Raw genomic sequence first — 49,174 nt, 5'->3', positions numbered from 1 at the left:
AGCAGGGCAACCCGCTCGACACCGACACCATGATCGGCGCCCAGGCTTCGAAGGAGCAGCTGACCAAGATCCTTTCCTACCTCGACCTTGGCAAGCAGGAAGGCGCCGAGCTGCTGTGCGGCGGCGCCCAGGCCAAGCTGGGCGGCAAGTCGCCCAACATCTTCTTCGCCGACGTGGTGGCCAAGGACGACGGCTTCCTCGACAAGGCGGTCGAGGGCTTCGTGATGTTCGCGCTGAACCAGGGCGAGGTCTGCACCTGCCCGTCGCGCGCGCTGGTTCAGGAGTCGATCTACGACCAGTTCATGGAGCGCGTGCTCAAGCGCGTGGCGGCCATCAAGCAGGGCAACCCGCTCGACAAGAGCACGATGATCGGCGCCCAGGCTTCCAAGGAGCAGCTCGACAAGATCCTGGGCTACCTCGACATCGGCAAGCAGGAAGGCGCGCAATGCCTGATCGGCGGCGAGCGCAACCAGCTCGGCGGCGACCTCGAAGGCGGCTACTACGTCAAGCCGACCGTCTTCAAGGGCCACAACAAGATGCGCATCTTCCAGGAAGAGATCTTCGGCCCGGTGGTCTCGGTGACGACCTTCAAGGACGAGGAAGAGGCGCTGGCGATCGCCAACGACACGCTGTACGGCCTGGGCTCTGGCGTGTGGACCCGTGACATGAACACCGCCTTCCGCATGGGCCGCGGCATCCAGGCCGGCCGCGTGTGGACCAACTGCTACCACGCCTACCCCGCGCACGCGGCCTTCGGCGGCTACAAGCAGAGCGGTATCGGCCGCGAGACCCACAAGATGATGCTCGACCACTACCAGCAGACCAAGAACCTGCTGGTCAGCTACAGCGAGCAGCCGCTGGGCTTCTTCTGACCCGGCGATCTTGACGCCGCCCTCGTCAGCCTCGTGACAGGTCGCACCGCGGCTGTGTCAGGCTGGCACAACCGCGGCCCGGCTTTCACCGGGCTGACGAGGGATTCCTGCACTGACGAAACTCAAGTTACGGCCCTAGCATGGATGGATGTGATGCCGGCTGTCCGCTACCCTCGGCGGCTACCGCGCAGCGCGAAAGGATCCGTGCGATGGCGATCTCGACCCTGGCCCGCGACGGCGCCGCCCTGCCGGCCGTTGGCGACCCGCTGCATGCGGAAACCATCCTGCATTCGCACGAGCGCTGCGCGGCGCTCGGGCTGTCGCGCATCGAGCGGCCGGACCACGCCGCGCTGATCCGCTCGGACCTGGCCATCGCCCGCGAGCGCAACCTGCGCCTGCACCTGCACGCCGCGCCGGTGATGGAGCTGCTGCTCGAGCAGACCATGGCCACGCAGAGCATGGTGGTGCTCACCGATGCCCAGGGCACCGTGCTGCACTCGGTGGGGCACGACGCCTTCCTGCAGCGCGCCTCCAAGGTGGCGCTGGCGCCGGGCGCCAACTGGTCCGAATCGAGCAAGGGCACCAACGCGATCGGCACCGCGCTGGTCGACGAGCTGCCCACCGTCGTCCATGCCGGCGAGCACTACATGCACGCCAACGGCTTCCTCACCTGCTCGGCCGCCCCCATCTTCGACCCGCGCGGCAACATGCTGGGCGTGCTCGACGTCTCGGGCGACCACCAGAGCTACCACATGCACACGATGGGGCTGGTGAAGATGTCGGCCCGCATGATCGAGAACCACTGGCTGTCCGACGACTTCCGCCACGCGCTGCGGCTGCACTTCCACAGCCGGCCTGAGTTCATCGGCACGCTGATGGAAGGCATCGTCGCCGTCGGGCGCGACGGCAAGCTGCTGGGCGCGAATCGCGGCGCGCTGGATCAGCTCGCGATGAGCGGCGCCGCGCTACGCATGAACACGATCGCCTCCCTGTTCAGCGTGACCGTCGGCGCGGTGATCGACCATTTCCGCTCGCCGATGGCGCCACCGATGGCGATGGTGCTGCCCAACGGCCAGCGCCTGCACATGCGCGCCGTCTTCAACTGGCCGACCTGGCATGCACTGGGCAGCGTGACGATCGACGCGGCCGGCGACGAGGTCGAAGCGGCCCTCAACCCCGGGCCCGCCGGCGACGGCGGCTTCTTCGCCGCAGCGGCGGGCGCGCGCACCGCCACCGGCGCGAGCCCGGCGATGTCGGGCCTGCGCTACCTGCAGACCGGCGATGCGCAGATGGAAGCGGTCATCACCAAGGTGCGCCGCGTGCTCAACCGTGACATCTCGGTGCTGGTGCTGGGCGAAACCGGCACCGGCAAGGAGTTGCTCGCCCGCGCGATCCACCACGATTCCGAGCGCTCGCGCTACCCCTTCGTCGCGGTCAACTGCGCGTCGATCCCCGAGAACCTGATCGAGGCCGAACTGTTCGGCTACGAAGACGGCGCCTTCACCGGTGCACGCCGCAAGGGCTCGCCGGGCAAGATCCTGCAGGCCAACGGCGGCACGCTGTTCCTCGACGAGATCGGCGACATGCCGCTGTCGCTGCAGGCGCGGCTGCTGCGCGTGCTGCAGGAGCGCCAGGTCACCCCGCTGGGGTCGGCCAAGTCGGTGCCGGTCGACGTGGCCGTGGTCAGCGCCACCCACCGCGCTCTGCGCGACATGATCGGCTCGCACACCTTCCGCGAAGACCTCTACTACCGGTTGAACGGCCTGGTCGTGCGGCTGCCGCCGTTGCGCGAGCGCAGCGACCTGATGACGATCGTGCGCAAGATCCTGCGCGCCGAGACCAACGGCCGCCCGCTCGAGCTCGAGCCCGAGGTCGTCACGCTGCTGCAGGGCTACCACTGGCCCGGCAACATCCGCCAGCTGACCAACGTGCTGCGCACCGCCGCCGTGATGGCCGGCGGCGAGATGATGATCACGCGGTCTCACCTGTCGGACGACTTCCTCGAAGACGCGCAGCGCGACCTGCCCGCCGCGTCGCCCGCCATGCCAGCCATGCCCGCCGCGGCCGCGGCGCCGCCCACGCCGGCGACCGACCCGGCGGCCAGCGCTGCCACGCTGGAAGAGATGGAACTGCGCACGATCCAGCGTGCGGTCGACGAGGCCGGCGGCAACATCTCGGTGGCCTCGCGGCGCCTGGGCATCAGCCGCAACACCATCTACCGCAAACTGCGCTGGAAAGTCTGAGCCCCCACGCTCCCTTCCGGTCGCTGCCCCCCGGGGGGGCTTTTGCAGCGGACCGGCAGAGCCGGATCCGCGCAAACCCCTTGGTTGATTCCGCGATTGGCATACCGGCCCGCGTATCGGCACGCGTCTTGCAATGAATCAGCACCTGGAACACCGTGGAGCACAAAGGCGTGCTCCGTTCCGCCACTGCTGCTTCACTGCCGATGAAAATCCTCGTGCTCGGCTCGGCCGCCGCCGGCGGCTCGCCCCGTTGGAACTGCACCTGCCCGCAATGCAGCGGGCTGCGCAGCGGCGCGTTGCGCGGCAGGCCACGCACGCCCGGCTCGATCGCCGTCTCGGCCGACGGCCAGGGCTGGCTGCTCGTCAACGCCTCGCCCGAACTTGCGCAGCAGCTGCGCGACACCCCGGCGCTGCAGGCCGCCGGCGGCGAGGGCGCGATGCCGCCGATCCGCGCCGTGCTGCTCACCGACGCGCGGCTGGAACACGTCGCCGGCCTGCTGAACCTGCGAGACGGGCCGCCGCTCGAGTTGTACTGCACGCCGCGCGTGTTCGAGGAGCTGACCGGCGAACTCGCGCTGCTGCCGGTGCTGGACCACTACTGCGGCGTGCACTGGCACCTGCTGCCGATCTCGGGCGAGCTGAGCGACGAGCCCGGCGCGGTGCCGTGCAGCACCGAATTCCGCGTGCCCGGCTGCCCGGGGCTGCGCCTGTCCGCCGTCGCCCTGCCCGGCTCACCGCCGCCGCATTCGACGCGCCACGACGACCCGGCCGCCGGCGACGCCATCGCGCTGCTGATCGAGGACGAGCGCAGCGGCGAGCGCCTGTTCCACGCCCCCAGCCTGGCGCACATCGGCCCCACCGAGCGTGACTGGATGGCGCACGCCCAGTGCATCCTCGTCGGCGGCCTGCACGAACCGCTGCACGATCTCGCGGCGCTGTCGGCCCCGCGCAAGGTGCTGACCGAAGCCCGCCACGACCAGCCCCTGCTCGACGAAGCCAGCCCCGAGCGGCACCAGCTCGCTGCCCATGGCATCGAGGTGGCGCACGACGGAATGGAGATCGAGCTGGACTGAACCGCGCTCTGAACCGCGATCAGCGGGTCGCCACGCCCCAGGGCAGTTTGCCGACCGGGATCTCGGCCAGCTTGACGTGCTTCAGCGCGTCCACGACCGCCACGCTGCCCGAACGCCCGCAGGCGACATAGAGTTTGGAGCCGTCCGGCGACAGCGCCATGTTCCACGGGCGCTGGCCGACCGGCACCGTGGCGATCACGGTCAGGCTGGCGGCGTCGATCACCGAGACCGTGGCCGCGCCCCCGTTGGAGACGAAGATCCACTTGCCGTTCGGGTGCGCGGTGACACCGTTGCTGCGCGAGCCGGACTTGACCTTGGCAAGCACCTCGAGCTTGCGCGTGTCGATCACGTACAGCTCGTCGGAGTTCTCGGCCGCCACGTAGGCGCGTGCGCTGTCGGGCGAGAAGGCGATGCCGCGCGGCCGCGCGCCGACGGGGATGCGGGCGACGTCGGCGCGCTTGGCGAAGTCGATCACGTTGACCGCCTCGCCCTCTTCGGCGCTGACGAAGACCTGCTTGCCGTCGGGCGAGAACACCGCGTGCTCGGGGTTCTTGCCGCTGACCTTGACGACGAAGGCCACGGCCTTGGTCTGCGTGTCGACGAAGACGACGTCGTTGCTTTCCTCGATCGCCACGACGACCCAGCGCCCGTCGGGCGAGATGCCCACACCCTCGGGCGATTCACCCAGCGCCACTTCCCCCGCCACCTTGCGCGCGGCCAGGTCGACCAGCACAACCCGGTTGTTCGGCTGGTCGCTGACATAGGCCAGGCGGCCGTCGGGCGTGATCGCCGTGCCGCGCGGCTTCTTGCCGACCGCGATGTCGGCCACCACCTGGTCGCTGGCGATGTCGATCACGCTGAGCGTGCCCGAGCCTTCGTTGGGCACGTAGGCGAACGGTGCGGCCCGCGCGCTGGTGGCGCCGGCACCCAGCAGCGCAGCGGCCACCGCCAGCGGCCACATGCGACGGAAGACGCCATCGCGCTTGACCAGCAGGTGGTGCAGTGCCGCGAGCACATGGCCGGCGACCAGCGCGGCAAACAACCAGGCCAGGGCCACGTGCAGGCCATTGAAGAAGCCGTAGACCGACGGCAGGTCAGGCCCCCAGGGACGCAGCGCGAGGCCGAAGAACTTGACGCCATGCTTGCTGAAGTTCGACGCGATGTAACCCGCGACGGGCAAGGCCAGCATGCAGGCGTACAACGCGCGGTGGCCCCAGGTGGCGGCACGCTGCAGGCCATGGCTCATCGCCGCGGGCCAGGCCGGCGGCCGGTGCGCAAGCCGCCAACCCAGGCGCACGAGCACCAGCGCCAGCAGCATCAGGCCGATCGACTTGTGCAGGTTGATGACTGCGCCGCGCGATGGCGTGCCGCGCGGCGCGATCGAATCCAGCGCAAAGCCGAACACGATCTGGGCCACGAGCGCCAGGCCGATGGCCCAGTGCAGCGCCATCGCGACCCGGTCGTAGCGAGCATTCATCGACACGTTCCTTTACTTCAGAAGCTGTAGCTGCCGTTGAAGCCGGCCAGCCAGGTGCGCCCGGGCGCTGGCTCGAAGAAGCGGCCGTTGCCCTCGTTGACGATCACCGAGCCCGCGTACCGGCGGTCGAACACATTATCGGCACGCAGGAAACCGCTGACGGCCCAGGGGCCGCGTCGAAGCTTGTAACCGACGCTGGCAGCGACGGTGGCAAAGCCCGCGGCGTAGTCGCTGTTGGTGTCGTTGACCATCACGCGGCTGAGCGCCCGCAGCTCGGCACCGGCCTGCCAGCCCTCCTCCGGTGCCCAGCGCAAGGCCGCATAGCCGGAGTTGCGCGCCACCCCCGGCAGCCGGTTGCCCGCCGGGATGACCAGCGTCGGCTCGCTGCAGGGCGGCGCGGCACAGGTGGTGAAGCTCTCATCGTATTTCGCATCGAGCCAGGTCAGCGCGGCCTGGGCCTTCCAGTCGCCGGCCAGGCGGGCCTGCCAGCCGACCTCGACGCCGTCGCGCCGCGTCTTGCCGGCGTTCTGGAAGCTGGCCCGGCCGCCGAGGTTGGTCTGGGTGACGATCTCGTCGTTGGTGCGCACCGCGAACACGGCGACGTTCAGCGCCTGCTGCGCGTCGATGCGCCACTTGGCGCCGAGCTCGAGGTTGTCGCTGCGGGCCGGCTTGAGCGTGGTGTTCAGCCCGGCCGAGCCGTCGGGCCGGTAGGCCAGCTCGTTGAGCGTCGGCGTCTCGAAGCCGCGGCCGGCCGAGGCATACAGGTGCAGGTCGTCGCTGGCCAGGTACATCACCGAGGCGACCGGCGTCGTCGCGCTGAAATCGGTGTCGCCGCTGTCGTCGCCGTTCGGGCCGCTGATGTAGTGGTCGCGGCTCTTCACCGTCACCTTGCTGTGGCGCACGCCGGCATCGAGCCGCCATTGCGGCGCAGGCCGCAGCGTGGCCTGCAGGTACTGGTCGAATGCGTTGCTGCGGTTGCTCTCGTCGCGCCGCAGTGCGCCCTTGACGCCCAAGGTCTCGCCGATGAAGTTCTCGTAGCCGCGGCGATGCTCGTCGAGCCCGTCGAAGGCGATGCCGGCAACCAGCGCGTAGGGCATCGCGCCGTTGCGCTCGTCGAGCGTCCAGCGCAGGTCGGCGCCCTGGTAGTCGCGGGCCAGGTCGATCACGCCGCCCGGGTGGTTGGGGCTGCCCTGCGGTGCCGTCGGGATCGCCTGGAACTGCTCGGTGTGGCGGCTGCCGCCGTAGGCCATCAGCTGCAGGCGCTGGTTGCGCGCCAGCACGTGCTCGTAGTTCGCGCCGAGCTGGGTCTGGTCGAAGGCCTTGCGGGTGTTGAAGGCCAGCGCCACCGGGTCCACGCTGCGCGGGTCGGCCTCGAACTGCTCGCGCTTCAGGCCCAGCGGATCCTGCGCCTCGGGCACGCCGATGCTGTTGGCCACCACGGTCAGCTTGTCGCCGGCCAGTGCATCCGCGGTGGGCCGCCAGGTCAGCTTCAGGTTGCCCAGCTCGCGCCGCACCGCGCTGTGCTCGCGCCAGCCGTCGGTCTCGAAGTGGGCCAGGTCTGCCGCGTAGCCGAAATCGCCGCTGCTGCCGCTGGCCTGCAAGTTGGCCCGCAAAGTGCCGTCGCCGCCGCCGGCCAGGCCCAGGCTGGCAGTGGGCGCGCCGCTGCCGCCTTCGGTGGTGACCTCGATCACGCCGCCCGATGAGTTGCCGTACAGCGCCGAGAACGGCCCGCGCAGGATCTCGATGCGCTCGGCCGAGCTCAGGTCGACGTGCGAGACCTGGCCCTGGCCGTCGGGCAGCGTGGCCGGGATGCCGTCGACGTACATCCGCACGCCGCGGATGCCGAAACTCGCGCGCGCGCCGAAGCCGCGCACCGAGATCTGCACGTCCTGCGCGTAGTTTTGCCGGTCGCGCGCCAGCAGGCCCGGCACGCCGCCCAGGGCCTCGGCGATGTTGGCTTGCAGGCGGTGCTCGCGGATCTGGTCGGGCCCGATGCGGTCCACCGATGCCGGCACGTCGAACGGCTGCTCCTCCAGCCGCGTGCCGGTCACGACCACGCTCTGCGCGGCGGGCTCGGGCTGGCTCTGCGCCTGCGCCAGGGCCGGCAGGACGAGGGCCATCAATGCCGGCCAGCGGCGCCGGGCGAACGGCGGGTTCATCATCGGTGTGTCTCCAGATTTATGGTGGTGGGGCGGGCCACCCTTCGAGGGGTGGCCCGCGGCAGCCGCTAAAGATGCCAGCTGACGCGTTGTTCGGCAAATATCGCGGCGAGCCGACCGTTGGTTTGGAGCGACTGCACGGCCTGCTGCAACGCGGCCGCGAGTTCGTCGGCGCCCTGGCGCACGGCACAGCCGATGGCCCAACCGGCCGGCGGCACGCGCGGCGATGGCAGCGGCTGCAGCGCGAAGCGGGCGTCGCCGGCCAGCACGCATTCCAGCTCGGACGCGAGCCCGGCCGCCGCATGCACCTGGCCATCGCGCAGCGCCTGGGCCGCGCCCACGCCATCGGCAAAGGCGGTGACGAGGCCTTCCTTGACCGCACCCGCCAGCAGCCAGCCGGCCAACGACTGGCCGGCCACCGCGACCGGGTGGCCCTGCAACTCCGCGAGGTTCTCCACCTTGCCCAACTGCTCCACACGCGTGGCCAGCACGACCCGCTCCCGGTAGTATGGTGCGATCACCGTCACCTGCGGGTTGGCCTGCATCAAGGCGCGCTCGACCGGCACGTGCAGCAGCACGTCCGCCGGCCCCCAGCCGAGGTAGTGGCCCTTCCAGACCATGTTGCGCAGGTCGTCGCCCATGTTCTCGCCGGCCTGGAACGGCATGGGGCTGAACTTCAGCGCCATGGCCGCCGCGATCGCGCGGCCGAGCTCGACATCGATGCCGTGGCCGTCGACGTGGAACGGCGGCATCTCCTGGTAGAGACCGACCAGCAGGCTGCCGCGCTCGCGGATGCGGGCGAGGTTGCCCGCGCTGCCTTGCGCGAACGCGGCCGCCGGCGCCAGTGCGGCACCGGCGGCTGCAAGCAGACAGGCGCGGCGTGTCGCAAGGTGCAGCCCAGACCTGGGGGTCGTCATCTCACATCGGCTTTTCACGCCGCGTCTCCAGATAGGCCTTGATCGACCAGATCGCTTCCTGGTTCAGCGTGCCCTCGAAGGGCGGCATGTAGACCGCGCCGTTGCGCGAGCGGCCGTTGCGCACGGTCGTCAGGAAGTACTGGTCGTTCTCGACCATGCACGCGGTCTTCTTCGCGGCGTCCTTCATCGACGCGCAATCGTTGTCGAGGCGGCGCAGGTCCGGCGCGATGCCGCCGGAGATCGCCTCCAGCCCGTGGCAGCGCGCGCAGTTCTGGTTGAAGGCCGAGGTGCCGATGCGCACCGCGATGTCCTGGCTGCCGTCCTTGGCCCGATAGGGGTTCTGGTCGCGCCAGCCCTCGCCCAGCGAGGGCAGCTCGTGGGTGTCCACCGCCTGCGGCGTGACGTCGCCGTGCGCCAGCGCGATGGCGCAGGCGGTCAGGCCGGTGGCGAGGCCGGCGGCCCAGGTGGCGGCGTGCAATGCATGTCTCCTCATCTCGGAACTCCTGTATCGGAACGGTGGCAAGGGTTGGCTGAAGCCAGGGACTGCCACAGCGGACTGCAAAGCACATGCCACTGGCGCGGGACAACCGCCTGCGCGATGCCGGCCGAGAGCGCGTCAGGGTAAACAAGCAGCCGCCTGCTCCAAATGAAGACAGCGGAGCAGCTGTGACACCGGGCCTGGCACGGCCCGTCGCAGCCGCGCACAGCGATGGCACAGCAAACCCTTGCTATCGGGCCCGCGCGGGGCCCGCCGCGCGCGGGCACGGCGGTTGCAATCCGACACCCCATCTCGGCGGAAGAGGCAGGCGATGTCGCATGGCGCGAAGGCGGCTCGACGGTGGTGGCGGCAAGGGCTGGCGATGGTGGCGCTGGTAGTGCTGGCCGCGGCGTTGCCCGCGCGCGCCGGCGTGATGACGCGCGAGGCGCTTCAGGTGCTGTTCCCCGCGCCGCTGATGCTGGGCGAGCGTGACGCGGCGCTGCCCGTCTGGCCGGTGTTCAAGCAGGAGGCCACATCGACGGTGCTCGTGGCCTACGTCTTTGAATCGATCGACCTGGCGCCGGTGCCCGGCTTCTCGGGCACGCCGCTGAACCTGTTGGTGGCGCTGGATGCGCAGGGCAGCTTCCTCGACGTGCGCGTGCTCTCGCAGCACGAGCCGGTGTTCCTGGACGGGCTGGGCCCGGCGCCGCTGTTCCGCTTCGTCGAGCAGTACCGCGGCCTGTCGCTGAAGCAGAGCATCAAGGTCGGCGGCAAGCCGGGCGATGCCGCGCGCGCAGACAGCGCCGCCGTCACGATCGACGGCGTGGCAAAGGCGACCGCATCGGTGCGCATCGTCAACCAGAGCCTGCTGGCGGCCTCGCTGAAAGTCGCGCGGGCCAAGCTCGGCTATGCCGCCGGCCGCGACCCCGAGCTGGTCGGCCGCGTGCGCAGCGACCTGGCCGCCGAGCGGCTGGGCTGGGCCGAGCTGCAGCGAGCGGGCCTCGTGCAGCATGTGACGCTGACGCGCGGCCAGGTCGAGCAGGCCTTCGCCGGCACGGTCGGCCAGGGCCTGGGGCCGGCCGGCCCGGCCGACGCGCCCTACATGGAGTTCTGGCTGGCGCACCTGGGCGTGCCCCCGGCGGCGGCCAGCCTGCTCGGCGAGGCGGGCCGCGCACACCTGCAAGGCCGGCTCGACGCCGGCGACCATGCGCTGCTGGTCGTTGCCCGCGGCGCCGGCAGCTTCATCGGCGACGCCTTCGTGCGCGGCGCCGTGCCGGACCGGCTGACGCTGCGCCAGGGGGAGTTGCCCCTCGAGTTGCGCGACATGGATCTCGATGACCCGCTGGCCCTTCCACCCGAGCTGCGCGGCGCGGAATCCAAGGTCTTCCGCGTCATCGGCCCGGCCGGGCTCGATCCATCGCAGCCGATCGAATTCCGCTTTCGCGTGACGCGCAGCAAGGGCATCGTCTACCCCGAGCGGGTCAGCCGCGACTTTCCGCTGCCCTTCGCCCTGCCCGGGCCCTACGTGACGGCGCCGGAGGCCGACGCCAAGTCCTGGCGCGGCATCTGGGCCGCGCGCGCGGCCGAGCTCGGCGTGCTCGGTGCAGCGCTCGTGCTGCTGGCCGCCGTGCTCGCGCGGCCGCGCTGGCTGATCGCCAAAGTGGTGGGCGACGCCCGCCGGCTGGCCTGGGTACGCAATGGTTTCCTCGCCTTCACGCTCGTCTTCATCGGTTGGTTCGCGCAGGGCCAGCTCTCGATCGTCAACCTCACGGCACTGCTGCAGGCGCTGCGCGCCGGCCACTCGCTCGGCTTCTTCCTCTACGACCCGGTCACGCTGGTGCTGTGGGGCTTCGTCGCGCTCACGCTGGTCGTCTGGGGCCGCGGCACCTTCTGCGGCTGGCTCTGCCCCTTCGGCGCGCTGCAGGAGCTGGTGAGCCAGCTTGCTGCCCGCCTGAAGCTGCCGCGCCTGCGCCTGCACCGCCGCACCGATGCGCGGCTCAAGCGCCTGAAGTACGGCCTGCTGGCGCTGCTGCTGGCCAGCACACTGGTGCCCGGCGGCGCGACCGACGCGCTGGTCGAGCTCGAGCCGTTCAAGACGGCGATCACGCTCGGCTTCGTGCGCACCTGGCCGTATGTGCTGTGGGCCGGCGCGTTGGTGGCCTCCAGCGCCTTTCTGTACAAGAGCTACTGCCGCTACCTGTGCCCGCTCGGCGCGGGCCTGGCCGTGCTGGGAAGGCTGCGCCGCTGGGATTGGATCGCCCGCCGCGCCGAGTGCGGCACACCGTGCCAGACCTGCCGCCACCGCTGCGAATACCAGGCCATCCGCCCCGACGGCCGCATCGACTACGCCGAGTGCTTCCAGTGCCTCGACTGCGTGGCCATCCACGCCGACCCGCGCCGTTGCGCACCGCTGATCGCGCAGGCCCGGGGCGGCCGCCGCATCGTGCCCATCCACCCCCTCGCCCCGAGCGGAGCCGCGCCATGAGACGACGCCAGGTGCTCTACGCCGCGATGGGCCACGGCCTGATGCCCGCCGCCGCGCAGGCCACGCCCGCACCGCTCGTCTGGCGCCGGCGCGACTGGCTGGGTTTCGGCACCACGCTGTCGCTGCGCGCCGGCGCCGAGGACGAAGACCTGCTCGAGCGTGCGCTCGACGCCGCCGTGCGGGCCGTGCGGGCGATCGAGTCGCAGATGAGCCTGTACGACCCCGACAGCGCGCTGTCGCGACTGAATCGGCACGGCGCGCTGGCCGAGCCGCCGGCCGACCTGCTGGCCGTGCTGCGCCTGGCCCAATGGGTGGCGCGCCACAGCGGCGGCGCCTTCGACGTCACCGTGCAGCCCCTGTGGCAGGCCTTCGATGCGGCGCGCCAGGCGGGCCGGCTTCCGCGCGCCGCCGAGGTGAGCCGGGCACACGAGCGGGTCGGCTGGCGCGCGCTGCGCGTCGAGCCGCATCGGGTGGCCTTCGCCCGCCCCGGGATGGCCGCCACGCTGAACGGCATCGCCCAGGGCCATGCCTGTGACCGCGTCCGCGACCTGCTGCGCGCCCATGGGGTGCACCACGCCTTGATCGACACCGGCGAACTCGCGCCCCTGGGCCGCAACCCGGGCGATTCGCCGTGGCGGCTGGGGCTGGTCGACCCGCGGGACGACCATGCATTGCTGGCCCGCGTGCTGGCCGATGGGCGCTGCGTCGCCACCTCGGCCGACGAGCCGAGCAGCTTCTCGGCCGACCACCGCCACCACCACATCTTCGACCCCGCGAGCGGCTACTCTCCCTCGGGCCTGGCCAGTGTGACGGTCGCCGCGCGCAGCGGCGCGCTGGCCGATGCGCTGACCAAGGTGATGTTCGTCGCCGGGCCCGCGCGCATCGCCGAACTCGCCCGGCGCTGGCAGGTCGACGCGCTGTGGGTCGACAAGCTCGGCCAGCGCGGCGCCACCGCCGGCTGGCGCCTGGCCACCGGCTGAAGGCGGCCACGCCCCCCCAATCAGAAGACACCCGCCAGCGCCCAAAGGGGCTACGCTGACACGCACAGGGAGTGCACCGCGACCAAGCCGACATCCGGCGCGCCGTATGGTCGATTCAGACAGCACGCCCGCTCCCGCGATCCACCTGTGCACCGCAGTTCCCTCGCCGGCCGAACAGCGGCTGGCGCTGGTGGTCGTCAGCGTGTCGGCCCTGCTCTTCGCCGTCGCGGCGCCCTGGGCCCGCGTGCCGCTGTCGCCGCAGCCGGTGTTCGTGGCGGTGTACCAGTCGGCGCTGGTGATCAACGACCTGATCACCGCCGCGCTGCTGTTCGGCCAGTTCCACCTGCTGCGCTCGCGCGCGGTGCTGCTGCTCGGTGGGGGCTACCTGTTCACCGCGCTGGTGGCGGTGGTGCATGCGCTGAGCTTTCCGGGGCTCTTTGCGCCCGGCGGCCTGCTCGGCGCTGGCCCGCAGAGCACCGCGTGGCTGTACATGCTGTGGCACGGTGCCTTCGCGCTGGTGGTGATCGGCTACGCCCTGCTCGCCGGGCGCGAGCCGGCGCGCCTGCCGGCCTGGTCGGCGGCGCCCTATTCGGCGGCCGCGCCGATCGGCGCCTGCGTTGCCGTGGTGGTCGTGCTGGTGGTCGGGGGCACGCTGCTGGCCACCGTCGGCGAGCCGCTGCTGCCGGCGATCATGGCCGGCCCGCGCTACACGCCGGCCATGCTCGGCGTCGTCACGCTGGTGTGGGCCTTGAGCATGGGCGCGGGGGCGGCGCTGTGGCGCCATCGGCGCCGCTCGGTGCTGGACCTGTGGCTGCTGGTCGTCATGTGCGCCTGGGTGTTCGACATCGGCCTGGCCGCCGTGCTGAATGCCGGCCGCTTCGACCTCGGCTTCTACGCCGGGCGCCTGTACGGCCTGCTGGCCTCGTCCTTCGTGCTGCTGACCCTGCTGACGCAGACGCTGCGCCTGTACGGGCAACTGGCCGGCGCGAACGACACGCTGCGCGACATCGCCGAGCGTGACGGCCTGACGGGCCTGTTCAACCGGCGCCGCTTCGACGAGACGCTGCAGGTCGAGCTGCAGCGCGCCGCGCGCGAGCGCCAGCCGATGTCGCTGTTGATGGTCGACGTCGACCACTTCAAGCGCTTCAACGACACCCACGGCCACCTGGCCGGCGACGCCTGCCTGCGCGCGGTGGCCCGCCAGATCGCCGGCACGGTGACCCGTGCGGCCGACCTGGCGGCCCGCTTCGGGGGCGAGGAGTTCGCCGTGCTCCTGCCCGGCACCACCCCCGCCGGCGCGATGTGCGTGGCCGAGCAGATGCGCCGCGCGGTGGCCGGCATCGACCACGGCGCCGCTGGCCGGGTGACGGTCAGCGTCGGTGTCGCCACCGTCGTCCCGGTGCCTGGCGCCGGCGCCGACGAGCTGGTCGCTGCGGCCGACAACGCGCTGTACGAGGCCAAGGCCGCCGGCCGCAACCGGGTCGTGCCCGCCTCGTTCGGGATGCGGCCCGGGCTGGCGGCCTGACAGGTTGGGCAAGGAGTTACAGACAGACGACAATTCACCGGCGCACGCGCCGTGCGCCGCCCGTGATCTCATGAAACGCCGTCTGCCTGCGTCTGCCCTGACCCTGATCGTCGCTGCCGTCCTGGCATCCGGGCCGGTGGCGGCCGACGACCCACCGGCCAGGGCGCTGGTCGAGCGCAGCCGCGCAGCCATGCGCAACGACCCGCAGCAAAGCCGGGCCCTGGCGGAACAGGCCCTGGTCGAGCTCGCGCGGCGGCCCGACCCCGATCTCGAGTTGATGGCGCGGATCCAGCTTTGCGACTACTTCAGCGAGCGCGACCGTGCCAGCGCCGAACGCCATCTCGAGGCCGGGCAGGCGCTGCTGCCGCGCATCACCCGCCCGGCGCTGGCGGCCCAGTTGATGGCCTGCGAGGGCGACCTGCAGGAACTGGCCGGCCAGACTGCGCGGGCCATGCTGAACTACGAACGCGCGGTGGCGATCGCCGAAACGGCCAGGGACGACGAGGTGCTGGCCCTGTCGCTGTACCAGCGCGGCTACCTGCGCGGGGTACGCGGCGAGTGGGCCGCCGGCCTGACCGACCTGCGGCGCGCCGGCGACCTCTTCGATCGGCTGCACAAGAGCGAAGAGGGGCTGAACACCCTGCTCGCCGTGGCCATGCTCTACGACCGCATGGGCGACCCGCGGCAGGCGCGACACCATTTCGAGCAGGCCCTGGCCGCGCAGCGCAGCGCGGGCCTGCTGCGCGAGCAGGCGGTCACGCAGCACAACCTCGGCCGCGCGCTGGAGAACCTGGGGGACCGCGCCGCGGCGCGCGCGTCGTTCGCCGCTTCGCTGTCGATCAGCGAAAAGCTCGGCTATGTGCGCGGACGTGCCTATGCCCTGCGCGGGCTGGCCAGCGTGAGCAACGCCGACGGCGACGGCGCCGCCGCGCTGAACCACGCCCGCGCCGCCGCCGACCTGCTGGACAAGGCGCCCGACGAGCGCCTGCGCGCGCAGATCGCCCTGCAGCGCGGCATCGCGCTGCGCCTGCTGAACCGGCCGGCAGAGAGCCTGACGGCCCTGTCCGAGGCCCTGGCGGTGTTCGGTGCGGCGCAGTCGCCCGCCGAGACCGCCACCGCCCGCGGCGAACTGGCGGCCACCTCGGCGGCGCTGGGCGACTACCGGGCCGCCTTCGAGCACGCCAGCGCGTTCAAGAAGGCCTCCGACGAGATCCTCAAGCGCCAGATCGAGCAGCGCTTCGCGAGCCTCAAGGTCGAGTTCGAGATGGCGGCGACCGACCGCGAGAACGAAGCGCTCAAGCGCGAGAAGGCCGCCACCGAACATGCACTGGCCGAGGAACAGCGCGCCAACCGGCTGCGCACCGTGTCGCTCATGCTGGCCGGCGTCCTGGTCGTCGTGCTGTCCGTGCTGCTGCGGCGGCACCGGCGTGCCAGCACGCGCATGCATGGCCTGGCCATGACCGACGAGCTGACCCAGTTGGGCAACCGCCGCCACGTGCTGGGGACGCTGCGATCGATGCTCGCCGACGGCACGCCCGGCGCCCTGCTGATCGCCGACCTCGATCTGTTCAAGGCGATCAACGACGTCCACGGCCACCTGGTCGGCGACGAGATCCTGCGCGCCGTCGCCGCGGCCCTGCGCACGGCCATGCCGGCGAATGCCGAACTCGGGCGCCTGGGCGGCGAGGAGTTCATCGTGATCCTGCCGGCCACCGAGCAGGCGCAGGCACGACACATCGCCGAACAGGCGCGTGAGGCGATCGCCGGCCTCGATGCATCGAAGTGGCTGCCCGACCGAAGCATCACGATCAGCATCGGCGCCACGCCGTTCAAGCGCGGCGACAACCTCAGCGCCGTGCTTCGCCGGGCCGACGACGCGCTCTACGAAGCCAAGCGCGGTGGCCGCAACTGCGTGCGCTGGGGGCCCGCCGACACCCAGCCCGCCGCCGAGCCCGCCCTGGCCTGAGGGGCGAGGGCGCGGCGCGCGCCACGGCCGATCACGGCGGTGGCGGCAGTCTCAATAGGCTGGCGGGTCGCTTGCCGGGAACGATTGCTCCGACCCCTTGTCGACCTCGCGTTCGCTCGGGGTGGGGCCCGGCGCGGGCTGCGCCGGCGAGGTGACGGCCGCGGAGACGGCCACCGGCCGTTCGCGCCCGCCCAGCAGCTGCCGCAGCACATACTGCAGGATGCCGCCGTGGCGGTAGTACAGCACCTCCTGGGGCGTGTCGATCCTGACCAGCGCCGGGAACTCGAGCGCGCTGCCATCCTCGCGCCTCGCCCTCACGGTGACGACGCGGCCACCGGCGAACCCGGAGCCGATCAACTCGGGCAGCCCGACGATGTCGAAGCTTTCCTCGCCGCCCAGGCCCAGCGAGGCGACCGAATCGCCTGCGGCAAACTGCAGCGGCACGATGCCCATGCCGACCAGGTTGGAGCGGTGGATGCGCTCGTAGCTCTCGGCGATGACCGCCTTGATGCCTTGCAGGTACGGGCCCTTGGCGGCCCAGTCGCGGCTCGAGCCCGAGCCGTACTCCTTGCCCGCCAGCACCACCAGCGGCGTGCCCGCGGCCTGGTAGCGCGCGGCGGCGTCGTAGATCGAAACGACCTCGCCGGTGGGCAGGTGCCGCGTGACGCCGCCCTCGAGCGCCGGCGTCAGCCGGTTGCGGATGCGGCCGTTGGCGAAGGTGCCGCGCACCATCACCTCGTGGTTGCCGCGGCGCGAGCCATAGGAGTTGAAATCGACCGGCTCGACACCCTGCTCGATCAGGTAGCGCCCCGCAGGTGAGTCCTTGCGGATGCTGCCGGCCGGCGAGATGTGGTCCGTCGTGACGCTGTCGCCCAGCACGGCAATCACGCGCGCGCCGGCGACCGGCGCGATCTCGCTCGGTGGCGCCTTGGCCATGCCATCGAAGTAGCTCGGCCGGCGCACGTAGCTCGACGCCTCGTCCCACGCGAAGCGATCTCCGCCGGGCGCGCTCAGCGCACGCCAGCGTTCGTCACCGTCGTAGGCCCGGCCGTAGGTGTGCCGGTACATCTGCGGCTGGATCGACCGGGCCAGCGCCGCGTCGATCTCGGCCTGGGTCGGCCACAGGTCCTTCAGGAAGACCGCGCGCCCCTCGCGATCGAAGGCCAGGGGCTCGCGGTCGAGATCGATGTCGATGCGCCCGGCGATCGCGAAGGCCACGACCAGCGGCGGCGACATCAGGAAATTGGCCCGCACCTCGGAATGGATGCGGCCCTCGAAATTCCGGTTGCCCGACAGCACCGAGGCGACGACCAGGCCACGGCGCTGGATCGCATCCGACACCTCCTCGGGCAGCGGGCCTGAGTTGCCGATGCAGGTCGTGCAGCCGTAGCCCACCGTCTGGAAGCCGAGCCGGTCGAGGTAGGGGCTGAGCCCGGCCCGCTCGTAGTACTCGGTCACGACCCGTGAGCCCGGGGCAAGCGAGGTCTTGACCCAGGGCTTTCGCTCGAGGCCCCGCTCGACGGCCTTGCGCGCCAACAGGCCCGCGGCCAGCATCACCGACGGATTGCTGGTGTTCGTGCAGCTCGTGATCGCGGCGATCACGACCGAACCATCGGTCAGCGCATCGGCCAGGCCGACCGGCCCGGCCGAGGCGGCGGCGGCCGGCGAGGCGCTGCTGCCCTCGCCCCACACGCCCTCGTCCTTCACGCCGGCCGGGGTGGTGACGGCGGCGCCCTTCGCGGCCGCGGCGGCGGCGATGGTCGGCTTGAGGGATGGCAGCGCATCGCGAAAAGCTGCCTTCGCCTGGCCGAGCAGGATGCGATCCTGCGGGCGGCGCGGCCCGGCGATGCTGGGCTGCACCGTGTCCAGCGCCAGCTCGAGCCGGTCGGTGAACACCGGGTCCGGGCTGTCGGCGCTGTGAAACAGCCCCTGCGCCTTCATGTAAGCCTCGACCAGGGCCACGTGCTCCGCCGAGCGGCCGGTGAAGCGCAGATAGTCCAGCGTGACCTGGTCCACCGGGAAGATGCCGCAGGTGGCGCCGTACTCGGGCGCCATGTTGCCGATCGTCGCCCGGTCGGCCAGGGCCAGGCTGCGCACGCCCGGGCCGTAGAACTCGACGAACTTGCCGACCACGCCCTTGTTCCGAAGCATCTCGGTGATCGTGAGCACCAGGTCGGTCGCGGTGGCGCCTTCGCGCAACGCGCCGGTGAGCCTGAAGCCCACCACCTGCGGGATCAGCATGGACACCGGCTGCCCCAGCATCGCGGCCTCGGCCTCGATGCCGCCCACGCCCCAGCCCAACACGCCCAGGCCGTTGACCATCGGCGTGTGGGAATCGGTGCCGACGAGCGTGTCGGGGTAGGCCTGGCGCAGCCCGCTCGCGCCCAGCGGCGCCTCGTCCGAGGCGCCGAAGACGACCCGCGCCAGGAACTCGAGGTTGACCTGGTGGCAGATGCCCATGTTGGGCGGCACCACCTTGAAGTTCGCGAAAGCCTGCTGGCCCCACTTGAGGAAGGCGTAGCGCTCCTGGTTGCGGCCGTAGTCCAGCGCCTCGTTCTGGTGGAAGGCGGCGGCGGAGCCGAAACTGTCGACCTGGATCGAGTGGTCGATGACCAGCTCGACCGGCTGCAAGGGGTTGATGCGCGCCGGATCGCCGCCCAGCTCGGCCATGGCGTCCCGCATGGCGGCCAGGTCCACCACCGCCGGCACGCCGGTGAAATCCTGCAGCAGCACGCGGGCGGGCGTATAGGCGATCTCGCGCTGCGCCGGCGCGGCCGGATCCCAGCCGGCCAGCGCCCGGATGTCGTCGGCCGTGACCGTCACGCCGTCTTCGTGGCGAAGCAGGTTCTCGAGAAGGATGCGCAGCGAATAGGGCAGGCGCTGCACGTCCAGCCCCTCGTGCTCGAGCGCGTCGAGACGGAAGTACTCGTACTCGTTGTCGTCGACGCGAAGCGTCGACCGGGCATCAAAGCTGTCGTTCATGCAGGCCCGACAGCAATCGCCGTTCCCGGCGCGCGAAGCGCCGCCGCCTTCAAGTGGCGTGCGCGGATCCGGCTTGGCCGGTCCGCTGCGCGAGCCCCCCCGGGGGGGCAGCCCCCGGAAGGGGGCGTGGGGGCTAAGGTCTCCGCCAGGCCACGCACCAGCCGGCGGCAGCCACCTGCTTGCGGCCGAACATCGAACAGCCGGCCCAGGCGTCGCTCGCGGCGCCTTGCCAGAAGCCGCAGTTGGCGCAGTGCTGGCCGGCATCGTGGGTGGGGTACTTCTTCGCGTCGACCTTGCTGGTGTCGTGCCGGTAGCCGAGCGCGACGGCGGCTTCGGCCTCCTCGTCGACCTGGGCGGCTTGTGCCCTGGCGGCCGGCAGGGCCGCCAGAGCGGCCCCGCCACAGGCCAGGCGGATCACCACGTGACGGCGGGTGGGTTGCTGCATCACGGCCTCCGTCGGCTCACTTGGGGAGCTTGAACACCCAGACCATGCCGCCCTGCTCGAGGTAGTTGACCTTCTTGGCCACATCCCCCCCCCACAGCGGCACCGCGCCGCCCCAGCCGGAGACGACGGCCACGTACTGCGCACCGTTCTGCTCCCAGGTCACCGGCGGCGCGACCACGCCGGAGCCGGTCTGGTACTCCCAGACGACCTTGCCGGTCTTCGCGTCGGCGGCCTTCAGGTAGCCCTCGGGCGTGCCCCAGAAGACGAGGTTGCCCGCGGTGGTCAGCACCCCGCCCCACAGCGGCGCGCCGTTCTTGACCTCCCAGACGATCTTGCCGGTCTTCGGGTCCATCGCCCGCAGCGCGCCGATGTAGTCGTCGTTGATGGTCCTGATCGTGAAGCCGGCGCCGAGGTAGGCCGCGCCCTTCTTGTAGGCGATCGGCTCGTTCCAGATCTCCATGCCCCACTCGTTGGCCGGCACGTAGAACAGCTTGGTGTCAGGCGAGTAGGCCATCGGCATCTGGTTCTTGCCGCCGAGGAACGACGGTGCCGAGAACACCGAGTTGCCCTTCTTGCCGTCGCCGGCGGTCGGGTCGCCCGGGCGGTTCTCGGCCACGAAGTTCGGCTTGCCGGTCTTCAGGTCGATGCTCGAGGCCCAGGTGATCTTCTTGACGAACGGGAAGGCGTTCTGCAACTGGCCCGAGTTGGCGTCGATAACGTAGAAGAAACCGTTGCGGTCGGCCTTGCCGCCCAGGCGCTTGCCGCCGTCGTCGTAGGTGACGAATTCGTTGACGCCGTCGAAGTCCCAGCCGTCGTTCGGCGTGCCCTGGTAGTGCCACTTGATCTGGCCGGTCTTCACGTCGATCGCGACGGTCGAGCACGAGAACAGGTTGTCGCCCTTGCGCAGGTGGCTGTTCCACGGCGCGGGGTTGCCCGTGCCGAAATAGGCCAGGCCCGTCTTCGGGTCGAAGGTGCCACCCAGCCAGGTGGCCGCGCCGCCGGTCTTCCACAGGTCGCCCGGCCAGGTCTGGTTGGTCGTGCCGGAGATGCCGTTCTCGGTCTTCTTGCCGTCGGCATCGAACTTGTAGCCCATGTGTCCTTCGACCGTCGGGCGGACCCAGACCAGGCGGCCGGTCTTGGCGTCGCGTGCCTCCACCCGGCCGACGACGCCGAACTCGCCGCCCGACACGCCGGTCAGGATCAGGCCGTTGGCGATGATGGGCGCGGCGGTGCTCGAGTAGCCGGCCTGGTAGTCGTCGATCTTCTCCTTCCACACCAGCTCGCCGGTGTCCTGGTTCAGCGCGACGAGCTGCGCGTCCAGCGTGCTGAAGATGACCAGGTCGTCGTACAGCGCGGCGCCGCGGTTGACCACGTCGCAGCAGGGCATGATGCCCTCGGGCAGGCGGTGCTCGTACTTCCACAGCTTCTTGCCGGTGGCCGCGTCGAGCGCGAACACGCGCGAGTACGACGCGGTGACGAACATCTTGCCGTTGTAGATCAACGGCTGGCTCTCCTGGCCGCGCTGCTTCTCGCCGCCGAACGAGAAGGCCCAGGCCGGCGTCAGGCGCGCCACGTTGCCGGTGTTGACTTGCTTGAGCGGCGAGTAGCGCTGGCCATCGGTCGACAGGCCCCAGGAGAGCACGTTCTTGCCGCTCTTGGCCTCGGTCTGGATCATCTGGTCGGTGACCGCGGCAGTGGCCGCAGCACAGGCGCCGGCGAGCGCGGCGAGCAAGAAAACGCGTGAACGCATGGTGGTTGTCTCCTGTTGCGAAGGGGGCGCGCCCGCACGGCGGCGAGAAGGCCGGGCAAGGCAGCGCGCCCTGCCTTAGCGCAAAGCCCGTGCCACGCGCAGGGGCGGCTGGAGAGGCCCTGGCGTCAGGGTCAACCCTGGCGGCGAGGCCGCCGCGGCGGCGGGTTGTCGCAGGCTGGTGCAATCGCGCCGGCCAGGCCGGCGCTCCACGCTGTGACAGTCGCGAGCGCCTAGAAGAACCACTGGGCCTGCGCGAACGTGGCGCTGCGCAGCTGGCCGTACTCGCTGCCGGCGCGGCCGTCAAAGCGCTGCAGGCCCAGCGTCAGGTCCACGTCCGGCCTGACCGACCAGACGAGCCGGATGTCCGCGCCACGACTGCGGTCGCCCAGGTTGGCAACGAGGTAGTTGGCCCACTTCAGCAGGGGCGTGATGTCGTAGCCGATGAACAGGCCAGCGCGACGGGCGCCCTCGCCGCCGTCGTACAGCTCGGCCGACAGGGTCAGCGTGTTCGCGAACGCGTAGTCGGCCCCGAGCATGGCCCGCCACTGCGCGCGGCCCCCTTCCGGCCGCAACCGGGCGATTTCGGCACGCATCCCGGCCTGGCCGAGCTGGCCGGCCAGGTCCAGCCCGGCGACGTCGGCGCCGGCGAGGCGGCCTGCCGTCATCGAGTAGTCGATGGCGGCCGCGTTGGCGTGCCACTGCAGCGCGCGGCTGCCGAGGCCCGGCTCGCGGCGCGGTGCATAGACGATCGACAGCCGCGACAAGGGGCCGAAGCGGGCCTCCAACAAGGCCGCGTCCACGCCGAGGCGCTCTTCGCGCTCGATCGCCACCGGGCTCACCGGATTGAGGATGTCCAGCGGGCTCCAGAAGCGGCCCGTGCCCCAGGCGATGCGCTGGCGGCCCAGGCGCAGGTCCGCTTCGCCGATGCTGAAGGTCAGCGAAGCCCGGTGCAGCCGCTGCCGGCCGTAGGCGCCGTGGCGCTCGAAGGTGTTGGCGTCGGCGTGCCAGTATTGCGGCGGCGGTTGGTCTTTCTCGTGCTGGAACTGGGCCGTGCGCAGGTAGCTGCCGACGAGCAGCTCCTCGTCGAGTTGCAGGTCCAGCGCCAGCCACGGTGCCAGCGGCCCCTGCGCCTGCAGCCGCAGGCGGTTCAGGCCCAGCGTGAAGCCCTCTCGCTCGAGCGGTGTCTCGGAGCGCAACAACAAGCTCTTGACGCTGCCCGACAGGGTCACACCCCCCTCGCCTTCGCTGCCCTGCGCGCACACCGGCCGGCCCGCCGCCAGCAGCAGGCCCAGCATGAGCGCAGCCAGTGGCTTCACGGGTGGCGGATGGCAATCGAGGGGTCGAGCCGCGCGGCACGCATCGCCGGGTACAGCGACACCGCCACGCCGGCCACGAACAGGGCCACGCCCGGGCCCGCGATGCTGGCGACGACGAGCCTCGGGTAGGCCATGCCGGTCAGCCCGGGGATGGCGCTGTAGTCCTTGAAGAAGGCCGACAGGTCCATGCCCCGGTTGCCGAGGTAGAGCACCAGCACCGCGCCGCCGGCATAGCCCAGCACCGACGCCAGTGCCATCAGCGCCGCCGTCTCGTAGACCACCATCCGCACGATGGCGCGCGGCGAGGTGCCGAGGGCCATCATCACGCCGAACTCGCGCGTGCGTTCCGCGACCGCCATGAACACCGTGTTCATCACCGCCAGCGCGACGACCACGAAGAAGACGCCGACGACGACGCTGCGGATCGCGCGGATCAGCCCCACCATCTGCGAGACCTGGGGCATCAGCACCTGCCAGGGCGTGGCGGCGAGCCCGGCCTCGCCGAGGGCCGGTCCGAGCCGGGCCAGCACCGGTGCGACGCCGTCGCGCTCGGCCAGCCGCAGGTTGATGCTCGACACCCGTGGCCCCAGCCCGAGCAGGGCCTGGGCCGCGGGCAGCGTCACGAAGGCCATCGTGCGGTCGAAGGCGCTGCTCTCGGTGGCAAAGATGCCGCGCACGCGATAGGCTGCGGTGCCCAGCTCGCCGCCCAGCGCGGGCGCCATCACGACCAGCTTCTCGCCCAGACGCAGGCCGAGCTTGTCGGCGAGCCCGCGGCCGATGACGATGTCGCGCCCGGCGGTCGGGTCGAGCGGCGCCCCCTGCACGATGGTGCGGTCGATGAAGGTTACGCCGCGTTCGCGCTCCGGGTCGACGCCGATGAGCATGATGCCTTCCGATTTCGCCGCGCTGCTGGCCAGCGCCTGGGCCTGCACGCGCGGCGCCGCGGCCCGCACGCCCGGCAAGGCCGCGAACCTGGCCAGCAGTGCATCGGCATCGCCGAAGGCCAGCTCGGGCGCCCAGTCGCGGCGCAGGCCGGCGCGCTCGATCTGCACATGGCCGGTGACGTAGCGCGTCGCGTTGTCGGCGATCTGCTCGCCGAAGCCGTCGAAGTAGCCGTACAGGAACACATAGGACAGGATCGCGAAGGCAGTGCCGCCGATCGTGATCGCGCTGCGCTTTCGATTGCGCCGCAGATTGCGGGTCGCGATCAGCGCGAACACCGGCCAGCGCGTGGACACCGGGCGCGCCGCGCCGCGGCGCCACCGGCCGGCCGCGGCGGCGTCGATGCCGCGGATCGCAGCCACCGGCTCCAGCGTCGCCGCCTTGATGGCCGGGTACAGCGCGACCAGGAAGGCGATGGCGAACACCAGCGCCGAGATCACGAGGCTGCGCTCCATCCGCACGACCGGGTAGATGATGTCCGCCAGCCCCGGCATCACGCGCAGGCCCGCACCGAAGGCGCTCAGGTCGATGCCGCGGCGGCTGAAGGATGCGGTGATGCCCAGGCCCAGCAGGTTGCCGGCCAACAGCCCCGCCGCGCCGAGCAGCATGGCCTCGCACAGCACCAGCCGCAGCAGCCGGCCCGGGCTCGTGCCGAGTGCCAGCATGATGCCGAACTCGCGCGTGCGCTCCAGCACGGCCATCAGCACCGGGTTGGCCACGCCGGCCGCCACCATCACGAAGAAGATGGTCAGCACCACGTAGCCGGTCACCTCGTGGTAGCGCACGCTGACCGCGACCATCGGCAGCAGCACCGGCCAGCCGACCACCTCGTATGTCGGCCCCAGCCGCCGCGCCAACCCGGCCGAGGCCGCCTCGAGCGCACCGCGGTCCCGCAGGCGCAGGGCCACCGCGGTGGCGGCGCCGGGCGCAGCCAGGAACTCGCGCATCACCGCCATGGGCACCACCGCCACGTAGCCGTCCAGTTCGTCGATCTGGGTGCGATACACGCCTCGCACCGGCAGCCGCGCGCTGGCCACCGAGCCGTCATAGGCCTGGCCGACGAACACCAGCTCGTCGCCGGCCTGCGCGCCCAGCGTGTCGGCCAGTTGCTCGCCGACCAGCACGCCGGCGTCATCGGCACCGCGCAGGGCGCTGCCGCCGACCACGGCCTTGAACAGGTCGGTGACCCGGCTTTCGGCCTCGGGGTCGATGCCGAAGACCATCACGCCACGCGACTTGTCGCCGCGGCTGGCCAGCGCCTTGCTCTCGAGCCGCAGGCTGGCGGCAGCCACCGCCGGGTCGGCACGCACGGCCTCGAGCAGCCGGCCACCGTCGTCGAACGCACGGTCAAGATTCGGATCCTCGTGGTAGCCACGCCGATGCACCTGCACGTCCCCGGCGAAGTAGCGGGTGGTGTTGTGCACCATCTGCTGGTTCATGCCGTCGACGAAACCCCAGAGGAAGGTCAGTGCCGCCAGCCCGATCGCGACCGCCAGCACGGTGATCGCGCTGCGGCGCCGGTTGCGCAGCACGTTGCGCACGGCCAGTGTCCAGAGCATCACGGCGCGCTCCGCTCGTCGGCCTCGATGCGGCCGTCGCGCAGCCGCACGACCCGGCGCGCGCGCTCGACCACCATCGGGTCGTGGGTCGAGAAGACGAAGGTCGTGCCGCGCTCCTCGTTGAGGCGGCGCATCAGGTCCATCAGCGTCGCGCCCGCCTTGGAATCAAGGTTCGCGGTGGGCTCGTCGGGCAGCACGATCACCGGCTCGGCAGCGATCGCGCGGGCCACCGCCACGCGCTGCTGCTGGCCGCCCGAAAGCTCGTTGGGCCAGCGGTGCTCCAGCCCGGCCAGGCCCAGCTCGCCGAGCAGGCCCATCGCGCGGGTGCGGCGGCGCCCTTCCGCCACGCCCTGCAGGAGCATCACGTACTCGACGTTCTCCAGTGCCGACAGCACCGGCACGAGGTTGTATTCCTGAAACACGAAGCCGATCTTGCGCAGCCGCAGCTCGGCCAGCGCCCCCGGGCGCAGCGCCGTGATGTCCTGGCCGTCGATCCAGATGTGGCCGCTGGTCGGCCGATCCAGCCCGCCGACCAGGTTCAGCAGCGTCGTCTTGCCCGAGCCGGAGGGACCGACCAGCGCGACGAAATCGCCACGGCGGATGTCGAGGCTCGCATCCTGCAGCGCGGGCACCGGGATGCTGTCGCGCTGGTAGACACGGCTGGCCCGCTCGACGCGCACGATGACCGGGGGCTGGTCCATCGGGCCCTCTGCTCATCGCCTTTGCAGGTTGCGTTGGGTGAACACCTCGTCATCCAGCGGCCGGTCGAACACCGCCTGCCTCAGCACGATCACCGTCGATTGGCCGGGTCTGGCAGCCGGGCGCATCTCCCAGCGCGTGGGCATGACGCGGTCGCCCACCCGGCGCACGTCGGTGAAGCTCATCACCCGCACCAGCTCGTCGCGCTCGCTGAAGAACTCCTGCTTCAGCGGCATCGTGTCGGCCTGGCGCACCCAGTAGACGATGCGCCCCCAGACGACCGCGGCCTCCGGTCGGGGCACCGCCTCGACCCGCCAGGCCGGCTGGCCATCGACCTGCACGCTGTCGAGCACGCGATGGGCGTAGTCGTCGAGGATGCTGCTTTCCTTGACCAGGTCGTCGTTCGTGAAGTCCGAGCCCATCCAGGGCTGCAGCATCATCGACGGCGGGATCTTGATGATGCGTTCGACCGTGGGCAGGTAGTTCCACATCTCGGCGCCGATGCGCAGCGAGCCGATGCCCGCCTCCTTGGCCGGCGCGACGATGCGCACGAACGAGCGACGCGGCCGGTCCATCCACACCTTGAGCACCAGCGTGCGCTGCCAGCGCGGCGTCGTGATCGTCATCTCGTAGTCGCCTTGCACCGTGCGGCCCCACAACAGCTTCTCGACCCGCTCGAGGATGTCGCGCCCGTCGTTCGGCTGTGCACGCAGCGGCAGGACTGCCGCCGTGCCGGCAGCGGCCACCGCAGCCAGAAGACGGCGGCGTCTGCACCGCAAGCTCGGTTGCCTGTCCATGGCGAGTTTCAGCGCATGTCCGCGTGCGGCACGCGCGCCTCGATCGTGAAATCGATCGCCGCCGGCTGATCGGGCAGCTTCACCTTCACGCGAAAGAGGTACGGTCCGTCCTTGGCCATTCCGAACAGCTGACCGTAGCTGGCCTGTTCGTTGATCTTCATCGGCAGCAGGTACTTGGGCGCCGCGTCGACGACGCCGGTTTCACTGAGCTGGGCCTGCACCACGGCGTTCTCGATGCGCTGCCCGGTCTTCGCATCGAACAGCGCGACCACGAGGTGGTGCACCTTGCCGGCCGGCGGCCCGCCATGCAGATCCGCCAGGGCATGCTGCTGCGATACCACCGCGGCCGGAACCAGCCCCCAGTACAGCACCACGCCGTCGCGCTCCAGCCGCGCCTGGGCCTGCGCGCCCCAGGCCAGCGGCCCGAGCAGGCCAAGCAGCACCAGTCGCCATGCCGCCAGGCGGGTGGCGTGATCCAGGATCGTGTTCATCCTCTCGCTCCTTCCATGACCCTGCTTCAGCGCAGCGCGGCGCCGTCCCATCGGAAAACGCGCGGTGCGTCTTCCCCGGCCCGCTGGATTCGCAGCTCGATGGCCCGTGCCGGCTCGGCCGGCGCGGGAAAACTCAACACCCCCTGTCGGTGGTGGCCGCCCGGCGCAGGCCCGCTCCATCTCGTCGGCGCCATTTCCTTGCCGTCGACGACGAGCACGGCGCTCTTGGCCAGGTCGTCGTCGAGGCTGCCGCTGTGCGTGTCCAGCGCCACCGTGAAGGACCATTCGGCGGCACCCGCCGTTGGCGGCACAGGGGCGACCTTCAGCGTCACGCCGCGTTCGGCTGAGCTCTGCGTGGCCTGCACCGCCTGGGCCCTCGGCGCAGGCGACCAGAGCGCGACCGCGGTGGCAGCGAATGCGACAGCGATCCAGCGAATCCTGGTGTCCATGAACATTCCTTTCAACGCGGTTCATCCGGGTCCTGGTGGCTCCCGTGGCCACCGTGCCGCCCGTGGCCGCCATGCCCGAACAGGTGCATCAGCGGGCAGGCCAGCAGGAAGAGGAACGGCGCGAGGTTCAGCAGGTGCTCGTTGTGGCGGAAGAACAGCCAGCCGACGGCGCCGGCCAGGCCGATCCACAACAGCCATTGGTTGATGCGTGACCAATCCGGCCCGCGGCCGATGGGGAGAAGGTGGAACGTGCTCATGCGATGCTCCCGGTGTGGGCGAGAAGGGACGGCGGCCAGCCGGCATCACCGCACGGTGCCGCAAACGGCCCGTGCGGCGCCGTCAAGCGCCTGCGAAGAGGTGGTGGAACGATCCCGGGGCCATCGCCTGCCGGCGATCGACGCGGCCGAGGCGCTATAGCGTCAGTCGCAGACAGGCGGTCGGAATGCCCGGGCCTCGGTGTCGCGCCGGAAGCATCGCCACCGCGTGGCGCTGGGTGGGGCCCGGCATGCGAGCAGCCGACGAAGTCACGCCGACGGGGATCGGCAGTGCGCCCGGATCGAAGCGATCGGGCAGCTTGGAGGCCGAGACCGCGACGGAACTCTTGTCACAGAAGTCGGCGCAGTTGTGCCTGGCCGGCGAGGTGTCGTCATGACCCGACCCCGGATGCTCGGGCTCGCCGGCCGAGCCGGCCTGCCACTCGCCCGCTGGCCCGGCCGTGTTCAGCTGGCAGGCATTGGCGACGCCCGCCGCAACGCCGAACAGCCAGGCGAGCAGCACGCAGGCGGCCCATTGGCGAAGTTGTCGGCGGTGAAAGCGCATGCGTATCACCCGTGTGTCACACATTGGCTCAGCTTCAAACAAGCCTAGGCTCCGGCCGCCCGTGCTGGATTGCGCTTCGTCAAGCCAGACGGGCCGAGGTTCGTGCAGCTGCGATCTAGGCCCCCGATACTTCACACCCATGAACAGCGACCAGCCCTGTCCTGCCCCGACCCGCCGCCTGCTGGCACTTGGCCTCGCGTGCGCCGCGATGCCCGGCGCCATCCCGGCCGCACTCGCGACCCCGGCGGGCCCGCTGGTCCAGGTCTGGAAAGGGCCCGCCTGTGGCTGCTGCAAGGATTGGGTTGCCCACCTGGAAGCCAACGGCTTCACTGTCAAGGCCTACGACAGCGGCAACACCGATGCCCGCGAGCGACTGCACATGCCGATCGCCTATGGCTCGTGCCACACGGCGCTGGTCGACGGCTATGCCCTCGAGGGCCACGTGCCGGCACGTGAGATCCGCCGGCTGCTGAAGGAGCGGCCCGCCGCGATCGGCCTGGCGGTGCCGGCCATGCCGATCGGCTCGCCGGGCATGGATGGTCCCGCCTATGGCGGACGCAAGGATCCATACGACGTGCTGATCGTGGCGCGCGACGGCGGCGCGCGGGTCTACCAGGCCTACCGCTGAACCGCGGGCCGGCGCCTTACGCCGACGCGGCAGCAGCGGTCTGATCCGGCGCGACCCGCGACAGCACGTGGGCCGCCATCGCCCTGGCCAGCTCGCGCTCGCCGACGAACACCTTGCCGGTGTTGTCGCGCTCCAGGAGCGCGGCATCGTCGGGATGGTGGCTGCGAACGACCACCTCGATGGCCGGGTTGAGCGCGCGTGCGGCCTCGACGATCTGGCGCACCTCGAGCGTCTGCGGGGTGGCGATCACCAGCATGCGGGCCGTCGCGACATGCGCCTGGACGAGCGTGGCCGGGTCGGTCGCATTGCCTGACACGGCGGCCTGCCCTTCGCGGCGCAGCTGCTCGACGAGCTCGCGGTTCTCGTCCGCCACGACGAAGGGAATGCCGCTCGCCTTGAGCGAGCGGGCAATCTCCCGGCCGACCCAGCCGTGGCCGACGATGACCACCTGGTTCTTGAGGAACTTCTCTTCCGTGCTCACCGGCAATTCGGCCAGCGGGTCATCGCGCTGCTCGAGCCGGCGGGCCAGCTCCGAGCGCTCGCGCAGCCAGCGCAGCAGCGGGCCGCTGCCCGCGAACACCAGCGGATTCAGCGCGATCGAGATCAGCGCCGCGGCCAGGATCAGGCTCTGGCCCTCGGCCGGCAGCACACCCAGCGACATGCCCAACCCGGCGAGGATGAACGAGAACTCGCCGATCTGCGCCAGGCTGCACGAGACGGTGAGCGCGGTGTTCAGCGGGTAGCGAAGCAGCAGCACCAGCCCGGCGGCGGCCAGCGACTTGCCGAACACGACGATCGCCACCACGGTCAGCACCTTCAGCGGCTGCTCGATCAGCACGCGGGGCTCGAACAGCATGCCCACCGAGACGAAGAACAGCACCGCGAACGCATCGCGCAAGGGCAGCGTCTGCTCGGCGGCGCGGTGGCTGAACTGCGACTCCCGAAGCATCATGCCCGCGAAGAAGGCGCCGAGGGCGAAGCTGACGCCGAACAGCTCCGCGGCGCCATAGGCCACGGTGACGGCCGCCGCCACCACGCACAGCGTGAACAGCTCGCGCGACCCCGTGCGGGTGACCTGCCACAGCAGCCAGGGGAAGGCCCTGCGCCCGATGAGCAGCATCAGGCCGATGAACACGCCGACCTCCAGCAGCGTGCGCGCCAGCGCCATGCCGAGCTCTGTCGCGCCGGCGCCCGACTCGCCCGCGCCCAGCGCGCCGGCCAGCGGCGGCAGCAGCACCAGGACCAGCACCATGGCCAGGTCCTCGACGACGAGCCAGCCGACCGCGATGCGCCCGTTCATCGATTCCAGCAGCCCGACCCGCTCGAGCGCCTTGAGCAGAACGACCGTGCTTGCCACCGACAAGGCCAGCCCGAACACGACCGCCGCCGCCGGCGACCAGCCCCACCACAGCGCGGCGGCACTGCCCATCGCCGTGGCGACCATCATCTGCACGACGGCCCCCGGCAGCGCGACCTTGCGAACCGACATCAGGTCCTGCAACGAGAAGTGCAGCCCCACGCCGAACATCAGCAGCATCACGCCGATCTCGGCCAACTGGCCCGCGATCTCGACATCGGCGACAAAGCCAGGCGTGCCCGGCCCGATCAGCACCCCCGCCACGAGATAGCCGACCAGGGCCGGAAGCCCGGCCTTCGCCGCCATGAAACCGAACACGAGCGCCAGGCCGAAGGCCGCGGCAATGGTGGTGATGAGCGGGAAGGAATGTTCCATGCGGCGCGGGCGGCGTTGCGCCCGTGCCGGAGCCGGCAGGGCTGGGGACCGAGGTCGCCACATTGTGGCGCCCGGCCTCTCGCCACGCGCTTCGATTTCCCCGTGACGCGCCGCCGTTTCAGCGGGGCATCACCTGCTCGTGCCGCTGGGCCGAGCTGACGGCCGAGGCCAGCGCTTGCATCTGCTCGGCGACGAGCTCGAGGATGTCGTCGATCGCGACCACGCCGACCAGAAGTCCGTGGGGGCCGACGACCGGCACCCGGCGCACGGCCTTGCGCCGCATCGTCGCAAGCACGTCCAGCACCGAATCCTGCTCGCGCACGGTCACGACCTCCTTGTTCATCAGGTCGGCCACGCGCAGGCCCGGCAGCTCACGCTGCACGGCGACCGCGCCGGTGACGATGTCGCGGTCGGTCAGCATGCCGACGACGCGGCGCTCGCCCTGCGCGATTTCCTCGACGACGACCAGGCTGCCGACGTGCTGGTCGCGCATCACGCGCGCAGCCTCCTCGATCGCCAGCGCCGGGTAGGCGATGGACACGATGCGGGTGCAGATGTCGCCCGCGGTCAACTGGGGGGTGCTGGCAATGGTTGACATGACGACCTCGACTTGTCGTGCGTGAACGATGGGTGTGTCGACAATGAACCCGCTGCCGCATCGCGGCCTTGCGCTCGCGCAAGCGCGGCGGCAGGCCGGTTCCTACAGTCAGCACTCAACTGCAGGAGGAACGACGATGGCGAACACCCCAGCCAAGCCCTACACCCAGGTGGGGGCGTCCGATCCGGACCGCGAGACCTCGCCGATCATCGACGACGAAGAGGATCTCGAAGCCGAGCCGAACGTCGCCAACGGCATGTGCTACTTCAACGGCGAGGCCTTCCGCCTCGGCGACCGCGTGCTCAGCGGCAGCGAGGTGCTGCGCTGCGAGGCGCCCGGCGTCTGGGTGCGCGAAGGCGAGCGGGTCGAATTTCCTTGACAGCCCCGGGAGGCCGTATGCCGCTGTTCCTGATGCAAACCCGGTTGTCGGCCGATGCGCTGCACCAGCCGCGCTCGTTCCAGACGCTGGAGCGCCACGTCGCCGAGCGCGTGCAGGCGCACTGTCCCGAGGTGAAATGGGTGGCGAGCTACGCGCTGCTCGGCCCGTGCGACTACGTGGACGTGTTCGAGGCGCCGAACCTCGAATCGGCGATGCGCGTGTCGGTGCTGGTGCGCAGCTACGGTCACGCCGAGACACAGGTCTCGCCGGCGCTGGCCTGGCCCGATTTCAAGGCGCTGCTGCAACAGCTGCCCGACGATCGCCCCGCGCCGGCCGCCGGTTGAAAGCCCCGGGCGCTCGCCACAGGCTGCCATGAGCCCCGCCCGGCCGCCCGAAGGGGCTCATTCCCTCTCGGAGGGACGGGGCCGCAGGCCCAAGGGTGCACCAGTGAGCGCCCTGCTGACCGACCTGTACCAGCTCACGATGCTGCAGGCCTACCTCGACGAGGGCCTGCAGCAGCCGGCGGTGTTCGAGCTCTTCGTGCGGCGGCTGCCACCCGAGCGGCACTTCCTCGTCGCTGCCGGCCTGGAGCAGGCGCTCGACTTCCTCGAGAACCTGTCGTTCACCGAGGCCGAGCTGCGCTGGTTGGCCGACCAGCAGCGCTTCTCGCCGCGGCTGATCGACCACCTGGCGGGCTTTCGTTTCCAGGGCGACGTGGATGCGATGCCCGAAGGCACGGTCTTCTTCGCCGACGAGCCGATCCTGCGCGTGACCGCGCCGCTGCCGCAGGCGCAGCTCGTCGAGAGCCGGCTGCTGAACCTGGTGCACTTCCAGACCCTGATCGCATCCAAGGCCGCCCGCGTCGTGCTGGCCGCGCCGGACCGCCTGCTGGTCGACTTCGGCATGCGCCGCGCCCATGGCGAGGAGGCCGCGCTGCTGGCCGCGCGCGCGGCCTGGCTGGCCGGCTTCGGCGGCACCGCCACGGCCGAGGCCGGGCGGCGCTTCGGCATCCCGCTGTTCGGCACGATGGCGCACTCCTTCATCCAGGCCCATGCGAGCGAGGAGGCGGCCTTCGAGGCCTTCGCGCGCGCCTGGCCCAAGCGCCCCACCCTGCTCGTCGACACCTACGACACCGAGGCGGCGGTGGCCAAGCTGGTCGCGCTGGCGCCCCGGCTGGCGCAGGAAGGCATCCAGCTCGGCGGCGTGCGGCTGGACAGCGGCGACCTGGCCGCGCACGCCCGCGCCGTGCGCGCGCTGCTCGACGCCGGCGGCCTGCCCAGGATGCACATCTTCGCCAGCGGCAACCTCGACGAACACCGCGTGGCCGCGCTGCTGGCCCAGGGCGCGCCGATCGACGGCTTCGGCGTCGGCACCGCGCTGGACACCTCGGGCGACGTGCCGGCGCTGGACGCCGTCTACAAGCTCGAGGCCTACGCCGGCCAGCCGCGCCGCAAGCGCTCGGAGGGCAAGGCCACCTGGCCGGGCGCGAAGCAGGTCTGGCGCCGCCATGACGACGGCGGGCAACTGCTGGCCGATACGCTGGGCCTGGTCGACGAGCCGCCGGATTCGCACGGTGGCCAGGCGCTGCTGGTGCCAGTGATGCGCGGCGGCAAGCGGATCGCGCCACAGCCCACCCTGGAGGCCGTACGGCGCTACCACGACACCCAGCGCCGCTCGCTGCCGCCGGCGCTGTGCACGCTCACGCCCGGGGCCGCTACGTTCGCGCCGGTCGTGTCGGACGCGGTGCGAGCCTGCGCCGCGAAGCTCGATGCCGCATCTTCCTTGTCGCGGCCGTCGGTCACGACAGCGCGCAGTTGACAGCCATCACGGAAGAACGCTCTCCGGCGGTCGACAGTCACGCCACTGGATCAATGCAAAGGGGGCATCGATGGAAACCTCTCGTGTAATGGGCCGAGTTCGCGGGGTGACGCTGGGCTTGGCCATGTGCTCATTGGCGCTCGTCGCACAGGCGGTGCAGGGGGGCGATCGGGTCTACGCCGACGATTCCGTGGGGCCCGCCACCACGGTCACCGTCCTGGAGGAAATGACCCGCAAGAAGGGGGTTTCGCCATGGAGCGGCGTGATCCTGGCCAGTGACGGCAACCTCTATGGCACGGCGCCCCGCGGGGGCCTGCTCGACCGGGGAACGATCTACCGGACGAAGCTCTCGGGGGACACCAAGGCTCTGCATCACTTCACCGGGGGTGCGGACGGTGCCAAGCCCTATGGCGCCCTCGTCCAGGGCAGCGATGGCGCCCTGTACGGGACATCGAGTCGCGGCGATGACGACCTCAGTGGCGCCGGCGTCATCTTCCGCATCACGCTGGACGGCAGCTTCACGGTGCTTCACGTGCTGAACCAGGACGAATCCGAAGGCGCCCTGCCGAGAATGCCGATGATCCAGGGGCGCGATGGCTACCTGTACGGCACCTTGTCTTTTGGCGGGGGGCCGAACAGCGTCGGCGTGCTGTACCGAATCTCCCATGCCGGCGACTTTGCCGTGGTGGCGCGCTTTGACAAGAGCGGGCCCTACGAACCCTATGCACCGCTCGAAGGCGACGATGGCAACTTTTATGTTGCCGCCAACTTGGGCGGCACACATGGCTGGGGAGGGCTGCTGCGGGTGTCACCGACCACGGGTGCCATCACCACGCTCTACGAGTTCACCGGCACAGGCCCGGACGGCGGCATGCCCAACGGGCCCGTCTACGATGCGGCGCACGAGTACCTGTACGGGACGACCTACAGCGGAAACGGCATCTACCGGTTCCGCGACGGCGTGCTCGAGACGATCACTCATCTTTCGGGTGGGGACCCACCCCGCGAACTGGCGCTCGGGCCCGACGGTGTTCACTTCTACACCATCGTCGGGCATCAGGTCGTTCGCATCGCGCCCACCGGCGAGGCAGAGGCCGTGGCCGACTTGCCCGCAGGGGGAGGCCCGTTCGAGAAGCTGATCTTCAATGCCAGAGGCGCGATGTTCGGCACGACGATCTTGGGCGGCCTGCGGGACAAAGGCACCGTCTTCAAGGTCAAAGGCTTCTGAAGCCACCCCAACTCGCCCTGCATCAGGCCAGGCCGCGCACTCGCAGGCTGTCACTGACCACCGCTCCCGCACGTTGCATGCGCGCCAGTGCCCGCTCACCGTCGCCCGGCTGCACGTCGACCGCCGCCACGGCGTCGGCGATCAGCACGACATCGAGCTCGCGCTCTCGCGCATCGAGCACCGTCTGGAGCACGCAGTAGTCGGTGGCCAGCCCGCCGATGAACAGCCGCCGCACGCCGGCCAGGTGCAGTTCCGCCTCGAGGGAAGTGCCGGCAAAGCCGGAATAGGCCTCGTGCCGGGCCGCGCAGCCCTTGGAGACGACGATGGCATCGGGCGGCAGACGCAGCGCATCGGCAAAGCCCGCGCCCGCGCTGCCGGCCACGCAGTGGGGCGGCCATGGGCCACCCTGCTGGCGAAACGAGCAGTGGTCGGCCGGGTGCCAGTCCCGCGTCGCGTAGACCGGCAGGCGCCTGCCGGTGAACAGCGCGATGCAGTCGTTCAGCGGCGCCAGCACGCGGTCGCCGCCGGGCACGCCAAGTGCTCCACCGGGGAGGAAATCGCGCTGCACGTCCACCAGCAGCAGGGCGTCGCCCTGGCGCGGCACCAGCGGATCGGTGTTCGGGTCCATGGGTCGATTGCAGGGCTTGCGCTGCGTTGCTGGCATGCGCCGTGTCAAACCGGGCGCATCGGCGGCACCCAAGAATCGATTCGCCTGCCATGGGGCCGGTGGCGGGCACACGACGTTGACCACCGGCCGTGAGACCCCACCATGTACGAAAAGATCCTCGTTCCCCTCGATGGCAGCGGCACGGCCGAGCGCGGCCTGCGCGAGGCGATGCACCTGGCCCAGGCGCTGAAGTCGCAGCTGGTGCTGCTGCACGTCGTGGCCGATTACCCGCTGATGGTCGAGATGGCCACCGCGGTCAACTTCGAGGAGTCGCGCCGCGAGCTTCTCGACTACGGCAAGGAAATGCTCGAGCGGGCCCACGCGGCCTGCACGGAAGCACGCATCCCCTCGGAAACCGTGCTGCGCGAGATCAAGACCACGAACGTGGCCGACACCGTGGTCGAGGAAACCGCCAAGCAGAACTGCCAGCTCGTCGTGATGGGCACCCACGGCCGGCGCGGCTTCAACCGCCTGACGATGGGCAGCGACGCCGAGCTGGTGCTGCGCCAGTCGCCCGTGCCGGTGCTGCTGGTGCGCGAGCCCGAGGCCTGATCAGGCCTCTTCCTGCAAGGCCGGTTCGGCTCGCAGCCGGGCGGCGGCGAAATCGACGAAGGCGCGCACCTTGGCCGCCGCCTGGCGCCCCTCGGGGTAGACCAGGTGCACGGGGATCGCCGGCGGCTCGTTCGCCCGCAGCACGCGCTGCAGGCGACCCGCCGCGATGTGCTCGCGCACCTGGTACGACAGCGCCCGTGCGAGCCCGTGGCCGGCGATGGCCGCCTCGATCGCCACCTCGCCGGCGTTGACCATCAGCGGCATGCGCGGCAGATCCACCTCGTACAGCCCCGGCTCCCCGGGCAGCGTGAAGCGCCACGGCGCGACGCCGCCACCGCCTTGGGCAAATCCGATCGCCCGGTGCGCCGGCAGATCGCCTGGGGTCTGCGGCGTGCCGTGCGCCGCCAGGTAGCCCGGCGAGGCGACGAGCACGCGCCGCACCGCGCCGACCCGCGCCGCCGTGAGCGACGAATCGGGCAGCGGCGCGATGCGCACCGCGACATCGAAGCCCTCGTCCATCAGGTTGACGACCCGGTCGACGAACAGGGCCCGGGCGGTCACCTTGGCATGCTGCGCGAGAAAGTCGAACAGCAGCGGCGCCACGTGCAGCCGGCCGAACATCACCGAGGCGGTGACGGCCAGTTCACCCTGCGGCTCGCTGTGCGCGCCGCGTGCCGAGGCCTCGGCCTCTTCCAGCTCGGCGAGGATGCGCCGCGCGTCCTGCACGAACCGCGCACCCACCTCGGTCAGCCGCACCAGGCGCGTCGTGCGGTGCAGCAGGCGCACGCCCAGGCGCCGCTCCAGCGCCGCGATCGCCCGGGTGACCGCCGGGGCCGAGAGCTGCAGCTGGCGCGCCGCCGGCGCGAAGCCGCCCGCCTCGGCCACGGCGATGAAGATGCGAAGGTGTTCGAGCTCAGCCATTGCGCCAAGCGTAATGCTGAACTGCGCTCGACGGCGATTCACGTTTGCGCGAGCAATGCCTATCGTCACCGCCATCCCACAGCCCTGGAGCCTGTCCATGACGATCCGCCTGTACCGCTATCCCCTGTCGGGCCATGCCCACCGCGCCGAGCTGATGCTGTCGCTGCTCGGCCTGCCCTTCACCCGCGTCGACGTGGACCTGCTCGGCGGCGAGCAGCGCCAACCCGAGTTCCTCGCCAGGAACCCCTTCGGCCAGGTGCCGGTGATCGAGGACGGCGAGGTGACGGTCGCCGACAGCAACGCGATCCTCGTCTACCTCGCCGGCCGCTACGACGACACCGGCCGCTGGCTGCCGCGCGATCCCGCCGGCGCGGCGCGGGTGCAGCGCTGGCTCAGCGTGGCGGCCGGGCCGCTCGCCGAAGGCCTGGCGCGGGCACGGGCCGATGTGGTGTTCGGCCGGCCGCGCGAGCGCCGGCCGCACGAGGTGGCGGCACGGCTGCTGCCGGTGATGGAGCAGCACCTGGCCCGGCAGGCCTTCTTCGCCGACGACCACCCGACGATCGCCGACATCGCGCTCTACACCTACACCGCCCACGTCCCCGAAGGCGGCATCTCGCTCGAGCCCTACCCGCAGATCCGCGCCTGGCTGGCCCGTGTCGAGGCCTTGCCCGGCTTCGTCGGCATGCAGCGCAGCCCGATTGCGCCGGCGCTGGCCGTCTGATGTCGAGCGCCTGATCATGAGCAGCCCGATCGAACCTGCCGGCTGGCCGCACGCGCAGCCGCCCTTCCATGCCGGCGAACGCGCGCTGCAGGCGCGCGCCGGCCTGGCCGAGCGCCTGGGCGAGATCGGCCGCCGCGTGGTGCGCGACCACATGCCCGACCAGCACCGCGAGCTGTTCCAGAAGCTGCCCTTCATGCTGCTGGGCGCGCTCGATGCCGCCGGCCGCCCCTGGGCGACGGTGGCCACCGGCCGGCCGGGCTTCGTGCGCACCCCCGACGCGCGCACGCTGGTGCTCGGCGGGCGCCCGCTGGGCGAGGCGGCGCTGGGCCTGCAGCTTGCGTCCGGCGCCAGCGTGGGCCTGCTCGGCATCGAGCCGGCCACGCGCCGGCGCAACCGGGTGAACGGCGCGATCGCCGCGTCCGACGAAGCGGGGCTCGTCGTGCAGGTGCGTCAGAGCTTCGGCAACTGCCCCAAGTACATCCAGGCACGCGAGCCGGCGCCGGCCGAGACGCCGGTGCCGCCGGCCGCGCCGGGTCCGATCGGGCGCCACTTGCCGCCCGCGGCGGCGGCGCTGGTCCGACAGGCCGACACCTTCTTCATCGCCACCGCCTCGCCGGATGCCGCGGGCGGCCAGACGGCACCCAACGGCGGCGTGGACGTTTCACACCGCGGCGGCAAGCCCGGCTTCGTGCGGGTCGACGATCGCGAGGGCACGACCTCGCTGACGGCGCCCGATTTCGCCGGCAACTTCTTCTTCAACACGCTCGGCAACATCACACTCGACCCGCGTGCCGGCCTGCTGTTCGTGGACTGGGCTGACGGCCACCTGCTGCTGCTCACCGGCCATGCCGAGGTCGTGTGGGATGGCCCCGAGTTGCAGGCCTTTGCCGGCGCACAGCGCCTGCTGCGCTTCCGGCTCGACGAGGGTTGGTGGCTCGAGGGCGCGATGCCGCTGCGCGCCGGTGCGGCCGAGCTCGCGCCGCAACTGGCCGCGACCGGCGCCTGGGAGCCGCAGCCACCCCTGGCATCGGAAAATTGACCCTGCGCAAAGCACGGCCTGCGGGCGTGCTCATACTGGACCTCAGCCACCGTGTCGGGAGCATTCGTCACCGCCGCGGTCAGGTTGCGGTACTGGGCCTGCGTCGAGCCGGCCCGTCCAGTGCGGTGTCACGCATCGCGCTCGCAGCCTGGTGGTGCTGGTGGCCCTGCGCTCGCAGGGCTCTCGGTGCGGTGGCCCTTTTCGAATCAGGTGCCGCCTTCGGGGTCGTCCTCGTCGTGCCGGTCGACCTGCGATTCGATGTCGATGCCCTGCTCGGCCGCCTCGTCCAGGTCGGCCTGCTCGATCGACTCCTCGCTCGCACCTTCCATGTCGGCCAGCGCGTCTTCGACCGAATCGAAGGGGCCGAACTCCTGCCGGCCCTCCACGTCGACCCAGTGGTAGCCGTCGGGCCGCTCGCGGATGCGCAGCAGGCGCTCGTCCTCGGCCGCGTCATCGGCCGGCAACTCGTCCGGCGGGGGCTGCATTCGCTTGTCGGGTGTCATGGTGCTCGGCCGCTGTTCGGCCGCTCCTGAAGGTTGATCCACGCCCCACTCTAGGAACCACGAGCGGGGGCCTGCTTGACCTTGCGCAACGGCAGCCGGCCCGCACTTCCTAGAGTGATCGCATGCCCATCGTCAATGCCGATGTCGCGGCCGTCTTCGACGAGATCGCCGACCTGCTGGAAGTGCAGGACGCGAACGTGTTCCGCGTTCGTGCCTACCGCAACGCATCCCGCATGCTGAGCGAACTCGGCCGCGATGTGAAGACCATGGTCGAACGCGGGGAAGACCTGGACGCGCTGCCCGGCATCGGCCCCGACCTGGCCGGGCGCATCACCGAGATCGTGGGCACCGGCCGCTGCGCGCTGCTGGATGACCTGCGCAAGCAGGTGCCGCCCGCCGTCACCGGCCTGCTGAAGGTGCCTGGACTCGGCCCGCGCCGCGTGGCCGCGCTGCACCATGCGCTGGGCGTGCGCACCCTGCCGCAGCTGCTGCGCGCCGCCCGCCAGGGCCGGGTGCGCGCCGTGCTCGGTTTCGGGCCGAAGACCGAAGCCCACATCGTCGACGCGGTCACCGCACGGCTGCAGACCGAGCGGCGAGTCCGGCTCTCGGTGGCCGACCAGGTGGCCCAGGCGCTGCTGGCCGAGCTGAAGGCGATACCGGGCGTGCAGCAGGCCGTGGCCGCCGGCAGCCTGCGCCGCTGCCGCGACACGGTGGGCGACATCGACCTGCTGGCCACGGTGGACAGCGCCGCGGCGCGTGGCCCGGTGATGGAGCGCTTCACCGGCGGCCGGGGCGTCAAGCGCGTGCTGATGCATGGCGCGACCCGATCCAGCATCGTGCTCGACAGCGGGCTGCAGGTCGACCTGCGCGTCGTGCCGCCGGCCAGCTTCGGCGCCGCGTGGCTGTACTTCACCGGCTCGAAGGCGCACAACATCGCGCTGCGCCGCCTGGCCCAGGAGCAGGGCTTCAAGCTCAACGAATACGGCGTCTACCAGGGCGCCAGGCGCCTGGCCGGCGGGACCGAGGCCTCGGTCTACGGCGCGCTCGGCCTGCCCTTCATCGCCCCCGAGCTGCGCGAGGACCGGGGCGAGATCGACGCCGCCCGCGCCGGGACGCTGCCGGCCCTGGTCGAGCGCGCCGACCTGCGCGGCGACCTGCACGCCCACTCCCGCGACAGCGACGGCCACGACAGCCTGGAGGCCATGGCCGAGGCGGCACGCCAGCAGGGCCTGGCCTACCTCGCGATCACCGACCACTCGAAGCGCCTGGGCATCGCCCACGGGCTGGACGCCGACCGGCTGGCGCGCCAGATCGACCGCATCGACGCGCTCAACGCCCGGCTGCACGGCATCGTGCTGCTCAAGGGGGTCGAGGTCGACATCCTCGAGGACGGCCGCCTCGACCTGCCCGACGAGCTGCTCGGCCGGCTCGATCTGGTGGTCGGCGCCGTGCACCACCGCTTCGACCTGCCGCGCGCGGCGCAGACGACGCGGCTTCAGCGCGCCATGGACCACCCGCACTTCAGCATCCTGGCCCACCCGACCTGCCGGCTGATCGGCGAGCGGCCGGCCATGGACGTGGACCTGCCCGCCGTGATCCAGCACGCGCGCCAGCGTGGCTGCTTCCTCGAGCTGAACGCCCACCCGGCCCGGCTGGATCTGGATGATCAGGCCTGTCGCCTGGCCCAGGGCGAGGGGGTGCTGGTCAGCATCGCCTCCGACGCGCACAGCGCCCTGGAGCTCGATGGCCTGCGATTCGGCATCGGCCAGGCGCGACGCGGCTGGCTGTCGACGCACGACGTGCTCAACACCCGGCCCCTGTCGGCGCTGCGCACCCTGCTCGGCCGCACGATGGGCCGCCCGGCGAGCCGCGTGGGCGCCGTCCGCGAACGAATGACACGAACCGTTCACCGAGCGTTACCCAACAATCCTTAACGTTGCCAAATCGCTCACGCTTCATGGCCATGCTTGGCAGCCAAGGAGTGACATCGCCATGGACGCCAAGCCCCAGATCGCCGCGACTTTGAACCTGATCGAGCAACACCTGCCCATTCGCCGCCGCCTGGTGCGCGCCGGCGACGTCGTCTACCGCGCCGGCGAGCCCTTCAGCCGCCTGCACATCGTGCATTCCGGGCTGTTCAAGCTCGTCAACCTGACGTCCGACGGCCGCGAGCAGGTCGTCGCACTCAGCTTCAAGGGCGACTGGCTGGGCTTCGACGGCATTGCCGACGACGTCCACAATTGCGATGCGATCGCGCTCGACACCGGCGAGGTCTGGTCGATCGCCTACGAGGCGGTGCTGAACAGCTGCCTCGAGTTCCCTGCGCTGATGAGCGCGCTGCACGCCGCGATGAGCCAGGAGATGGCGCGCGACCGCGACTTCCAGCTCAGCCTGTGCACGCTGCCTGCCGACGCGCGCGTGGCCGAGTTCCTGCGCTACTGGGTCGAGGCGCTCGAGTGCCGCGGCCAGCGCACCGACCAGATCAGCCTGCGCATGAGCCGCGCCGAGATCGGCAGCTATCTCGGCATGACGCTGGAAAGCGTCAGCCGCGCGATGTCGCGCCTGGCCCGGGAGCGGGTCATCCACTTCCCCGAGAAGGGTCGCCGCGAGCTGCAGATCCCGGACGTCCAGGCCCTGGCCGGCTTCGTCCGGCGCAGTCTCGAAACCGGCAGCGAGGTGCTGCAGTGACCGATTGACGCCGGAACGCCGCCGATTCCTCGCCGCGCTGGGCTGGTCCGCGCTGGCCGGCCCCGGCATCGCGGCCCGGGCCGCGATGCCGACGGGAGCCCGCGTGCCGGTGCTCGTCTACCACCGCTTCGCGCCGACGGTGGAGGATGGGATGACCCTGCGCCTGTCGACCTTCGACGGGCACCTGCGCGTGCTGCGCGAGCTCGGCTGCCGCATCGTGCCGCTGGCCGACGTGGTCGCCTGGCGGCAGGGGCGACTGCCCGAGTTGCCGGCGCACGCCGTCGCGCTGAGCGCGGACGACGCACACCGCAGCCAGTTCGAGCACATGGCGCCGCGGCTGCGCGAGACCGGCTGGCCGATGACCCTGTTCGTCTACCCCTCGGCCGTGTCGAATGCGCCGTATGCGATGCGCTGGGAGGAGCTCGCGGCGCTGCAGGCCAGCGGCTTTCGCATCGAATCGCACACCTACTGGCACCCGCACCTGGTACGCGAGCGCAGGCAGCAGGCCCCCGCTGATTTCGAGCGCTTCGCGACCGACCAGCTGGTCCGCAGCCGTGCCCGCCTGCACGAGCGGCTGGGGGCCACGGCCACGCTGCTCGCCTGGCCGTTCGGAATGACCGACGATGGCCTGATGGCGCTCGCCGCGCGCCTGGGCTACGAAGCCGCGTTCGCCCTCGGCAACCGGCCCGTGGCGCGCGCCGACCCGCTGCATGCCCTGCCCCGCCACCTGATGACCGACGCGATGAGCCCGGGCCGGCTCGCCCGGCTGCTCGAGGACGCCTTCGCCACCCCGAACACCACCACCAACAACAACGCATGACGCTTCACCCCCTTTCGGTTCGACGCTTCCTCGCCGCGCTCGCCTGCGCCCTCGCCGGCTCCGCCGCCCTGGCGCTCGACGGCGTGGTGGTCGATGCGAGCACGGGCCGGCCCATCGCCCAGGCCCAGGTGGTGTCGGGTGCCCGCTGGGTGCGCACGGATGCCCAGGGGGTGTTCCACCTGCCGGGCGAAGGCACGGCGGTGTCCGCTCGCGCCCCCGGCTACCGGCGGCAGAGCCAGCCGCTGCCATCGGACGGCAGCGCCGCCCGGATCGCCCTCGCGCCGTTCCGGCCCAAGGCGCTGTACCTCTCGCCCTACGGCATCGGCGACGCCGGGCTGCGCAACGCCGCGCTCGCGCTCACCGAGCAGACCGAAGTGAACGCGCTGGTGATCGACCTGAAAGGTGATCGCAGCATCGTGCCCCACCCCAGCGCCGCCTATGCGGCGGCGGGCCTGGGCGCGCAGCACCCGATCACCGTGCACGACATGGCCGGCCTGGTGGGCCAGCTGCATGCGCGGGGCCTCTACCTGATCGCCCGCATCGTCGTCTTCAAGGACGACAAGCTGGCCGAGGCGCACCCCGAGTGGGCGGTGCGCACGGTGGCCGGCACGGTCTGGCGCGACCGCGAGGAGCTGGCCTGGATCGACCCCTTCCGCACGGAGGCCTGGGGCTTCGCGCTCGACGTGGCCGAGGAGGCCGCGCAGCTCGGCTTCGACGAGGTGCAGTTCGACTACCTGCGCTTTCCCGACGCCTCCGGCCTGCGCTTCTCGCAACCCGACACCGAGCCGGCGCGCATCGCCGCGATCACCGGCTTCCTCGACGGCGCGCGCAACCGGCTGATGCCCTACAACGTGACCATCGCCGCCGACGTGTTCGGCTACATCTGCTGGAACGAGAACGACACCAGGATCGGTCAGCAGCTCGAGGCCATCATCGGGCACGTGGATGTCCTGTCGCCGATGCTCTACCCCTCGGGCTTCAGCTTCGGCATTCCGGGCTACTCGCAGCCGGTGGCCGCGCCCTACGAGATCGTCTACCGCTCGCTGCAGCGCGCGCTGCGGCGCACGCAGGTCAGCAGCCTGCATTTCCGGCCCTGGCTGCAGGCGTTTCGCGACTACGCCTTCGATCGTCGCGAATTCGACGCCGACGAGATTCGCGCGCAGATCGACGCGGCCGAGGCCCTCGGCACCGATGGATGGATGCTGTGGAACGCGCACAACCGCTACGGCACGGCCGGCCTGAAGCCCGCGGCCGCGCACTGAAGGGCGCTCGCCGCGCGGGCCTGTGGCTGCTGGCCACGCTGGGCGGTGCGGCGCTCGCGCAGCCGGCCGACTGGGCGCCGCTGGACGCCGCGGTGCGCGGCCAGATCGCCGCCGGCGCGGTGCCGGGCGCGGTGGCGGTGATCGGCGATGCCGAGCAGGTGTGGCTGCGCCGCGCCTGGGGCCTGCGCAGTGCCGGCTCGGCGAGCCAGCCGGCCGAGCCGATGACGGTCGACACCGTCTTCGACCTGGCCTCGCTGACCAAGGTGGTGTGCACGACGACCGCCGTGCTGCAATTGGCCGAGCGCGACCAGCTGGCGCTCGACGCACCGGTGGCGCGCTATTGGCCCGCGTTCGGCGCGCATGGCAAGGCGGCGATCACCGTGCGGCAGTTGCTGTCGCACAGCTCGGGCCTGCGGCCCGGGCTGACCCTGCAGCCCGGCGACGGCGCACCGGCCGTATGGGCCCGGCTGCTCGCCGAAAGCCCGGCCTACCCGCCCGGCACCCGCCTCGTCTACAGCGACCTCAATTTCCTCACGCTGGGCACGCTGGTGCAGCGCGTCGCGGGCCGGCCGCTGGACCAGCAGTGCAAGCGCCGCATCTTCGAGCCGCTGCAGATGCACGACACCGGGTTTCGCCCGCCCGCCAGGCTGCTGCAGCGCATCGCGCCGACCGAGCCGACGTCGGCCGGCGGCGGCGCCTGGTTGCGCGGCACGGTGCAGGATCCGACCGCCCGCCGCGCCGGCGGCGTCGCCGGCCACGCGGGCCTGTTCGGCACCGCCGACGACCTGGCCCGCTTCGCCCAGAGCCTGCTGCGCCACGGCCTGGATGCGCCGCTGTACCGCGCGACGATCGCCGATCTGCAGCAGCCGCAGGGCGCGGCCTCGGCCACCACCTGGCATGGCCTGGGCTGGCAGCTCATCGCGCCGCTCGAACCCGAGCGCGAGGCGTTGCCGCCGCTGGGCGCGGTCGGCCACACGGGCTACACCGGCACCGGGCTGTGGCTGGATTTCACCCACCGCCGCTTCGTCGTGCTGCTGAGCAACCGCCTGCACCCCGACGGGCGCGGCGACGCGCGGCCCCTGCGCCGGCAGGTGCTGGCCCTCGTCGCCAGCCTGCGCCCGGCCGGTGGCCCGCGGCTCGCGACCCCGGCGGGCGCGCGGACGCCGGGCCCCGACGATGGCGCCGCCCCGGTGTGGACCGGCATCGACGTGCTGCGCCAGCAGGGCTACGCCGCGCTGCAGGGTCGGCGCGTCGGCCTCGTCACCCACGCGGCGGCCGTCGACCGCCACGGCTGGCGCACGCTGGACCGGCTGCGCCGCGCGCCGGGGGTGCAGCTCGTGCGCGTGTTCACCCCCGAACATGGCCTGAACGCCGATGCCGAGGGCCGCATCGCTTCCGGCACCGAGGCCTTCAGCGGCCTGCCGCTGGTGAGCCTGTACGGCCAGACGCCCCGCCCGCCGCCCGAGAGCCTGCAGGACCTGGACACACTGGTGATCGACCTGCAGGACGCCGGCGCCCGCTTCTACACCTACCTCGCCACGCTCGGCGAAAGCCTGCGCGCCGCCGCGAAGGCCGGCCTGAAGGTCATCGTGCTCGACCGGCCGAACCCGGCGCGCGCCGACCGCGTGGCCGGCCCGATGCTGGATCCGGCGCGCCGATCGTTCACCGCCTGGGCAACCCTGCCCGTGCAGCATGGCATGACGATCGGCGAGCTGGCGCGCTACCTGGCCGCCGAGCTGCGCGCCGACGAAGGGCTGGAGGTCGATCTGCAGGTGGTCGCGATGCGCGGCTACCGGCGTTCGATGAGCTTCGAGCAGACGGGGCTGGACTGGGCGCCCCCTTCGCCCAACCTGCGCCGGCCGCTCACCGCCCTGCTCTACCCGGGCGTCGCCTGGGTCGAAGGGGCGCCGGTCAGCGTCGGGCGTGGCACCGGGCACCCGTTCGAGTGGGTCGGCGCACCGTGGGTCGATGGGGCGCGCCTGGCGCAGGCGCTGGCGGCGCTGGCCCTGCCGGGCCTGGCGGTGCAGCCGGTCGAGTTCGTGCCGCAGGGAGCGGCCGCCCTCGTGCCCTATGCCGGCCAGCGCTGCCAGGGCGTGGCCCTGCGCATCACCGACCGCGAGCGCTTCGACGCCTCGCTGCTCGGCGCGGCGCTGGTGCAGGCGCTGCACCGGCTCTGGCCCGAGCGCTTCCACGCCGAGCGCACGCTGGGCATGGTCGGCTCGGCCGACACGCTGCAGCAGCTGCGTGACGGCCTGCCACCGGCCGAGGCCCGCACCCGCTGGGAAGCCGGCTGGGGCGATTTCGCCCGCCGCCGCGCCGCCGCGCTGCTTTACGAGGCACCGGCGCCCGGCCCCGCACTTGCGCCGCCGCAAGCGGGCACGGCTTCTGCCGCCGAAGAATCGGTGAGCCCCAGGAGAACGCCATGAGCGACACCCCCGCCATCTCGCTGCCGCCCGACGTCGTCGCGATCGTGCCGATGCGCAATGTCGTGCTGTTCCCGCACGTGCTGTTGCCGATCACCGTCGGCCGCGAGAAATCCATCGCCGCCGTGCAGCACGCCGCGCAGGCCAAGGTGCCGCTGGGCATCGTGATGCAGCGCAACGCCGCCGCCGACGACCCCGGCCGCGCCGACCTGTTCGATGTCGGCACGCTGGCCAACGTGGCACGCGTCGTCGAATCGGATGACGGGCTGCGGCATGCGGTGTGCCAAGGCCTGCGGCGCTTTCGCATCATCGAGCTGGTCGAGGGCCACCCCTTCCTCGCGGCGCGCATCGAGCGTTTCGACGAGCCCGCCGTGGCCAGCACCGAATCCGAAGCGCTGGGCATGCAGCTGCGCGAGCGTGCGGTCGAGGTGCTGTCGCTGCTGCCGGGCATGCCGGCCGAGCTGTCGCATGCGCTGCAGGCGACAAGGGCACCGGCCCAGCTGGCCGACATCACCGCCAGCCTGATCGACGTGGAAGTGGCCGAGAAGCAGCAACTGCTCGAGACGCTGAACGTCGAGCAGCGGCTGCAGAAGCTGCTGGGCATGCTGACCCACCGCATCCAGGTGCTGCGCCTGTCGCAGGAGATCGGCGCGCGCACCAAGGAGCAGATCGACGACCGCCAGCGCGAATTCCTGCTGCGCGAGCAGCTCAAGACGATCCAGAAGGAGCTCGGCGAGGCCGGCGGGCCGGACGAGGAAGCGGCCCGGCTCGAGAAGGCGGTCGGCGAGGCGGGCATGCCGGCCGACATCGAGGCCCAGGCGCGCAAGGAGCTGCGCCGGCTCGAGCGCATGAGCGATGCGTCGGGCGAAGGCTCTATCCTGCGCACCTGGCTCGAGTGGATGAGCGAGCTGCCGTGGCGCGAGCCGGCGCCGCTGGTGATCGACCTGGCATCCGCACGCGCGACGCTCGAAGCCGACCACTTCGGGCTCGAGAAGGTCAAGCGCCGCATCGTCGAATTCCTCGCGGTCAAGAAGCTCAACCCGAAGGGACGCGCGCCCATCCTGTGCTTCGTCGGCCCGCCGGGCGTGGGCAAGACCTCGCTCGGCCAGAGCATCGCGCGGGCGATCGAGCGGCCCTTCGTGCGGGTGTCGCTCGGCGGCGTGCACGACGAGGCCGAGATCCGCGGCCACCGCCGCACCTACATCGGCGCGATGCCGGGCAACATCGTCCAGGGGCTGCGCAAGGCCGGTGCGCGCGACGGCGTGATGATGCTCGACGAGGTCGACAAGATGTCCGCCAGCCTGCACGGCGACCCGTCGGCCGCGCTGCTCGAGGTGCTCGACCCCGAGCAGAACTCGACCTTCCGCGACAACTACCTCGGCGTGCCCTTCGATCTCTCGCGCATCGTCTTCATCTGCACCGCCAACGTGATCGACAACATCCCCGGGCCGGTGCGCGACCGCATGGAGGTGATCGAGCTGCCCGGCTACACGCTGGAAGAGAAACTGCGCATCGCCGAAACCTACCTGGTGCCACGCCAGCGCGAGGCCAACGGCCTGACCGAGCCGCAGTGCCGGCTCGACGACGACGCGTTGCGCGCGATCGTGGCCGAGTACACCCGCGAGGCCGGCGTGCGCCAGCTCGAGCGCGAGATCGGCCGCACGATGCGGCATGCGGCGATGACGGTGGCGGAAGCACCCGACAGCACCGTGCGCATCGGCGCCGGCGACCTCGACGCCATCCTTGGCGCGGCGAAATTCGAGCACGAGGTCGCGTTGCGCAGCAGCCTGCCCGGCGTGGCCACGGGCCTGGCCTGGACGCCTGTCGGCGGCGACATTCTCTTCATCGAGGCGACGCGCGTGCCGGGCAACGGCAAGCTGATCCTGACCGGCCAGCTGGGCGACGTGATGAAGGAAAGCGCCCAGGCCGCGCTGACGCTGGTGAAGGCCCGCGCGGCCGATCTCGGCGTCGGCGTGGCGGTGTTCGACAGCAGCGACGTGCACGTGCACGTGCCGGCTGGCGCGATCCCGAAGGACGGGCCGAGCGCCGGCGTCGCGATGTTCATCGCCCTGGCCTCGCTGTTCACGAACCGGCCGGTGCGGCACGACATCGCGATGACCGGCGAGATCAGCCTGCGCGGCCTGGTGCTACCGGTCGGCGGCATCAAGGAAAAAGTGCTGGCCGCCTTGCGCGCGGGCATCACCACCGTCATGCTGCCGGCCCGCAACGAGAAAGAGCTCGAGGAAATTCCCGAAGAGGCGCGCAAGAAGCTGCGTTTCGTGTGGCTGGAAACGGTGGACGACGCGGTGCGCGAAGCGATCGGCGAGGCGCAGGAACAGGCGTTGAATCCGTTCGGTTGAAGCGTCGATATGTCGGTGTGAAGCAAACGCTTGCCTGCCAATGTGTTTGCTCACATCACACACATTTCTTGCCACGAGCCGTGTTTTGTCCCGTATTCAGGCGATTTTCCACGCGTCGGGCGCATGGCATGCTCCCTGCAAGTGTCTGCGCGAGCGCAACAATGCGCCGCACCGATCCAACTTGCCAACCGAAGGAGATTTGCCATGAAAGCCCTGACCATCAAGGACCTGCCCGAGACACGCCAACTGAGCCACGACGCGATGAGCAACGTGCACGGCGGCAGGATGAAACTGCCGTTCCAGCGAACATCCACCAATGGATTGCTGACCTCGCCCGACGGCGAGCCCGTCTCCGTCTATGTCGACGGCGTGCTCGTCAACTCCGTCACAGACGGCTATGTGCACCTCTGA

General features: G+C 71.3%; 42 protein-coding genes. 22 read left to right on the top strand and 20 right to left on the bottom strand.

Features of this window, described 5'->3' with window-relative positions:
- From VJ693_RS20315 to VJ693_RS20305, 3 genes are all read left to right on the top strand, one after another.
- Positions 1–872, top strand: an 872-nt coding sequence (locus tag VJ693_RS20315) for an aldehyde dehydrogenase family protein (protein WP_324157169.1), incomplete at its 5' end; no start/stop codon positions are given.
- Positions 873–1,081: 209 nt separating this feature from the next.
- Positions 1,082–3,115, top strand: coding sequence for a sigma-54-dependent Fis family transcriptional regulator (locus tag VJ693_RS20310; RefSeq protein ID WP_324157167.1), 2,034 nt, complete (start codon positions 1,082–1,084; stop codon positions 3,113–3,115).
- A gap of 203 nt (positions 3,116–3,318) precedes the next feature.
- Positions 3,319–4,188 carry an MBL fold metallo-hydrolase gene (locus tag VJ693_RS20305; RefSeq protein ID WP_324157166.1) on the top strand — a complete coding sequence of 290 codons (870 nt, stop codon included), beginning with the start codon at positions 3,319–3,321 and terminating at the stop codon, positions 4,186–4,188.
- A gap of 19 nt (positions 4,189–4,207) precedes the next feature.
- On the opposite strand, the gene VJ693_RS20300 is transcribed toward VJ693_RS20305, so the two are convergent.
- The 4 genes from VJ693_RS20300 to pedF all read right to left on the bottom strand — a co-directional run bounded on the left by VJ693_RS20300 (position 4,208) and on the right by pedF (position 9,234).
- Entirely contained in the window at positions 4,208–5,665 is a 1,458-nt protein-coding gene (locus tag VJ693_RS20300) for a cytochrome b/b6 domain-containing protein (protein ID WP_324157164.1), read from the bottom strand.
- Positions 5,666–5,682: 17 nt separating this feature from the next.
- A complete protein-coding gene (locus tag VJ693_RS20295; protein WP_414652326.1) occupies positions 5,683–7,824 on the bottom strand; it encodes a TonB-dependent receptor family protein in 2,142 nt (713 codons plus the stop codon).
- A gap of 68 nt (positions 7,825–7,892) precedes the next feature.
- Positions 7,893–8,741 carry a transporter substrate-binding domain-containing protein gene (locus VJ693_RS20290; protein ID WP_324157161.1) on the bottom strand — a complete coding sequence of 283 codons (849 nt, stop codon included), beginning with the start codon at positions 8,739–8,741 and terminating at the stop codon, positions 7,893–7,895.
- A 1-nt stretch (position 8,742) separates the two neighbouring features.
- Positions 8,743–9,234, bottom strand: coding sequence for a cytochrome c-550 PedF (pedF, locus tag VJ693_RS20285; protein WP_324157159.1), 492 nt, complete (start codon positions 9,232–9,234; stop codon positions 8,743–8,745).
- A gap of 367 nt (positions 9,235–9,601) precedes the next feature.
- On the opposite strand from pedF, the gene VJ693_RS20280 reads away from it, so the two are divergent.
- The 4 genes from VJ693_RS20280 to VJ693_RS20265 all read left to right on the top strand — a co-directional run bounded on the left by VJ693_RS20280 (position 9,602) and on the right by VJ693_RS20265 (position 16,175).
- The gene (locus tag VJ693_RS20280; RefSeq protein ID WP_324157157.1) at positions 9,602–11,704 is read left to right on the top strand and encodes a 4Fe-4S binding protein; all 2,103 of its coding nucleotides are present in this window, start codon (positions 9,602–9,604) and stop codon (positions 11,702–11,704) included.
- Entirely contained in the window at positions 11,701–12,684 is a 984-nt protein-coding gene (locus VJ693_RS20275; protein WP_324157155.1) for an FAD:protein FMN transferase, read from the top strand. The genes VJ693_RS20280 and VJ693_RS20275 overlap by 4 nt, the downstream gene beginning before the upstream one ends.
- A gap of 106 nt (positions 12,685–12,790) precedes the next feature.
- Entirely contained in the window at positions 12,791–14,209 is a 1,419-nt protein-coding gene (locus tag VJ693_RS20270; protein WP_324157153.1) for a sensor domain-containing diguanylate cyclase, read from the top strand.
- Between the two features lie 70 nt (positions 14,210–14,279).
- Positions 14,280–16,175 (top strand): diguanylate cyclase domain-containing protein, encoded by a 1,896-nt coding sequence (locus VJ693_RS20265; RefSeq protein WP_324157151.1) that lies wholly within the window; start codon positions 14,280–14,282, stop codon positions 16,173–16,175.
- A 51-nt stretch (positions 16,176–16,226) separates the two neighbouring features.
- On the opposite strand, the gene acnA is transcribed toward VJ693_RS20265, so the two are convergent.
- The 11 genes from acnA to VJ693_RS20210 form a co-directional block, all read right to left on the bottom strand.
- Positions 16,227–19,157, bottom strand: coding sequence for an aconitate hydratase AcnA (acnA, locus tag VJ693_RS20260; protein WP_324157149.1), 2,931 nt, complete (start codon positions 19,155–19,157; stop codon positions 16,227–16,229).
- Positions 19,158–19,290: 133 nt separating this feature from the next.
- Complete coding sequence (locus VJ693_RS20255) at positions 19,291–19,602, bottom strand: high-potential iron-sulfur protein (protein WP_324157148.1); 312 nt, start codon at positions 19,600–19,602, stop codon at positions 19,291–19,293.
- A 16-nt stretch (positions 19,603–19,618) separates the two neighbouring features.
- The gene (locus tag VJ693_RS20250) at positions 19,619–21,352 is read right to left on the bottom strand and encodes a PQQ-dependent methanol/ethanol family dehydrogenase (protein ID WP_324157146.1); all 1,734 of its coding nucleotides are present in this window, start codon (positions 21,350–21,352) and stop codon (positions 19,619–19,621) included.
- A gap of 230 nt (positions 21,353–21,582) precedes the next feature.
- Positions 21,583–22,668 (bottom strand): hypothetical protein, encoded by a 1,086-nt coding sequence (locus VJ693_RS20245; RefSeq protein ID WP_324157145.1) that lies wholly within the window; start codon positions 22,666–22,668, stop codon positions 21,583–21,585.
- Positions 22,665–25,169: an ABC transporter permease gene (locus tag VJ693_RS20240; RefSeq protein WP_324157173.1), complete on the bottom strand. Its 2,505-nt coding sequence runs from the start codon at positions 25,167–25,169 to the stop codon at positions 22,665–22,667. The genes VJ693_RS20245 and VJ693_RS20240 overlap by 4 nt, the downstream gene beginning before the upstream one ends.
- On the bottom strand, positions 25,169–25,870 hold the full coding sequence (locus tag VJ693_RS20235) for an ABC transporter ATP-binding protein (RefSeq protein WP_324157143.1): 702 nt from the start codon (positions 25,868–25,870) through the stop codon (positions 25,169–25,171). The genes VJ693_RS20240 and VJ693_RS20235 overlap by 1 nt, the downstream gene beginning before the upstream one ends.
- A gap of 12 nt (positions 25,871–25,882) precedes the next feature.
- Positions 25,883–26,614, bottom strand: a complete 732-nt coding sequence (locus VJ693_RS20230; protein ID WP_324157141.1) for an outer membrane lipoprotein-sorting protein — start codon at positions 26,612–26,614, stop codon at positions 25,883–25,885.
- A 59-nt stretch (positions 26,615–26,673) separates the two neighbouring features.
- Positions 26,674–27,156 carry a hypothetical protein gene (locus tag VJ693_RS20225; protein WP_324157139.1) on the bottom strand — a complete coding sequence of 161 codons (483 nt, stop codon included), beginning with the start codon at positions 27,154–27,156 and terminating at the stop codon, positions 26,674–26,676.
- A 26-nt stretch (positions 27,157–27,182) separates the two neighbouring features.
- A complete protein-coding gene (locus tag VJ693_RS20220; RefSeq protein WP_324157137.1) occupies positions 27,183–27,605 on the bottom strand; it encodes a hypothetical protein in 423 nt (140 codons plus the stop codon).
- A gap of 11 nt (positions 27,606–27,616) precedes the next feature.
- Positions 27,617–27,862, bottom strand: a complete 246-nt coding sequence (locus VJ693_RS20215; RefSeq protein ID WP_324157135.1) for a DUF2933 domain-containing protein — start codon at positions 27,860–27,862, stop codon at positions 27,617–27,619.
- Positions 27,863–28,016: 154 nt separating this feature from the next.
- A complete protein-coding gene (locus VJ693_RS20210) occupies positions 28,017–28,382 on the bottom strand; it encodes a hypothetical protein (protein WP_324157134.1) in 366 nt (121 codons plus the stop codon).
- A 181-nt stretch (positions 28,383–28,563) separates the two neighbouring features.
- Between VJ693_RS20210 and VJ693_RS20205 the strand changes: the two genes are divergently transcribed.
- Entirely contained in the window at positions 28,564–29,052 is a 489-nt protein-coding gene (locus VJ693_RS20205) for a DUF411 domain-containing protein (protein ID WP_414652325.1), read from the top strand.
- Positions 29,053–29,068: 16 nt separating this feature from the next.
- On the opposite strand, the gene ybaL is transcribed toward VJ693_RS20205, so the two are convergent.
- Together ybaL and VJ693_RS20195 are read right to left on the bottom strand one after the other, a co-directional pair.
- Positions 29,069–30,784, bottom strand: coding sequence for a YbaL family putative K(+) efflux transporter (gene ybaL, locus VJ693_RS20200; protein WP_324157132.1), 1,716 nt, complete (start codon positions 30,782–30,784; stop codon positions 29,069–29,071).
- Positions 30,785–30,902: 118 nt separating this feature from the next.
- Entirely contained in the window at positions 30,903–31,382 is a 480-nt protein-coding gene (locus VJ693_RS20195; protein WP_324157130.1) for a CBS domain-containing protein, read from the bottom strand.
- 136 nt (positions 31,383–31,518) lie between these two features.
- Between VJ693_RS20195 and VJ693_RS20190 the strand changes: the two genes are divergently transcribed.
- The 4 genes from VJ693_RS20190 to VJ693_RS20175 all read left to right on the top strand — a co-directional run bounded on the left by VJ693_RS20190 (position 31,519) and on the right by VJ693_RS20175 (position 34,807).
- Positions 31,519–31,761 carry a hypothetical protein gene (locus tag VJ693_RS20190; RefSeq protein WP_324157128.1) on the top strand — a complete coding sequence of 81 codons (243 nt, stop codon included), beginning with the start codon at positions 31,519–31,521 and terminating at the stop codon, positions 31,759–31,761.
- 17 nt (positions 31,762–31,778) lie between these two features.
- Positions 31,779–32,105 (top strand): GYD domain-containing protein, encoded by a 327-nt coding sequence (locus VJ693_RS20185; protein WP_324157126.1) that lies wholly within the window; start codon positions 31,779–31,781, stop codon positions 32,103–32,105.
- 28 nt (positions 32,106–32,133) lie between these two features.
- Positions 32,134–33,579: a nicotinate phosphoribosyltransferase gene (locus VJ693_RS20180; protein WP_414652324.1), complete on the top strand. Its 1,446-nt coding sequence runs from the start codon at positions 32,134–32,136 to the stop codon at positions 33,577–33,579.
- Positions 33,580–33,649: 70 nt separating this feature from the next.
- The gene (locus VJ693_RS20175; protein WP_324157122.1) at positions 33,650–34,807 is read left to right on the top strand and encodes a choice-of-anchor tandem repeat GloVer-containing protein; all 1,158 of its coding nucleotides are present in this window, start codon (positions 33,650–33,652) and stop codon (positions 34,805–34,807) included.
- Between the two features lie 22 nt (positions 34,808–34,829).
- Here VJ693_RS20175 and VJ693_RS20170 read toward each other — a convergent pair whose 3' ends face one another.
- Positions 34,830–35,435: an isochorismatase family protein gene (locus VJ693_RS20170; RefSeq protein WP_324157121.1), complete on the bottom strand. Its 606-nt coding sequence runs from the start codon at positions 35,433–35,435 to the stop codon at positions 34,830–34,832.
- Positions 35,436–35,576: 141 nt separating this feature from the next.
- Between VJ693_RS20170 and VJ693_RS20165 the strand changes: the two genes are divergently transcribed.
- Positions 35,577–36,026, top strand: a complete 450-nt coding sequence (locus VJ693_RS20165; RefSeq protein WP_324157119.1) for a universal stress protein — start codon at positions 35,577–35,579, stop codon at positions 36,024–36,026.
- On the opposite strand, the gene VJ693_RS20160 is transcribed toward VJ693_RS20165, so the two are convergent.
- Entirely contained in the window at positions 36,027–36,947 is a 921-nt protein-coding gene (locus VJ693_RS20160; protein WP_324157118.1) for a LysR family transcriptional regulator, read from the bottom strand. It lies immediately after the preceding gene.
- A gap of 97 nt (positions 36,948–37,044) precedes the next feature.
- Between VJ693_RS20160 and VJ693_RS20155 the strand changes: the two genes are divergently transcribed.
- Both VJ693_RS20155 and VJ693_RS20150 read left to right on the top strand, forming a co-directional pair.
- Positions 37,045–37,668, top strand: a complete 624-nt coding sequence (locus VJ693_RS20155) for a glutathione S-transferase (protein WP_324157116.1) — start codon at positions 37,045–37,047, stop codon at positions 37,666–37,668.
- A gap of 16 nt (positions 37,669–37,684) precedes the next feature.
- Positions 37,685–38,707, top strand: a complete 1,023-nt coding sequence (locus VJ693_RS20150) for a pyridoxamine 5'-phosphate oxidase family protein (RefSeq protein ID WP_324157114.1) — start codon at positions 37,685–37,687, stop codon at positions 38,705–38,707.
- A gap of 206 nt (positions 38,708–38,913) precedes the next feature.
- Here VJ693_RS20150 and VJ693_RS20145 read toward each other — a convergent pair whose 3' ends face one another.
- A complete protein-coding gene (locus VJ693_RS20145; RefSeq protein WP_324157112.1) occupies positions 38,914–39,210 on the bottom strand; it encodes a hypothetical protein in 297 nt (98 codons plus the stop codon).
- A gap of 122 nt (positions 39,211–39,332) precedes the next feature.
- On the opposite strand from VJ693_RS20145, the gene polX reads away from it, so the two are divergent.
- The 7 genes from polX to VJ693_RS20110 all read left to right on the top strand — a co-directional run bounded on the left by polX (position 39,333) and on the right by VJ693_RS20110 (position 49,174).
- A complete protein-coding gene (gene polX, locus VJ693_RS20140; RefSeq protein ID WP_324157110.1) occupies positions 39,333–41,144 on the top strand; it encodes a DNA polymerase/3'-5' exonuclease PolX in 1,812 nt (603 codons plus the stop codon).
- 58 nt (positions 41,145–41,202) lie between these two features.
- Positions 41,203–41,898, top strand: a complete 696-nt coding sequence (locus VJ693_RS20135) for a Crp/Fnr family transcriptional regulator (protein ID WP_324157108.1) — start codon at positions 41,203–41,205, stop codon at positions 41,896–41,898.
- A gap of 4 nt (positions 41,899–41,902) precedes the next feature.
- Positions 41,903–42,718, top strand: coding sequence for a polysaccharide deacetylase family protein (locus VJ693_RS20130; protein ID WP_324157106.1), 816 nt, complete (start codon positions 41,903–41,905; stop codon positions 42,716–42,718).
- Positions 42,715–43,980: a putative glycoside hydrolase gene (locus VJ693_RS20125; protein ID WP_324157104.1), complete on the top strand. Its 1,266-nt coding sequence runs from the start codon at positions 42,715–42,717 to the stop codon at positions 43,978–43,980. The genes VJ693_RS20130 and VJ693_RS20125 overlap by 4 nt, the downstream gene beginning before the upstream one ends.
- Positions 43,923–46,406 (top strand): serine hydrolase, encoded by a 2,484-nt coding sequence (locus VJ693_RS20120; RefSeq protein WP_324157102.1) that lies wholly within the window; start codon positions 43,923–43,925, stop codon positions 46,404–46,406. The genes VJ693_RS20125 and VJ693_RS20120 overlap by 58 nt, the downstream gene beginning before the upstream one ends.
- Positions 46,403–48,763, top strand: coding sequence for an endopeptidase La (gene lon, locus VJ693_RS20115; protein ID WP_324157101.1), 2,361 nt, complete (start codon positions 46,403–46,405; stop codon positions 48,761–48,763). The genes VJ693_RS20120 and lon overlap by 4 nt, the downstream gene beginning before the upstream one ends.
- A gap of 204 nt (positions 48,764–48,967) precedes the next feature.
- A complete protein-coding gene (locus VJ693_RS20110; RefSeq protein ID WP_324157099.1) occupies positions 48,968–49,174 on the top strand; it encodes a hypothetical protein in 207 nt (68 codons plus the stop codon).

This window comes from Ideonella sp., from assembly GCF_035254525.1.
Lineage (GTDB): Bacteria > Pseudomonadota > Gammaproteobacteria > Burkholderiales > Burkholderiaceae_C > Ideonella.
This window is presented reverse-complemented; position numbering and strand designations above follow the sequence as displayed.

Coding starts and splice junctions, on each gene's coding strand:
- VJ693_RS20160 (WP_324157118.1), bottom strand. CDS start 36,947: ATGGCTGAGCTCGAACACCTTCGCATCTTCATCGCCGTGGCCGAGGCG.
- VJ693_RS20250 (WP_324157146.1), bottom strand. CDS start 21,352: ATGCGTTCACGCGTTTTCTTGCTCGCCGCGCTCGCCGGCGCCTGTGCT.
- VJ693_RS20270 (WP_324157153.1), top strand. CDS start 12,791: ATGGTCGATTCAGACAGCACGCCCGCTCCCGCGATCCACCTGTGCACC.
- VJ693_RS20310 (WP_324157167.1), top strand. CDS start 1,082: ATGGCGATCTCGACCCTGGCCCGCGACGGCGCCGCCCTGCCGGCCGTT.
- VJ693_RS20290 (WP_324157161.1), bottom strand. CDS start 8,741: ATGACGACCCCCAGGTCTGGGCTGCACCTTGCGACACGCCGCGCCTGT.
- VJ693_RS20110 (WP_324157099.1), top strand. CDS start 48,968: ATGAAAGCCCTGACCATCAAGGACCTGCCCGAGACACGCCAACTGAGC.
- polX (WP_324157110.1), top strand. CDS start 39,333: ATGCCCATCGTCAATGCCGATGTCGCGGCCGTCTTCGACGAGATCGCC.
- VJ693_RS20125 (WP_324157104.1), top strand. CDS start 42,715: ATGACGCTTCACCCCCTTTCGGTTCGACGCTTCCTCGCCGCGCTCGCC.
- VJ693_RS20225 (WP_324157139.1), bottom strand. CDS start 27,156: ATGAACACGATCCTGGATCACGCCACCCGCCTGGCGGCATGGCGACTG.
- VJ693_RS20280 (WP_324157157.1), top strand. CDS start 9,602: ATGGTGGCGCTGGTAGTGCTGGCCGCGGCGTTGCCCGCGCGCGCCGGC.
- VJ693_RS20275 (WP_324157155.1), top strand. CDS start 11,701: ATGAGACGACGCCAGGTGCTCTACGCCGCGATGGGCCACGGCCTGATG.
- VJ693_RS20215 (WP_324157135.1), bottom strand. CDS start 27,862: ATGAGCACGTTCCACCTTCTCCCCATCGGCCGCGGGCCGGATTGGTCA.
- VJ693_RS20190 (WP_324157128.1), top strand. CDS start 31,519: ATGGCGAACACCCCAGCCAAGCCCTACACCCAGGTGGGGGCGTCCGAT.
- VJ693_RS20155 (WP_324157116.1), top strand. CDS start 37,045: ATGACGATCCGCCTGTACCGCTATCCCCTGTCGGGCCATGCCCACCGC.
- VJ693_RS20300 (WP_324157164.1), bottom strand. CDS start 5,665: ATGAATGCTCGCTACGACCGGGTCGCGATGGCGCTGCACTGGGCCATC.
- VJ693_RS20150 (WP_324157114.1), top strand. CDS start 37,685: ATGAGCAGCCCGATCGAACCTGCCGGCTGGCCGCACGCGCAGCCGCCC.
- VJ693_RS20165 (WP_324157119.1), top strand. CDS start 35,577: ATGTACGAAAAGATCCTCGTTCCCCTCGATGGCAGCGGCACGGCCGAG.
- VJ693_RS20135 (WP_324157108.1), top strand. CDS start 41,203: ATGGACGCCAAGCCCCAGATCGCCGCGACTTTGAACCTGATCGAGCAA.
- pedF (WP_324157159.1), bottom strand. CDS start 9,234: ATGAGGAGACATGCATTGCACGCCGCCACCTGGGCCGCCGGCCTCGCC.
- VJ693_RS20175 (WP_324157122.1), top strand. CDS start 33,650: ATGGAAACCTCTCGTGTAATGGGCCGAGTTCGCGGGGTGACGCTGGGC.
- ybaL (WP_324157132.1), bottom strand. CDS start 30,784: ATGGAACATTCCTTCCCGCTCATCACCACCATTGCCGCGGCCTTCGGC.
- VJ693_RS20185 (WP_324157126.1), top strand. CDS start 31,779: ATGCCGCTGTTCCTGATGCAAACCCGGTTGTCGGCCGATGCGCTGCAC.
- VJ693_RS20265 (WP_324157151.1), top strand. CDS start 14,280: ATGAAACGCCGTCTGCCTGCGTCTGCCCTGACCCTGATCGTCGCTGCC.
- VJ693_RS20180 (WP_414652324.1), top strand. CDS start 32,134: ATGAGCCCCGCCCGGCCGCCCGAAGGGGCTCATTCCCTCTCGGAGGGA.
- VJ693_RS20195 (WP_324157130.1), bottom strand. CDS start 31,382: ATGTCAACCATTGCCAGCACCCCCCAGTTGACCGCGGGCGACATCTGC.
- VJ693_RS20255 (WP_324157148.1), bottom strand. CDS start 19,602: ATGCAGCAACCCACCCGCCGTCACGTGGTGATCCGCCTGGCCTGTGGC.
- lon (WP_324157101.1), top strand. CDS start 46,403: ATGAGCGACACCCCCGCCATCTCGCTGCCGCCCGACGTCGTCGCGATC.
- VJ693_RS20220 (WP_324157137.1), bottom strand. CDS start 27,605: ATGGACACCAGGATTCGCTGGATCGCTGTCGCATTCGCTGCCACCGCG.
- VJ693_RS20170 (WP_324157121.1), bottom strand. CDS start 35,435: ATGGACCCGAACACCGATCCGCTGGTGCCGCGCCAGGGCGACGCCCTG.
- VJ693_RS20305 (WP_324157166.1), top strand. CDS start 3,319: ATGAAAATCCTCGTGCTCGGCTCGGCCGCCGCCGGCGGCTCGCCCCGT.
- acnA (WP_324157149.1), bottom strand. CDS start 19,157: ATGAACGACAGCTTTGATGCCCGGTCGACGCTTCGCGTCGACGACAAC.
- VJ693_RS20205 (WP_414652325.1), top strand. CDS start 28,564: ATGAACAGCGACCAGCCCTGTCCTGCCCCGACCCGCCGCCTGCTGGCA.
- VJ693_RS20235 (WP_324157143.1), bottom strand. CDS start 25,870: ATGGACCAGCCCCCGGTCATCGTGCGCGTCGAGCGGGCCAGCCGTGTC.
- VJ693_RS20240 (WP_324157173.1), bottom strand. CDS start 25,169: ATGCTCTGGACACTGGCCGTGCGCAACGTGCTGCGCAACCGGCGCCGC.
- VJ693_RS20145 (WP_324157112.1), bottom strand. CDS start 39,210: ATGACACCCGACAAGCGAATGCAGCCCCCGCCGGACGAGTTGCCGGCC.
- VJ693_RS20295 (WP_414652326.1), bottom strand. CDS start 7,824: ATGAACCCGCCGTTCGCCCGGCGCCGCTGGCCGGCATTGATGGCCCTC.